The sequence below is a fragment of the Pseudomonas sp. O39 genome (genome assembly GCF_045447295.1).
Classification (GTDB): Bacteria; Pseudomonadota; Gammaproteobacteria; order Pseudomonadales; family Pseudomonadaceae; genus Aquipseudomonas; species Aquipseudomonas antarctica_A.
This window is the reverse complement of sequence record NZ_JBJGXV010000013.1, coordinates 112,830-155,051: the sequence shown is the minus strand read 5'-3', so window position 1 is coordinate 155,051 and position 42,222 is coordinate 112,830. Positions and strand designations below refer to the sequence as shown.

43 protein-coding genes and 1 pseudogene are annotated in these 42,222 nt (G+C 58.4%); 21 read left to right on the top strand and 23 right to left on the bottom strand.

The window, feature by feature from the left end; translation table 11 throughout:
* Window positions 1-76: 76 nt before the first annotated feature.
* The 5 genes from ACI77D_RS18085 (at window position 77) to ACI77D_RS18065 (ending at window position 5,722) form a co-directional block, all read left to right on the top strand.
* Entirely contained in the window at window positions 77-1,357 is a 1,281-nt protein-coding gene (locus ACI77D_RS18085) for a glycerate kinase (protein WP_064451586.1), read from the top strand.
* Complete coding sequence (pyk, locus tag ACI77D_RS18080; RefSeq protein ID WP_064451585.1) at window positions 1,347-2,762, top strand: pyruvate kinase; 1,416 nt, start codon at window positions 1,347-1,349, stop codon at window positions 2,760-2,762. The genes ACI77D_RS18085 and pyk overlap by 11 nt, the downstream gene beginning before the upstream one ends.
* Window positions 2,763-2,883: 121 nt before the next feature.
* Window positions 2,884-3,756, top strand: coding sequence for an urea transporter (locus ACI77D_RS18075; protein ID WP_407017169.1), 873 nt, complete (start codon window positions 2,884-2,886; stop codon window positions 3,754-3,756).
* Between the two features lie 31 nt (window positions 3,757-3,787).
* Window positions 3,788-4,612, top strand: a complete 825-nt coding sequence (locus ACI77D_RS18070) for an ion transporter (RefSeq protein WP_407017168.1) — start codon at window positions 3,788-3,790, stop codon at window positions 4,610-4,612.
* Between the two features lie 105 nt (window positions 4,613-4,717).
* Window positions 4,718-5,722, top strand: a complete 1,005-nt coding sequence (locus ACI77D_RS18065) for a sulfate ABC transporter substrate-binding protein (protein WP_064451582.1) — start codon at window positions 4,718-4,720, stop codon at window positions 5,720-5,722.
* 134 nt (window positions 5,723-5,856) lie between these two features.
* On the opposite strand, the gene ACI77D_RS18060 is transcribed toward ACI77D_RS18065, so the two are convergent.
* Entirely contained in the window at window positions 5,857-6,471 is a 615-nt protein-coding gene (locus ACI77D_RS18060; protein ID WP_064454889.1) for a DUF5666 domain-containing protein, read from the bottom strand.
* 178 nt (window positions 6,472-6,649) lie between these two features.
* Between ACI77D_RS18060 and ACI77D_RS18055 the strand changes: the two genes are divergently transcribed.
* Window positions 6,650-7,846, top strand: a complete 1,197-nt coding sequence (locus ACI77D_RS18055) for an MFS transporter (RefSeq protein WP_082895853.1) — start codon at window positions 6,650-6,652, stop codon at window positions 7,844-7,846.
* Window positions 7,847-7,852: 6 nt separating this feature from the next.
* Here ACI77D_RS18055 and ACI77D_RS18050 read toward each other — a convergent pair whose 3' ends face one another.
* The 3 genes from ACI77D_RS18050 to ACI77D_RS18040 all read right to left on the bottom strand — a co-directional run bounded on the left by ACI77D_RS18050 (window position 7,853) and on the right by ACI77D_RS18040 (window position 9,713).
* Window positions 7,853-8,257: a type II toxin-antitoxin system HicB family antitoxin gene (locus ACI77D_RS18050; protein WP_064451580.1), complete on the bottom strand. Its 405-nt coding sequence runs from the start codon at window positions 8,255-8,257 to the stop codon at window positions 7,853-7,855.
* 11 nt (window positions 8,258-8,268) lie between these two features.
* A complete protein-coding gene (locus ACI77D_RS18045; RefSeq protein ID WP_064451579.1) occupies window positions 8,269-8,457 on the bottom strand; it encodes a type II toxin-antitoxin system HicA family toxin in 189 nt (62 codons plus the stop codon).
* A gap of 134 nt (window positions 8,458-8,591) precedes the next feature.
* Window positions 8,592-9,713, bottom strand: a complete 1,122-nt coding sequence (locus ACI77D_RS18040; protein WP_064451578.1) for a cytochrome P450 — start codon at window positions 9,711-9,713, stop codon at window positions 8,592-8,594.
* Between the two features lie 75 nt (window positions 9,714-9,788).
* Between ACI77D_RS18040 and ACI77D_RS18035 the strand changes: the two genes are divergently transcribed.
* Window positions 9,789-10,484 carry a helix-turn-helix transcriptional regulator gene (locus ACI77D_RS18035; RefSeq protein WP_064451577.1) on the top strand — a complete coding sequence of 232 codons (696 nt, stop codon included), beginning with the start codon at window positions 9,789-9,791 and terminating at the stop codon, window positions 10,482-10,484.
* 79 nt (window positions 10,485-10,563) lie between these two features.
* Here the strand turns inward: ACI77D_RS18035 and ACI77D_RS18030 are convergent.
* The 12 genes and pseudogenes from ACI77D_RS18030 to ccmA form a co-directional block, all read right to left on the bottom strand.
* A pseudogene (locus tag ACI77D_RS18030) lies at window positions 10,564-10,650 on the bottom strand (phosphonate metabolism protein PhnP); the annotation flags it as partial.
* The gene (phnN, locus tag ACI77D_RS18025; RefSeq protein WP_407017167.1) at window positions 10,635-11,213 is read right to left on the bottom strand and encodes a phosphonate metabolism protein/1,5-bisphosphokinase (PRPP-forming) PhnN; all 579 of its coding nucleotides are present in this window, start codon (window positions 11,211-11,213) and stop codon (window positions 10,635-10,637) included. The pseudogene ACI77D_RS18030 and the gene phnN, both read right to left, overlap by 16 nt.
* 433 nt (window positions 11,214-11,646) lie before the next feature.
* On the bottom strand, window positions 11,647-12,042 hold the full coding sequence (locus ACI77D_RS18020) for a hypothetical protein (RefSeq protein WP_221294301.1): 396 nt from the start codon (window positions 12,040-12,042) through the stop codon (window positions 11,647-11,649).
* A gap of 15 nt (window positions 12,043-12,057) precedes the next feature.
* The gene (ccmI, locus tag ACI77D_RS18015) at window positions 12,058-13,242 is read right to left on the bottom strand and encodes a c-type cytochrome biogenesis protein CcmI (RefSeq protein ID WP_064451575.1); all 1,185 of its coding nucleotides are present in this window, start codon (window positions 13,240-13,242) and stop codon (window positions 12,058-12,060) included.
* The gene (locus tag ACI77D_RS18010; protein WP_064451574.1) at window positions 13,235-13,708 is read right to left on the bottom strand and encodes a cytochrome c-type biogenesis protein; all 474 of its coding nucleotides are present in this window, start codon (window positions 13,706-13,708) and stop codon (window positions 13,235-13,237) included. Before ACI77D_RS18010 ends, ccmI begins: the two co-directional genes overlap by 8 nt.
* Window positions 13,705-14,241, bottom strand: a complete 537-nt coding sequence (locus ACI77D_RS18005; protein WP_128590345.1) for a DsbE family thiol:disulfide interchange protein — start codon at window positions 14,239-14,241, stop codon at window positions 13,705-13,707. Before ACI77D_RS18005 ends, ACI77D_RS18010 begins: the two co-directional genes overlap by 4 nt.
* A complete protein-coding gene (locus tag ACI77D_RS18000) occupies window positions 14,238-16,226 on the bottom strand; it encodes a heme lyase CcmF/NrfE family subunit (protein WP_064451572.1) in 1,989 nt (662 codons plus the stop codon). The genes ACI77D_RS18005 and ACI77D_RS18000 overlap by 4 nt, the downstream gene beginning before the upstream one ends.
* A gap of 3 nt (window positions 16,227-16,229) precedes the next feature.
* Entirely contained in the window at window positions 16,230-16,697 is a 468-nt protein-coding gene (gene ccmE, locus ACI77D_RS17995; RefSeq protein WP_221294298.1) for a cytochrome c maturation protein CcmE, read from the bottom strand.
* Window positions 16,694-16,870, bottom strand: a complete 177-nt coding sequence (gene ccmD / locus ACI77D_RS17990) for a heme exporter protein CcmD (RefSeq protein WP_407017166.1) — start codon at window positions 16,868-16,870, stop codon at window positions 16,694-16,696. Before ccmD ends, ccmE begins: the two co-directional genes overlap by 4 nt.
* On the bottom strand, window positions 16,867-17,622 hold the full coding sequence (locus ACI77D_RS17985; protein ID WP_064451570.1) for a heme ABC transporter permease: 756 nt from the start codon (window positions 17,620-17,622) through the stop codon (window positions 16,867-16,869). The genes ccmD and ACI77D_RS17985 overlap by 4 nt, the downstream gene beginning before the upstream one ends.
* Window positions 17,623-17,703: 81 nt before the next feature.
* Window positions 17,704-18,372 carry a heme exporter protein CcmB gene (ccmB, locus tag ACI77D_RS17980; protein WP_064451569.1) on the bottom strand — a complete coding sequence of 223 codons (669 nt, stop codon included), beginning with the start codon at window positions 18,370-18,372 and terminating at the stop codon, window positions 17,704-17,706.
* Window positions 18,369-19,004: a cytochrome c biogenesis heme-transporting ATPase CcmA gene (gene ccmA / locus ACI77D_RS17975; protein ID WP_407017165.1), complete on the bottom strand. Its 636-nt coding sequence runs from the start codon at window positions 19,002-19,004 to the stop codon at window positions 18,369-18,371. Before ccmA ends, ccmB begins: the two co-directional genes overlap by 4 nt.
* A gap of 200 nt (window positions 19,005-19,204) precedes the next feature.
* On the opposite strand from ccmA, the gene ACI77D_RS17970 reads away from it, so the two are divergent.
* Together ACI77D_RS17970 and ACI77D_RS17965 are read left to right on the top strand one after the other, a co-directional pair.
* On the top strand, window positions 19,205-20,782 hold the full coding sequence (locus ACI77D_RS17970; protein WP_064451567.1) for a flagellar hook-length control protein FliK: 1,578 nt from the start codon (window positions 19,205-19,207) through the stop codon (window positions 20,780-20,782).
* Window positions 20,779-21,108, top strand: a complete 330-nt coding sequence (locus ACI77D_RS17965; RefSeq protein ID WP_053255183.1) for an EscU/YscU/HrcU family type III secretion system export apparatus switch protein — start codon at window positions 20,779-20,781, stop codon at window positions 21,106-21,108. The genes ACI77D_RS17970 and ACI77D_RS17965 overlap by 4 nt, the downstream gene beginning before the upstream one ends.
* A gap of 131 nt (window positions 21,109-21,239) precedes the next feature.
* Here the strand turns inward: ACI77D_RS17965 and glp are convergent, their stop codons facing one another.
* Both glp and moaB read right to left on the bottom strand, forming a co-directional pair.
* Window positions 21,240-22,457 (bottom strand): gephyrin-like molybdotransferase Glp, encoded by a 1,218-nt coding sequence (gene glp, locus ACI77D_RS17960; protein ID WP_407017164.1) that lies wholly within the window; start codon window positions 22,455-22,457, stop codon window positions 21,240-21,242.
* Window positions 22,450-22,989, bottom strand: a complete 540-nt coding sequence (gene moaB, locus ACI77D_RS17955; RefSeq protein WP_056857153.1) for a molybdenum cofactor biosynthesis protein B — start codon at window positions 22,987-22,989, stop codon at window positions 22,450-22,452. Before moaB ends, glp begins: the two co-directional genes overlap by 8 nt.
* Window positions 22,990-23,065: 76 nt before the next feature.
* Between moaB and mobA the strand changes: the two genes are divergently transcribed.
* Window positions 23,066-23,668: a molybdenum cofactor guanylyltransferase MobA gene (mobA, locus tag ACI77D_RS17950; RefSeq protein WP_262667416.1), complete on the top strand. Its 603-nt coding sequence runs from the start codon at window positions 23,066-23,068 to the stop codon at window positions 23,666-23,668.
* 79 nt (window positions 23,669-23,747) lie between these two features.
* The gene (locus tag ACI77D_RS17945) at window positions 23,748-23,969 is read left to right on the top strand and encodes a YgdI/YgdR family lipoprotein (RefSeq protein ID WP_017136187.1); all 222 of its coding nucleotides are present in this window, start codon (window positions 23,748-23,750) and stop codon (window positions 23,967-23,969) included.
* A gap of 55 nt (window positions 23,970-24,024) precedes the next feature.
* On the opposite strand, the gene ACI77D_RS17940 is transcribed toward ACI77D_RS17945, so the two are convergent.
* The 3 genes from ACI77D_RS17940 to ACI77D_RS17930 form a co-directional block, all read right to left on the bottom strand.
* Window positions 24,025-24,915, bottom strand: a complete 891-nt coding sequence (locus tag ACI77D_RS17940) for a pseudouridine synthase (protein WP_221294296.1) — start codon at window positions 24,913-24,915, stop codon at window positions 24,025-24,027.
* A gap of 72 nt (window positions 24,916-24,987) precedes the next feature.
* Entirely contained in the window at window positions 24,988-25,323 is a 336-nt protein-coding gene (locus ACI77D_RS17935) for a hypothetical protein (RefSeq protein ID WP_016978478.1), read from the bottom strand.
* 136 nt (window positions 25,324-25,459) lie between these two features.
* Window positions 25,460-26,371, bottom strand: coding sequence for a LysR family transcriptional regulator (locus ACI77D_RS17930; protein WP_407017163.1), 912 nt, complete (start codon window positions 26,369-26,371; stop codon window positions 25,460-25,462).
* A 192-nt stretch (window positions 26,372-26,563) separates the two neighbouring features.
* On the opposite strand from ACI77D_RS17930, the gene ACI77D_RS17925 reads away from it, so the two are divergent.
* The 9 genes from ACI77D_RS17925 to ACI77D_RS17885 all read left to right on the top strand — a co-directional run bounded on the left by ACI77D_RS17925 (window position 26,564) and on the right by ACI77D_RS17885 (window position 38,599).
* Complete coding sequence (locus ACI77D_RS17925) at window positions 26,564-27,547, top strand: aldo/keto reductase (protein ID WP_407017162.1); 984 nt, start codon at window positions 26,564-26,566, stop codon at window positions 27,545-27,547.
* 51 nt (window positions 27,548-27,598) lie between these two features.
* Window positions 27,599-28,762: an argininosuccinate synthase domain-containing protein gene (locus tag ACI77D_RS17920; RefSeq protein ID WP_407017161.1), complete on the top strand. Its 1,164-nt coding sequence runs from the start codon at window positions 27,599-27,601 to the stop codon at window positions 28,760-28,762.
* Window positions 28,763-28,841: 79 nt separating this feature from the next.
* On the top strand, window positions 28,842-29,579 hold the full coding sequence (locus tag ACI77D_RS17915; protein ID WP_407017160.1) for a hypothetical protein: 738 nt from the start codon (window positions 28,842-28,844) through the stop codon (window positions 29,577-29,579).
* Window positions 29,576-30,250 carry an adenylyl-sulfate kinase gene (gene cysC / locus ACI77D_RS17910; protein WP_407017159.1) on the top strand — a complete coding sequence of 225 codons (675 nt, stop codon included), beginning with the start codon at window positions 29,576-29,578 and terminating at the stop codon, window positions 30,248-30,250. Before ACI77D_RS17915 ends, cysC begins: the two co-directional genes overlap by 4 nt.
* Window positions 30,251-30,273: 23 nt before the next feature.
* A complete protein-coding gene (gene lysA, locus ACI77D_RS17905; RefSeq protein WP_407017158.1) occupies window positions 30,274-31,596 on the top strand; it encodes a diaminopimelate decarboxylase in 1,323 nt (440 codons plus the stop codon).
* Between the two features lie 45 nt (window positions 31,597-31,641).
* Window positions 31,642-32,913: an ATP-grasp domain-containing protein gene (locus ACI77D_RS17900; protein WP_407017157.1), complete on the top strand. Its 1,272-nt coding sequence runs from the start codon at window positions 31,642-31,644 to the stop codon at window positions 32,911-32,913.
* Window positions 32,914-33,053: 140 nt separating this feature from the next.
* Window positions 33,054-36,038 carry an amino acid adenylation domain-containing protein gene (locus tag ACI77D_RS17895; RefSeq protein WP_407017156.1) on the top strand — a complete coding sequence of 995 codons (2,985 nt, stop codon included), beginning with the start codon at window positions 33,054-33,056 and terminating at the stop codon, window positions 36,036-36,038.
* A 73-nt stretch (window positions 36,039-36,111) separates the two neighbouring features.
* The gene (locus tag ACI77D_RS17890) at window positions 36,112-37,335 is read left to right on the top strand and encodes an ATP-grasp domain-containing protein (RefSeq protein WP_407017155.1); all 1,224 of its coding nucleotides are present in this window, start codon (window positions 36,112-36,114) and stop codon (window positions 37,333-37,335) included.
* The gene (locus ACI77D_RS17885) at window positions 37,328-38,599 is read left to right on the top strand and encodes an MFS transporter (protein WP_407017154.1); all 1,272 of its coding nucleotides are present in this window, start codon (window positions 37,328-37,330) and stop codon (window positions 38,597-38,599) included. Before ACI77D_RS17890 ends, ACI77D_RS17885 begins: the two co-directional genes overlap by 8 nt.
* Before the next feature lie 76 nt (window positions 38,600-38,675).
* On the opposite strand, the gene ACI77D_RS17880 is transcribed toward ACI77D_RS17885, so the two are convergent.
* Window positions 38,676-38,912, bottom strand: coding sequence for a glutaredoxin family protein (locus tag ACI77D_RS17880; RefSeq protein WP_407017153.1), 237 nt, complete (start codon window positions 38,910-38,912; stop codon window positions 38,676-38,678).
* 146 nt (window positions 38,913-39,058) lie between these two features.
* Between ACI77D_RS17880 and ACI77D_RS17875 the strand changes: the two genes are divergently transcribed.
* Window positions 39,059-40,783, top strand: a complete 1,725-nt coding sequence (locus tag ACI77D_RS17875; protein ID WP_407017152.1) for a cation:proton antiporter — start codon at window positions 39,059-39,061, stop codon at window positions 40,781-40,783.
* Here ACI77D_RS17875 and ACI77D_RS17870 read toward each other — a convergent pair.
* Window positions 40,770-41,978 carry an ammonium transporter gene (locus ACI77D_RS17870; RefSeq protein ID WP_407017151.1) on the bottom strand — a complete coding sequence of 403 codons (1,209 nt, stop codon included), beginning with the start codon at window positions 41,976-41,978 and terminating at the stop codon, window positions 40,770-40,772. The genes ACI77D_RS17875 and ACI77D_RS17870 overlap by 14 nt on opposite strands.
* Between the last annotated feature and the right edge of the window lie 244 nt (window positions 41,979-42,222).

Sequence of the window (42,222 nt, the reverse complement as noted above, 5' to 3'; positions counted from 1 at the left end):
CCGCTCCCACCTTTGATTGCATTCCAAGTCTGAAATTGATCCATCTCTAATAACAAAAATCCCCGGGAGCCCGCTTATGTCGGTCGATCCGCAACACCTGCTTCGCGAGCTGTTTGCCACAGCCATCGACGCCGCCCACCCCCGGCATGTCCTTGAACCTTATCTGCCCGCTGACCGCAGCGGCCGTGTGATCGTGATCGGCGCCGGCAAAGCCGCGGCCGCCATGGCACTCGTCGTCGAGAACTGCTGGCAAGGCGAAGTCACCGGCCTGGTGGTCACCCGCTACGGCCACGGCGCGCCGTGCAAAAAAATCGAAGTGGTCGAAGCCGCCCACCCGGTGCCGGATGCCGCCGGCCTGGCGGTGGCCAAGCGCGTACTGGAACTGATCAGCAACCTGGGCGAAGACGACCGCGTGATTTTCCTGCTGTCCGGCGGTGGCTCGGCCTTGCTGGCCCTGCCCGCCGAAGGCATCACCCTGGCCGACAAGCAAGCCATCAACAAAGCGCTGCTTAAATCCGGCGCGACCATTGGCGAGATGAATTGCGTGCGCAAACACCTCTCGGCCATCAAGGGCGGCCGATTGGCCAAGGCCGCATGGCCAGCGACGGTGTACACCTACGCGATTTCCGACGTGCCGGGCGACCAGGCCACCGTCATCGCTTCCGGCCCCACCGTCGGCGACCCGAGCACGTCGCAACAAGCCCTGGCGATTCTCAAGCGCTACGGCATCGACGCGCCCGCCTCGGTGCGCAGCTGGTTGCAGAACCCGGCTTCGGAAACCGTCAAACCCGGCGACCCGGTGCTGGCCCGCAGTCACTTCCAGTTAATCGCCCGCCCGCAGCAATCCCTGGAAGCGGTGGCGGTGAAAGTACGCCAGGCCGGGTTCAGCCCGCTGATCCTCGGCGACCTCGAAGGCGAAGCGCGGGACGTGGCCAAGGTGCACGCTGGTATTGCTCGGCAGATCGTGCAGCATGGCCAGCCATTGGCGGCGCCGTGCGTGATTCTGTCCGGCGGTGAAACCACCGTCACCGTGCGCGGCAATGGCCGTGGCGGGCGCAACGCCGAATTCCTGCTGAGCCTGACCGACAGCCTCAAAGGCCTGCCCGGCGTGTACGCCCTGGCCGGTGACACCGACGGCATCGACGGTTCGGAAGACAACGCCGGCGCGATCATGACCCCGACCAGCTACGCCCGCGCCGAGGCCTTGGGCCTGTCGGCCAGTGACGAACTGGACAACAACAATGGCTACGGCTATTTCGCGGCGCTCGACGGTTTGATCGTTACCGAGCCGACCCGCACCAACGTCAATGACTTCCGCGCCATTCTGATTCTTGAGACTGCCAACCATGACGCCTGACAAGAAGGTCAAAATCCTCGCCACCTTGGGCCCCGCCACCGACGGCATCGATGACATCCGCGAGTTGGTGGAAGCCGGGGTGAATATCTTCCGCCTCAACTTCAGCCACGGCGACCACGCCGATCACGCCCAGCGCTACCAGTGGATTCGCCAAGTGGAGCGCCAGCTGAATTACCCGCTGGGCATTCTGATGGACCTGCAAGGGCCGAAGCTGCGGGTCGGGCGCTTTGCCGAGGGCAAGGTGCAACTGGTGCGCGGCCAGGCCCTGCGCCTGGACCTGGACCCGACACCCGGCGATCAGTGCCGGGTCAACCTGCCACACCCGGAAATCATTGCAGCGCTGGAGCCGGGCATGGACCTGCTGCTGGACGACGGCAAGTTGCGTCTGCGCGTCATCACCAAACATGCCGAGGCCATCGACACCACCGTGCTGAATGGCGGCGAACTGTCTGACCGCAAAGGCGTGAATGTCCCACAAGCCCTGTTGGAACTCAGCCCATTGACCGCCAAAGACCGCCGCGACCTAAGCTTCGGCCTGGAGCTGGGCGTGGACTGGGTGGCACTGTCATTCGTGCAACGCCCGGAAGATATCCGCGAGGCCCGCGAGTTGATCGGCGACAAGGCATTTTTGATGGCCAAGATCGAGAAACCCTCAGCCGTGCTACGCCTGCAGGAAATCGCCGAACTGAGCGACGCGATCATGGTGGCCAGAGGCGACCTGGGTGTTGAAGTGCCCGCCGAAAGCGTGCCGCAAATCCAGAAAGACATCATCAGCACCTGTCGCCAATTGGGCAAACCGGTGGTCGTGGCCACGCAGATGCTCGAATCCATGCGTTTTTCCCCGGCGCCGACCCGCGCCGAAGTGACGGATGTGGCCAATGCGGTGGCCGAAGGCGCGGACGCGGTGATGCTGTCGGCGGAAACCGCCTCGGGCGAATACCCGCTGGAAGCCGTGCAGATGATGAGCAAAATCATCCGCCAGGTGGAAAACGGCCCGGATTACCAGACGCAACTGGACGTGAGCCGGCCCAAGGCCGATGCCACGGTGTCGGACGCGATCAGCTGCGCGATCCGGCGTATCAGCAGCATCCTGCCGGTGGCGGTGCTGGTGAACTACAGCGAGTCCGGCAGCTCCAGCCTGCGCGCGGCGCGGGAACGGCCGGTGGCACCGATCCTCAACCTTACGCCGAACCTGTCCACGGCCCGCCGTTTGAGCGTGGCGTGGGGCGTGCATTCGGTGGTCAATGATCGGCTGCGCCAGGTGGACGAGGTGTGTTCCACCGCGCTGGAAATTGCCCAGGCCCAAGGGATGGCGCAGCGCGGGGATACGCTGGTGATTACCGCAGGGGTGCCGTTTGGGCAGCCGGGGTCGACCAACTCGCTGCGCATCGAGACGTTGATTTAGCACCTGTAAGGGCCTCATCGCGGGCAAGCCCGACTCCCACATTTTAATGTGCAATACATTCAAATGTGGGAGCTGGCTTGCCTGCGATTGGGGGCGACTCGGTCTCACTGACTAAACCACCATGCACAACCCAACCTGCCCCGACTGGGCCGAAGCCCTGCTCAATGGCTTCAGCCAGATCTTCCTGCAGCGCCAGCCGCTGTGCGGCCTGCTGTGCCTGCTGGCCATTCTGATCGGCGCCCCGGCCTTGTTTGGCGGGGCGTTGTTGGGTGGTGTGGCGGGTTTGCTCACGGCCCAGCGCCGGGGCTATCCCAAAGCTGAACGTCAGGCCGGCCTTTATAGCTATAACGGTGTGCTACTGGGCTTGTTGATCAGCCAGCATTTCGCCTGGTCGGCCTTGTTGCCGCCGCTGATCCTGGCGTGCGGCGGCTTGAGTGCGATGCTCACGCGCCAATGGTTGAAACATGCCACGCAAGCGGATGACTTGCCCGCCTATACCGCGCCTTTTGTCGGCCTCGCCTGGTTGCTGCTGGGCACAGTGCCTGCAGGCACCTTCACCTTGAGCGAACCCGACACCCTCAGCGTGCTCACTGCGCCCTTCACCGGGCTCGCGCAAATCATGCTGCTGGACCAGCCACTGGCCGGCGCCCTGATTGCGTTTGGGCTGTTGCTGGCCGACCGTCGTGCCGCGCTGTGGGCGCTGATCGGTGCCGCCAGCGGCGTGCTGATCGCCCTGCTGATGGGCGAAACCAGCAGCGCCCTTCTCGGCCTGCACAGCTATAACCCAGCATTGGCCGCGCTGGCGTTGAGCCAGACGCGCCGCCAGCCTTGGTTGCCGCTGCTCGGCATCGGCCTGGCAATCACGCTCACGCCGGGGTTCAGCGCCCTGCAACTGCCGGCGCTGACCGCGCCGTTTATCCTCGCCTGCTGGCTGGTACGCGCCAGCCAGCGATTGTTCAAAGCCCGCGTGGACAGCCCGTTCGAATCCCCCTAGGCTTGCCCGATATTCGATTTAGGCGGGTTTTATGGACAGTAACAACGACTGGCGTCAGCGCCTCTACGTCATGGTTTTCCAAAGCGATACAGCGGCCGGGCGCCGCTTTGACGGCATTTTGTTGCTGATCATCCTCGCCAGCATTGTGATCGTGATGCTCGACAGCATCGACCAGGTTCACCAGAACTACGCGAATCTGCTGGCCTATATCGAGTGGGGCTTCACGGTGATCTTCGCCATCGAGTACGGCTTGCGGCTGTATTGCTCGCCCAAGCCGATGCGCTATGCCTTCAGCTTTTATGGGCTGGTGGATTTGTTGGCTATCGTGCCCGGTATCCTTGCGCTGTATTACAGCGATGCGCAGTACCTGCTGATCATCCGCATCATTCGGATGCTGCGGATTTTCCGCGTGCTCAAGCTCAGCCCGTATCTCAAGCAAGCCAACTACTTGATGGCGGCGCTGCGCGGCAGCAAGCAGAAGATCGTGGTGTTCCTGCTGAGCGTGTGCACCCTGGTGACGGTGTTCGGCACCTTGATGTACGTGATTGAAGGCCCGGAACACGGGTTTACCAGCATTCCCAAGGGCATCTATTGGGCAATCGTGACCCTTACCACGGTGGGCTTTGGCGACATCGTGCCGAAGACCCCGCTGGGCCAGGTGATTTCATCGCTGGTGATGATCACGGGTTATTCGATCATCGCCGTGCCCACCGGGATTTTTACCGCCGAGCTGGCAAGTGCCATGCGCGGTGAACAACTGCAACACGATTGCCCGGTGTGCAAGAAAGACAGCCACGAGCCCAACGCGGCGTTTTGCTCACGCTGTGGCAGTAACTTGTTTCATAAAGTGGAATAAGCAAAGTTCGTTTTAATCTTTAAACGTCTATGCGGGCCCGGCTATAGTCGATGGCAAATTGCCCCCACTCAATCAACAACCTTCTCGAACAACAAGGAATGAGCAGTGAAAAAACTTGTTAGCGCGTCTCTCCTGGCCGCCGGCCTTGCCCTGGCGGGCGCCGTTCAGGCCGCCCCCGTCACGCTGCTCAACGTCTCGTATGACGTCATGCGCGACTTTTACAAGGACTACAACGCCGCCTTCCAGAAGCACTGGGAAGCCGAGCACCCGAACGACAAGCTGACCCTGCAAATGTCCTTCGGCGGCTCCAGCAAACAAGCCCGTTCAGTGATCGACGGCCTGCCGGCTGATGTCATCACCATGAACATGGCCACCGACATCAACGCCCTCGCGGACAACGGCAAACTGGTGCCGGACAACTGGGTGACCCGCCTGCCGAACAACAGCGCGCCGTTCACCTCCGCCACGGTGTTTATCGTGCGCAAAGGCAACCCAAAAGCCCTGAAAGACTGGCCGGACCTGCTCAAGGATGGCGTACAAGTGATCGTGCCCAACCCGAAAACCTCGGGTAACGGCCGCTACACCTACCTGTCGGCCTGGGGTTATGTGCTGAAGAACGGCGGTGACGAAGACAAGGCGAAGAAATTCGTCGGCGAGTTGTTCAAGCACGCACCGGTGCTGGACACCGGCGGCCGTGCCGCCACCACCACGTTCATGACCAACCAGATCGGCGACGTGCTGGTGACCTTTGAGAACGAAGCGGAAATGATCGCCCGTGAATTCGGCCGTGATCAGTTCGAAGTGATCTACCCAAGCGTCTCTGCCGAGGCTGAGCCGCCGGTTTCCGTGGTGGACAAGGTTGTCGAGAAGAAAGGCACCCGCGTCGCCGCCGAGGACTACCTGAAATACCTGTGGTCGCCGGAAGGTCAGGAAATCGCGGCCAACAACTACCTGCGCCCGCGTGACCCACAGGTGCTGGCCAAGTACACGGACCGTTTCCCGAAAGTCGACTTCCTGTCGGTCGAGAAGACCTTTGGTGACTGGCGCACCGTGCAGAAGACCCACTTCAATGATGGTGGGGTGTTTGACCAGATCTATTCCGGTCAGTAATAACTGAACAAACACGGTAAAAAAAGTGGGAGCGGGCTTGCTCGCGAAAGCGGTGGTTCAGTCAATTGATTCGGTGACTGACACTCCGCCTTCGCGAGCAAGCCCGCTCCCACATTGGGCTCTCTGCCAGCCAGTTACATCGGCGGCGTCACGCCATCCTTGCCGGCAGAAATCGCCTGGGCGGTGATCGTCCCATCCGCCGCTTGCGCCGCAAACAACACCACCTTCACTCCCGGTTTAAGCAAGCTGCGATCCCCCGGCTCCAGGTTGACGATCGGCACATCATCCGGCACCACAATCTTCTGCTCGCCGCCTTTGTATTTTACGGTCAGGGTGCGCCCATGGCTGACCACCAGGTCACCGACGGTGCCGTTGGTCATGCTGCTGCCTTCTTTCAAGTCAAACGCGCGGTGCCCGTCGCCCGTGCCGGCCATGGCCGGTGGAAACACGTGAACTTCCAGGGCCGTGAGGGTGCCGTCGGCGTTGGGCATGGCAGCGGAACCGATGTAGCTGCCGGGCTTGATCTCATCGATCTTGGCCAGGGTGACGGCGCGTACCTGGGTGGCCTTGGTCAGGTGCACGGTGACGTCCTCACCGCTGCTGACCTTGACGTGCATCGCGTCGCCGTCCATCGCGGTGATGGCACCGCGCACACCGACACGCGGGGCCTCAGCGGCATTGGCCAAGCCAATCGCCATGGCCGCGGCGAGGGTTGAAGCCATGAGCATCTTGTTCAACGTGATCTTCATGAACGTGGATTTCCTGTTTCGGCAGTTGTGGCTGAATGTATCATTGGCGTTCGACCCGAAAGTTAACGTTTCAGTCATTAATTTCCGGCATGAGTGATATCACTGCCAGCGCTCTACTCCCGCCGCGGCGATGTCTTTACTCTCGCACGCCTTCTTCCTTCGCTTTAACGAGAACGCCATGAACGCTACCCCACCCGCTGCGAGCACCATGACCCGAGGCATGGTGATGTTGTTTGCGTTCTGTTGCGGCGCCATTGTGGCCAACATCTACTATGCCCAACCGATCATCGAATTGATTGCGCCGGACATCGGCCTGACCCCGGCGATGGCCAGCCTGATTGTGTCGCTGACGCAAATCGGCTACGCGCTTGGCCTGTTCTTCCTGGTGCCGCTGGGCGACCTGCTGGAAAACCGCAAGCTGATGATTGCCACCACCGTGCTGGCCATCGCCAGCCTGTTGGGCGCAGCGTTTACCGAGCAACCGAATCTGTTCCTGCTGGTGTCACTGCTGATCGGTTTCAGTTCCGTCTCGGTGCAAATTCTGATTCCGCTGGCCGCGCACCTGGCGCCTGCCGAGTCCCGTGGCCGCGTGGTCGGCAGCATCATGGGCGGGCTGCTGCTCGGTATCCTGCTGGCACGGCCGGTGTCCAGCGTCGTGGCCGACCATTTCGGCTGGCGTGCGATGTTCATGGCTGCAGCCGCGTTGATGGCGTTTATCAGCGTGGTCCTGTTGCTGACCATCCCCAAACGTCAACCCGACCACAGTGCCAGCTACGGCCAACTGCTGCGCTCACTCGGCACCCTGCTGCGCCAGCAACCGGTATTGCGCCAACGGGCGTTTTACCAGGGCTGCATGTTCGCCACGTTCAGCCTGTTCTGGACGGCTGCCCCGTTGGAACTGGCGCGTAATCACGGCCTGAGCCAAAGCGAGATCGCGCTGTTTGCCCTGGTCGGCGCCCTGGGCGCTATTGCCGCCCCCATCGCCGGGCGCCTCGCCGACGCCGGCCACACGCACCGCGCCTCGCTGCTGGCCATGCTGTTTGCTGCGTTGAGCTTCCTGCCAGCCTTGGTGCACCCGCTGTACAGCGTGATTGGCCTGGCGGTGACCGGTGTGGTCCTGGACTTCTGCGTGCAGATGAACATGGTCCTCGGCCAGCGCGCCATCTACGCCCTCGACGCCAACAGCCGTAGCCGCCTGAACGCGCTGTACATGACCAGCATCTTCATCGGCGGCGCGTTTGGCTCGGCGATTGCCAGCAGCGTGTATGAACACGGCGGCTGGTTGGGCGTGATGCTGGTGGGCAGTGCGTTCCCACTGGTGGCGTTGTTGCGGTTTTTGAGTACCTCGCGGCAGACCGCAGTTGCGACCGCCTGAGTATTCCTAAGAGCGCACCAACTTCTCCAACGCCGCGTCCGCCAGAAATGACGAGCGGCTTTTGACCTTGTGCTCGCGCACATAGCGGTCGATGCGCTGAATGACATAACCGGGCAAGGTCACATTGACCTTCTCGGTCTTGCCCAGATAGGGCGAGATGTCCAACTCCAGCATGCCCCAGCCCATCCCCGCGTAGTCTTCGTGGGCATGATGATGGGCCACTGAGGTTGGCATCGGAATCACGCCCCCCTCTGCCGCGATCTCTTGCAGCATGATGTGCGCGACTTCCACAGCGGCGTTGTACGCCTCTTCAAAACTGTCCCCGGCGGTGACAGCGCCTGGAATATCGGGGATCTGAATACCGGTGGCGGTGAAGTCATCGCCCCATTCGATACAGATTGGGTATTGCATGAGTGCTCTCCTTAAAACTGAAACAGCCCGGCGCGCTTCCTGATACTTCTGACCGTGCCCAACGGCAGGTCCTTCTTGGGGTGCGGCACCGGGATCGTGTACGGGCTATAGCGGTGAGTGAAAATGTGATGACTGCCCGTGACCCTATCCAGCACCCAGCCCGCCTCTTGCAGCGCCTTGATCAATAACCTGCTTTGCACCCCAGCCTCCTTGGCTTGGCCTGAATAAAAGTAACCCTAGAGTTATCTTTACTCAAGCACAGATTGCGTAAGCCTGACTGGCGGTTGTTTTACGGGATATTGAACCCATGTGGTTTTACCCCTGTGTAGAAGGGTTACTGGCTTAGCGCCGCCGCGTGAAACCTGGGGATACGGCCGTTAAGTGACGGCCAGTAGCTGAACCGGCCAGCGCCGGCCAGCAAGCCAGGCTGACGATGCAACAAGGCCGATACGGCCTGCGAGGCAATGCTCAGCGCGAGGCGTTGGCCAGGGCACTGATGGCGCCCCGAACCAAAACTGAAGAGGCGCCGGTGCGCGCGCTCAAGCTCAAAGCTGTCGGGATTCGGGTTTGCCTCAACGTCCCGATTGGCACACGCCAACAGCACCAAAATGCTATCCCCCGCTGCAAGGACACGGTTGCCAATCGTGCAGTCCTCGGCGACGAATCGTCGTGTGTTTTGCACCGGCGAGTCGTAGCGGGCGACCTCCTCCACCAGTGACAGTGCGAGGGCTGGCGTGTGCAGAATCCGATCCACCAGATCAGGCCGCCGAGCGAGCATGACCAGCGAATTACCGATCAAGCCGGCGGTGGCTTCGCAGGTCTGCGACAGCAGCCCGATCAGGTTGGCAGTCAATACATCAGCGTCTTGCCAATCGCCGCTACGCAGGTGGGCCAGCAGCGCTGTTTCTTCCAGCAGGTCACTGAACATCTGCCGCAGCCGAGACGCGCCGGCATCCGCTTTAAGCAATTGGGGTTCACTGCTCAGCGGTGAAAGGCAGGCGACGAAGTCCCGCGTGAGCCCGGCGACAGACGCCAACTGCTGCGCCTGAAACCCCAACAGCGCCGCAACCACCGAGACAGGTAAGCTGAACATCAGGGTGTCGAGGTTACCCATGCTGTCGATGAGCTGCCCGACCACGTCTGCGATGGGTTGCGCGCCCACACCCGCCAGCGCAGGTTCAACCGCCGCTCTCGGGCATCGATGAGCCTGCCCCTCGTTCATACGCATTAATCGCGCAAAAACCTGGCCTGCCGCACCTTGTGCAAGGCTCTTGGGCACCGGCTCGTTAAGCGGGCGCACGCGACAGTCGGGGTGCGCCAGCACCGCCTCGACCGTGCTGGCGCGGCTGGCGATCCATAGGCCAAGATCGGCATCGAACATCAATTCAGGGTTACGCCGAAGGCCTGCGTAATACGGATAGGGATCAACATGGGTGGCAGCTTGCAACGGTGTCATCCGGGACGTCCTGTACTCAAAGAAAGCGTTACTATCAGCCCTCCCACACGGCAATGATTCGCTCAGGAACGAACTATGCACGCCCATGACGATGACGCGGCGCTCTCACACGTCGCAGGTGCGATTGCGGAACCTGCGCGGACAAAAATGCTCTGCGCGCTGATGGATGGCCATGCGCGCACCAGCACCGAGATGGCGGCGATTGCCGGGGTCAGCACCTCCACCGCCAGCGCCCACCTGGCCAGGCTCAAGCACGATGGCTTGCTCACGCTGCACAGCCAGGGACGCCATCGCTATTACAGCCTGGCCGGCCCCCATGTAGCCCAGGCTATCGAGGGCTTGATGGTGATCAGCCGCACGACCACCACGGCGTTCGTCTCGACCACGCCCAGTCGTTTACAGTTCGCACGTACCTGTTACGACCACATGGCGGGCACACTGGCCGTGCAACTGCATGACCACTTCATCGCGTCCCGTTGGCTGGTGGGCGACGGCACCTACCAGCTCACTGCGCTCGGCGAAACAGCGATGATAGAACTCGGGGTTGATACCGCCGCACTGCGCGCACAGCGCCGGCGCTTTGCCTGTGCCTGCCTGGACTGGAGCATGCGCCGCCCACACCTGGCCGGTGCGTTGGGCGCAGCATTTTTGCAGTGCGTTATCCGCCGTGAATGGGTGACCCAGGACCTGGACAGTCGGGCGCTGGGGTTGACGGCCAAGGGGCGCAAGGCCTTCACCGCCCGATTTGGAATAAAGACCTGCGAACAATAAAGCGCCCACAGGCTATGCGGTGTTCAAACAATTCGGCCATCCCCTGCCACCGTCACATGCCACGGCAACTCGCGCCGAAGCGCCGCCCTTCGCCTTCCAGCAGATAACCCAAGGTCAGCGTTGAGTGTTGCAACGGCAACGCGCTGACGCTCAGTTCACCAAACCGCTCGAGTGCCCGTGGTCGAGACAGCACAGCAGACGCTCGACCGTGTGCTCCAGCGGGCCGGAGTTATCCAGCACGAACAACCCCGCGCCATGACCGGCAATCAGCTCGGCGGTGAACCGCGCGTTGCGCGCCAAACGTTCTTCGATGTCCGTCAGGGACTCACGCCCGCGCGCGACCAGGCGCTGGCGCAGTACGGCCTGATCAACCGTCAACAGCAATACCAGCACCGTCGGGTAGCGCTCGCGGGTTTGCGCCAGGTGCGCGCGCGAGCCATTGACCAGCACGTCGTCCCTTGCCGCCAGCCACTCGTCGATGCCTTTGGGAATGCCATAGGACAACCCATTGGCTTGCCAACTGAGGGCAAAGGCGCCCTCGGCCTGCATCGCGGCAAACTGCTCCGGGCTGACGCCCTGCGCCGCTTCGCCCACAGCTTCCGCCGAGCGTGTAATCACCCGGCGCACAATCCGACAACCGCGCTCGCCCAGCCGTGGGCGTGCGGCATCCAGCAGGCTGTCCTTGCCCGAACCCGATGGCCCGATGAGATAGATCAACCTGCCTGCCATCAACATCCTCTCTTTGCTTGTCGCCAGACTTGTTGCATGCGGGACTGAGCTCTATTTCGTTGACGGGGAATTAAGAATACAGATAACAAACTCTGGGGAGTTTCGCGACTTTTCCTACGATCTCTGTGGTGTGCAGTTGGTGGATCAAGCGCTGAATCGGGAGTATCCCGTGGCTTGATGGCAAGCCAGCTCCCACAGTGAGTGGGTGTACATCAGGGAATATCTTGCACGAGGGTGGAGCAGGCCTAAATGTCAGATCAGAAGAAGATCAAAACGGTGGGAGCGGGCTTGCTCGCGAAGGCGGTGGGTCAGTGATTGATAGGCTGGCTGACACTGCGCTTTCGCGAGCAAGCCCGCTCCCACATTTGATCTCCGGTGTTTGGATAAATACATTTCAAGGCCATAAAAAAGGCGACCCGAAGGTCGCCTTTTGTCATTGCGCGTATTGCTTGCTCAACCCCGGCGGCACGCCGTGCACGTCGGTCTCTTCCCACGGGCCGTTCGGGCTGATGGAGCGGCTCCAGCCGTTGCTCCAGCGGTAGTAGGTGCGCTGGCGGTAGAAGGTGTCGGGCTGTTCGTCCAGCACATACACCTGCATCGTGCCGTCCCAGTGGCTGGAGGCGCCCGGTGGCGGGGCGAAGGTCGGCGATTTGCTCGGCAGCGGCTTCGGCGGTGGCGTTACCGGGCCGGAAGGTTTGGTGCTTGGTTGAGTCGACGGGCCCGACGGTGGGATGGTCGGGCCGGTGGGCGCGGGAGGTGGCCGGTGGACCGCACAAGCGCTCAAGCCGAGTACGAGGCTGAGCAGGGTGATGCGTGCAAGAGCGGTCATAGGCGTTTCCTCGATTTACTTGTCCGGACTGTCGATGGTCAGCGTCTGCAAGGCAGTGGTGCTGCTGGCCAAGGGTTGGCTGCGGCCGATCCATTCGCCAGTGGTCGGTTGACCGGCCCGGGATATGCGCGCAACCAGTTGGACTTCGGGGAAGTTCGACAGTTTCAACTGCGGCATCATCGCGTCAGCATCGCCCAGTTCGACAGTGACCGGCAGTTCGGCAACGGTGACGCGCTTGGCGGCCAACGGCGCCGGCGGACCGTTTACGGCACGGGCGAAGATGAACACGCTATCGGTTGGCAAGGCTTTGGCCTTCACCTCGGCAGACAGGTCCACACGCACTTTCATCACGGTTTTTTGCGCAACGGTACCGCCGCTTTCCTTGAGCTTCTCCGCCGCGCGGTCGATGCCGCCTTGCAGGGCGACACGTGAATTATCTGCCGGTGGCAATTGCGCCAACAGGCGGTTCCAGTAGTCGATTGCCTCTTGGTAGCGCTGACCTTCAAAGGCGGCAATGCCAAGCAAACCAAGGCTGGTAACTTCCTTCGGGTCCAGCTTCAAGGCTTCATCAGTCAACGCCTGCACCTTGGGCGACCATTGCTTGTTGTCGGCAAAGTACTGCGCCTGGGCCCACTGGCCGAGCAGTTCCGGCTGACGACCGGCCAACGCCACGGTGCGTTCGAAGACTTTCGCCGCATCGGCCGAGCGGTCCTGAGCCATATAGGCGCGGCCGAGGAAGTACAGGCCTTCCGGCGAGTCCGGCTGGGCAGCGGCGGCACGCTCCAGACGCTGGGTCATGTCTTGCATGGACACCGGCGGCTGGGAGAATTCGCGGGTCAGTTCGACCTTGTCGCTTGCCCCGTAATGCAGGTACAGCGCAACGCCCAGCACCGGCACCAGGAAAGCCGCCAGAAACGGCAGCGGTTTGCCCAGGCGCGATTCGCGGGGTTTTTCTACGCCTTCGGTGTCGGCCAGCAGCTCGCGGGCCGCTTCGGCGCGGCCGGTGTCGAGTTGCACGGCATTCAGCACGCCTTCGTCCTGCTGCACTTGCAGCTCGGCGACGCGTTCCTGGTAGAGCGCCACGTTCAGCGCGGTGCGATCCTCTTCACGCTGGGCGCGGCGGCCGCGCAATACAGGGATTAACAGGAAACTCAGGGCAATCAGGAGCAGCAACCCTGCTGCGAGCCAAAAATCAATCATCAGTCTTGGTGTCCAGCAATTGGTCGAGGCGCTTGCGCTCTTCGGGGGATAGTGCGTCGGACCCATCGGTGGGTGCGGCGCGACGACGGCGGACAATCACGGCCATGACCACCACGCCGGCCAGCAACAGCCCCGCGGGGCCGAACCAGAGCAGTGCGGTCTTGCCGTTGAGGGCCGGTTTGTAGCGCACGAAATCACCGTAGCGGTCGACCATGAAGTCGATGATCTGCTGGTTGTCCTTGCCCTCGCCCAGCATGCGGAAGATCTCTTTGCGCAAGTCGGCGGCGATGGGCGCGTTGGAGTCGGCGATGTCCTGGTTCTGGCACTTGGGGCAGCGCAGTTCCTTGGTCAGTTCGCGAAACCGCTCGCGGTCACCGTCCTTGGCGAATTCGTAGGTGTCGATGGCGGCGTGGGCCACGCCGGCCAATCCCAGCGCCAGCACCGCAGCAGCTAACAGACGCTTCATGGCTTGGCCTCATCGACCAGCGCCTGGTACTTGGCGGCCAATTGCTCGCGCCAGACCACTTCGTCGATCACGCCGACGTACTTGTCGCGGATCACGCCCTTGGCATCGATAAAGAAGGTTTCCGGGGCGCCGTATACGCCAAGGTTCAAACCGAGGTTGCCGTCTTCATCGCGAATGTCCAATTGATAAGGGTTGTGGAACTCCGCCAGCCACTTCAAGGCCGCCGCATTGTCGTCCTTGTAGTTGATGCCGTAGATCACCACGCCCTTCTCGGCCAATTTGTTCAGCACCGGGTGTTCGACGCGGCACGAGATGCACCAGGTCGCCCACACGTTGACCAGCGCCGGTTTGCCCAACAGGTCGGCCTGGGTCAGGGTCTTGTCACCCTGCACGGTCTTCAGGCTGAACGCCGGGAAGGGCTTGCCGATCATCGCCGAGGGCAACTCGGCCGGGTCCAGGTACAGCCCGCGATACAGGAACACTGCCACCACCAAAAAGGCCGCCAGCGGTAACACCATCAACCAACGCTTCATGCCGCCGCTCCTGAAAGGCCGAGGGCTTCGCGCACCCGGCTCTTGACCTTGACCCGATAACGCCGGTCCAGCGCGGCCAGCAAACCACCAAAACCGGTGAGCAAACCGCCGAACCAGATCCAGCGCACGAACGGTTTGACGTGCACACGCACCGCCCAGGCGCCGTCGCCCAGCGGTTCACCCAGCGCCACATAGAGGTCGCGGGTGAAACCGGCGTCGATCCCGGCTTCGGTCATCATTGAGCTCTGCACGGTGTACAGACGTTTTTCCGGATGCAACACGGCCACTTCCTTGCCGTTGCGCACTACACGGATGGTGCCTTTGTCGGAGGTAAAGTTAGGGCCTTCGAAGTGCTTGGCGCCTTCGAAGATGAAGTGGTAGCCGGCCAGGTCCATGGACTCGCCGGGTGCCAGGCGCAGGTCGCGCTCGGCGCTGTTCTGGCTGGAGAGCACCACGCCCAGAGCGCACACGGCAATGCCGATGTGGGCGATTTGCATGCCCCAATAGCTGCGGGTCAAGGTTGGCAAGCCTTTGATCAGGCCTTTGTGACGGGTCTTGTCGACAATATCGCGCACGCCGGCCAGTAACACCCAGGCGGCGAGCAGGAAGGTGGCGAGCACCGCCCAGTTGAAATCGCCGTAAGCGAACCCGGCGATCACCGCCAGGGCCACGCTGCCCAACAGCACTGGCATCAGCATGCCGGCCAGCCATTTCACCGGGGTGTCTTTCCAGCGCACCAGCATGCCGACCGCCATGACCACCATCAACAGGCCCATCAATGGAATAAACAGCGCGTTGAAATACGGCGGGCCAACGGACAACTTGGCGCCGCTCAAGGCATCCAGCACCAGCGGGTAAAGGGTGCCGAGCAGAATCATCGACGCGGCCACCACCAGCACCAGGTTATTGCCCAGCAGCAGGGTCTCCCGCGACCAAAGGTTGAAACCGACCTGGCTCTTGACCACCGGCGCGCGCAGGGCGAACAGGGTAAGTGAGCCGCCGACTACAAACAGCAGGAAGATCAGGATGAATACGCCGCGCTCAGGGTCGGACGCAAACGCATGCACCGACGTCAGCACGCCCGAACGCACGAGGAAGGTGCCGAGCAGGCTGAGGGAAAACGCCGCGATGGCCAGCAACACGGTCCAGCTCTTGAACACGCCGCGCTTTTCGGTGACGGCAAGCGAGTGGATCAGCGCCGTACCGACCAGCCATGGCATGAACGAGGCGTTTTCCACCGGGTCCCAGAACCACCAGCCGCCCCAGCCGAGTTCGTAATAGGCCCACCATGACCCCAAGGTGATACCAATACCGAGGAAGGCCCAGGCGACGATGGTCCACGGCCGCGACCAGCGCGCCCAAGCGGCATCGAGGCGCCCGCCGAGCAAGGCGGCGATGGCGAAGGCGAAGGCCACCGAGAAACCGACGTAACCCATGTAGAGCATCGGTGGGTGCACGATCAGACCGATGTCCTGCAGCAATGGGTTGAGGTCATGCCCGTCTACCGGGATCTGCGGCAGGATGCGGCTGAACGGGTTGGAGGTCATGATCAGGAACAGCAGGAAGCCGATGCTGATCATGCCCATCACCGCCAGCACCCGCGCCAGCATGACTTGCGGCAATTGGCGCGAGAACACCGACACCGCGAAGGTCCAGCCACCGAGGATCAACGCCCACAGCAGCAACGAGCCTTCGTGGGCGCCCCACACGGCGCTGAACTTGTAGTACCAAGGCAGCGCGCTGTTGGAGTTATTGGCCACATAGGCGACGGAAAAGTCGTCAGTCATAAAGGCGTAGGTCAGGCAACCGAACGCGAACACCAGGAAGGCAAACTGGCCCCAGGCGGCCGGCTGGGCCAGGCTCATCCACAGGCGGTCGCCGCGCCAGGCACCGAGCAACGGCACCACGGCCTGGACGACGGCAAAGCACAGGGCGAGGATCATCGCCAACTGACCCAGCTCCGGAATAAACAGTGCAGATGTCATGGCTTAACCCTCCTTGGCAGGCTGTGAAGTTGCGCCTGGGGCGGATTGGCCGCTGTCTTTGAGCGCCTTGGTAACTTCCGGCGGCATGTATTTCTCATCGTGCTTGGCCAGCACTTCATCGGCGACCACGACACCCTCAGCGTTGAGCTTGCCCAGGGCGACGATGCCCTGGCCCTCGCGGAACAGGTCCGGGAGGATGCCGCGATAGGTAATGGTGACGGCCTTGTTGAAGTCGGTGACCACGAAGGTCACGTCCAGAGAATCGCCGGAACGCTTCAGCGAGCCCTTCTCCACCATGCCGCCGGCGCGAATGCGCGTGTCCAGCGGGGCTTCGCCGTTGGCGATCTGGGTTGGGGTGTAGAACAGGTTGATGTTCTCCCGCAGGGCGCTCATCGCCAGGCCCACGGCAATACTCACGCCGGCCAGGATGGCAAGGATGATCAACAGACGCTTTCTACGCAGCGGATTCACTTTTCGGTCTCCCGGCGCAGACGACGCGCCTCTTGTTGCAGGTAACGCTTGCGGGCCAGGATCGGCGCGGCGACGTTAAGGGCCAGCACCGCCAGGCAGATGCCATAGGCCGTCCAGACATACAGGCCATGATGGCCCATGGCGAGAAAATCACTGAAAGAATCAAAACTCATCCACGCGCTCCCAGGCAGGTTTGCACTTCGGCCTTGACCCAACTGGCGCGGGCTTCACGCTTGAGCACCTCGAGGCGCATGCGCATCAGCAGCACGGCGCCGAAGAAGCAGTAGAACCCCAGCACCATCAGCAGCAGCGGCGCCCACATTTCCACGGGCATTGCCGGTTTTTCGGTGAGGGTGAAGGTGGCGCCCTGGTGCAGGGTGTTCCACCACTCCACCGAGTACTTGATGATCGGGATGTTGATCACGCCGACGATGGCCAGTACCGCACAGGCCTTGGCGGCGCTGTCACGGTTACTGATGGCGTTACCCAGGGCAATCAGGCCGAAGTACAGGAACAGCAGGATCAGCATCGACGTGAGACGCGCATCCCACACCCACCATGAACCCCAGGTCGGTTTGCCCCAGATCGCGCCGGTGACCAGCGCCACGGCAGTCATCCATGCGCCGATGGGGGCGGCGCATTGCAGGGCCACGTCGGCCAGCTTCATCTTCCACACAAGGCCGACGACGCCGCACACGGCCAGCATCACGTAACAGGACTGGGCCAGCATCGCGGCCGGCACGTGGATATAGATGATGCGAAAGCTGTTGCCTTGCTGGTAATCCGGCGGCGCGAAGGCCAGCCCCCAGACCAGGCCGATGCCGATCAGCAACAGGGCTGCGATGCTCAACCACGGCAGCAGCTTGCCGCTGATGCCGTAAAACCATTTGGGCGAGCCGAGCTTGTGAAACCAGGTCCAGTTCATTGCTGTTTCCATCACGGTTGTTTCTCGTCTTTGCGAGAAACTCAGGGTCTTTACTGGTTAATAACGCTTAACCAGACCTCATTATTCGCCGACGCTGATCTTCAGGCCAGCCGCTATAGCAAAGGGTGTCAGGGTTACCGCCAGGGCGGTCAGGCTGCCAAGCCACAAGAGGTAACCCGTCGCCGGCATGCCCATGAGCGCGGCTTGCAAAGCACCGCTGCCCAGGATCAACACCGGGATATACAAAGGCAGAATCAGCAGGGCCAGTAACAGGCCGCCCCGCTTCAAACCGACGGTCAACGCTGCGCCCACCGCCCCCAACAGGCTGAGCACCGGCGTACCGAGTAACAAGGAACACAGCAACACCGGCAGGCATTCGACGGGCAAGCCCAACATCATCGCCAGCAGCGGCGAGAGCAAGACTAGCGCCAAGCCGGAAAAAGCCCAGTGTGCCAGTACCTTTGCCAGTACCAGAAGTGGCAAAGGGTGCGACGAAAGGACCCACTGTTCCAGGGAACCGTCTTCGAAATCACTGCGAAACAGCCCATCCAGCGAGAGCAGGACGGACAAAAGCGCTGCCACCCACACCAGCCCCGGGGACAAGGTTTGCAACAGTTTAGTATCGGGGCCGACCGCCAACGGGAACAACGCGATGACAATAGCGAAGAACACCAGCGGATTGGCCAATTCAGCCGGGCGACGGCACAGCAATCGTGCTTCACGGGCGACCAACAGGGCAAACACACTCATAGCGACCACCGGCCCAAGTCCATGTCACGGTAACCGGCAGGCACGTGCGTCAGACTGTGGTGAGTCGTGAGGACCACCAACCCACCCTGCTCACAGTGCCGGGCCAGGTGTGCTTCGAGTTGAGTCACGCCCTGTTTGTCGAGGGCGGTGAACGGTTCGTCGAGAATCCACAGCGGCGGGCCGGGCAGATACAAACGGGCCAGGGCCACGCGGCGTTGCTGCCCGGCGGACAACGTATGACAGGGCACGTCTTCGAAACCCTTGAGGCCGACCGCCGCCAGGGCTTGCCAGATGGCGTCGCGGGAAGCCGGATGATGCAGGGCACTGAGCCAACTGAGGTTTTCTTCGGGCGTGAGCACATCCTTGATCCCGGCGGCGTGGCCGATCCAGATAAGGTTGCGGGCGAGTTCGGTGCGTTGTTCGTTGAGGGGCTTGCCGTTGAGTCGCACCTCACCTGCCGTCGGCTGCATCAACCCGGCCAGCAAGCGCAGCAAACTGGTTTTGCCGCTGCCGTTCGGGCCGCTGATTTGCACCATGTCGCCGCCCGCCAGACGCAGTTCGAGGTGTTCGAACAGCATCCGCAGGTCGCGTTCACAGGCAAGCGCTACGGCTTCAAGAAGAGGGCTGGTCAAGAGATCGCGGGCCTTTACGGTTCAAGTCGGCGGTGCAGCGGCCGTTATAGAGAGATGCACAATAACGGCTTTGGCGACCGATTTTAGAGAGCTGGATCAAATAGTTGTGAGGTTTTTACCGCTCTCTTTGCAGACGGGCGGCATTATACATGTGATGCCCTACTCTAAAGAGGGCAATTTCCCCAGAGACGACGCGCACGATGACCGGTGAGATCAACCTTCCTACGCTGCCTCCTGCCCCGGCCACCGGGCCAGCCCCGCTGCCCCCGACCGGTGAGTTGCTCAAACTGCTGGAGCCGCAGACCGGCTTGATCGACCCTGGGAAAACTGTAAACGCCGAGGTGATTGCGCTTAAACAAGGCGGCGACGCGTTTCAACTGTTGCTCAAGTTGACCCTCGAAGGCGGCCGCCAGACCCTGGTGCAAGCCAGCAGCGCGCAACCATTGCCGCTGGGCAGCAACGTGGCGGTGAGCCAGACGCCGACAGGCAACCTGACCATTACCTTGCAGCAAGCCTTGAGTGCCAATGTGGCCGCCCTCACCCGTATCGACACCACGCAAATGCCGGAAGGCACGCTGCTGCAGGCCAAGGTGCTGACCACCCAGATGCTGCCGCAGGGCGCGACGCAACCGGCGATCTATCGCTCGCTGGTGACGGTGCTCAATAACGCCCTCGCCGGGACGACGCTGACCCTGGAAAGCCCGCAGCCACTGCGGGTCGGCAGTTTACTCAGCGCCGTGGTGCAGAATGCGCAAACCTTGAATTTCGTGCCGTTAAGCGGGCTTAAGGATCAATTGGCCGTCGCGCAACAACTCTCGACCCAGCAAAGCCGCCAGGGTTCGCTGGACGTGGTCTTTACTGCCTTGCAAAACTTGCCCGCTGATGACAGCACCTCCACCGACCTGCGCGCCGCCGCCGCGCGTTTGCTGGCGGCCCTGCCAGACCTGGCACAAGTCAGCAATCCCAAGGTCCTGGCGCAATTGGTCCAGAACAGCGGCGCGTTTCTTGAAGCCAAGTTGTTGGTCGGGCAAAATCCGCAAATTCCCCCGCTGGACATGAAAGGCGCACTGCTGCGCCTGGTCGCCGAGCTGGTGCCGGCCCTGCCCACCGGCACCAACCTCAACGCCATCCTCGCCGCCAATACCCTGGCCCAGGTGCTGCCGAACTTCGTGCGCAACCCGCTGAGTACGCTCGGCCAGATCAGCGCCCGGCAAGCACCCGCTGGGTTTCCGCTGCCGGATCGGTTGATGCAGCGCCTGGAAGGCGAAAGCGACCTGGAAAACCTGCTGCGCCTGGCAGCCGGGGCGATTTCACGCTTGCAGAGCCACCAGCTGTCGAGCCTGGAGCAGACCGGCACCACGGCCGACGGCCGGCTGCAGACCACCTGGCAGTTGGAAATCCCCATGCGCACCTTGCAGGACATCGTGCCATTGCAGGTCAAGTTCCAGCGCGAAGAACCCACGCCGGACAAGGACCAGCCCGAGCGCAAAGACAAAAAAGACCCCAAGCAGATGCTCTGGCGCGTCGAGCTGGCGTTCGACATGGAGCCGCTCGGGCCGCTGCAGGTTCAGGCGCAACTGACACAGGGCAAACTGTCCAGCCAGTTGTGGGCGACTCGGCCCTTTACCGCCAGTTTGATCGAAAGCCACTTGGGCAACTTACGCGAGCGCCTGGTGACCTCGGGTCTCAATGTCGGCGACCTGGATTGCCACCTCGGCACCCCGCCACGCGGGCCACGCACCGGACTGGAGCAACGCTGGGTGGATGAAACCGCATGAAAAACCCAACCCCACCGCGCCAGGCGATTGCCCTCAAGTATGACGGCCAGCAAGCACCGACCCTGACAGCCAAGGGCGACGATGCCCTGGCCGAAGCCATTTTGAAGTTGGCGCGGGAAAATGAAGTGCCGATCTATGAGAACGCGGAGCTGGTGAAGCTGCTGGCGCGCATGGAATTGGGGGACAGTATCCCGGAGGAGTTGTACCGCACGGTGGCGGAGATCATTGCGTTCGCCTGGACACTCAAAGGCAAGTTCCCGGTGGGGTATGACCCGAATGCCGAGCCGGTGGAGCGGGATGTGACGGAGCGTGGCGACGATTACTGAAAAGTCTCAGAAATACATAATCCAAAATGTGGGAGCTGGCTTGCCTGCGATAGCGGTACACCTGTTCCAGATAAGCAAGCTGACACATCGCCATCGCAGGCAAGCCAGCTCCCACATTTAGCTCTCTATTGTCAGTTCAGGACTTCACTCAGGGGGATGAAGTTGACTCGATCCCCCAATGCCAACGTCGTTCCCTCCAACACCTCCACAAACCCCTCGGCCCACGCCGCGCTGCGCAGCACGCCGGAACTCTGGTTGCGGTAGATGATTGCTTTGCCCTGCTCGATACGCCCGCGCAGATACTCGCGGCGATTGCCCGGCTTGGGCCAGGTGAAGCCCACCGGCACTTCGAAACGCAGCGGCGCCACGTCCTGCACACCTTGGCGGCGCAGCAGATAAGGGCGGGCCAGCAGCGCGAAGGTCACCAGAGTCGAGGCCGGGTTGCCCGGCAGGCCGATCACCGGCACGCCACGAAAATGGCCGAAGGTCAGCGGTTTTCCCGGTTTGATCGCCAGCTTCCACAAGGCCAGCTCACCCTCTTCGCGCAGGGCGATGCCGAGGAAGTCCGCCTCGCCCACCGACACGCCACCGGTCGACAGAATCAAGTCGACACTGCCCAAATCGGCCAGGCGTGTGCGGGTTTTTTCCAGATCATCCGGCAGAATCCCGGCATCGATCACTTCACAGCCCATCCGCGCAAGCCAGCTGCACAGCACACGGCGATTGCTGTTGTAGATTTGCCCCGGGCCCAGCGGCAAGCCCGGCTCGATCAGCTCGTCACCGGTGGACAGCACGGCCACGCGCACGCGGCGCACCACACTCAGGCGGTCATGGCCGAGGGACGCAGCCAGGCCCAGCTCGATCGGGCCGAGCCGGGTGCCGGCGGTTAATACACACTCGCCGACGGTGGTTTCCTGGCCTTGGGGGCGGATGTTCTGGTTGACCTGCAAGGGTTCGGAGAAGCCCACGCGTTCGTCGGCGTGGACCACGGCGTTTTCCTGCATCTCTACACAGTCCGCACCTTCGGGCACCGGGGCGCCGGTAAAGATGCGCGCGCAAGTGCCTTGCGCCAATGGCTGCGGCGCCTGGCCGGCGAAGATGCGCTGGCTGACGGGCAAGGGCTCGCCATTCCAGTCCGACAGCCGCAGGGCGTAGCCGTCCATGGCGCTGTTGGGCCAGGGCGGCAGATCGAGGGTGGAGATGAGGTCTTGCGCCAGCACACGGCCATCGCACCCGCCCAGAGGCAGCACGTCCTGCTCACGGATCGGCGCGGCTTCGGCCATGTCCAGCAGTTGGCGCAACGCGTCTTCCACCGGCAGCAAAGCGCCGGTTTTACCGGGCTTATCCACGGGATTCGCAGGGTTCGGCCTGCTTCAGGTGGGGAACGAAGTTGCACGGGCGGTGGCGGTTATCCAGTTGCTCGGCAAGGATGCCATCCCAGCCTGTGCGCACCGCATTGGTCGAACCTGGCAGGCAACATACCAGCGTGCCATTGGCCAGGCCGGCCAGGGCGCGCGATTGCACGGTGGAGGTGCCGATATCGGCCACCGAGATCTGGCGGAACAGTTCGCCAAACCCATCGACTTGCTTGTCCAGCAGGCAGCTCACCGCTTCGGGCGTGCTGTCACGGCCGGTGAAGCCGGTGCCACCGGTGATCAGCACCACTTGCACCACGTCTTCGGCGATCCAGTGGGCGACTTGGGCGCGAATTTTGTAGAGGTCGTCCTTGAGCAGCACGCGCTCGGCCAGGTTGTGGCCGGCGGCGGTCAGGCGGTCGACGAAGACCTGGCCCGAGGTGTCGGTGTCCAGGGTGCGGGTGTCGCTGACGGTCAGTACAGCGATATTCAGGGGTACAAAGGGCGCATCAGCCTTGGCTTTCATGGCTCGGTCCGGTTGTCGAAGGAACAGCCCGATGTTATATCACAGGGCCCTATTTACCTGCCGCAGCGGAACCGCCATGTCTCTCGATTCTTCGCCCCTGCCCTGTTCGATTCTGCTGCTGGCCGGTGGCCGTGGCCAACGTATGGGCGGCCAGGACAAAGGCCTGTTGCAATGGCAGGGTCAGCCGCTGATCGCGCACTTGCAGCGCCTGACCCGGCCACTGACGGACGACCTGATTATCTCGTGCAACCGCAACCACGAGCGGTACGCGCCCTATGCCGACCAGTTGGTGAGCGACGACAACCCAGACTTCCCCGGCCCGCTGGCAGGCATCCGTGCGGGCTTGGCTGCCGCACATCATGAGCATGTGTTGATACTGCCGTGTGACGTGCCGAATATAGACGTGGGACTACTCACCGACCTGCGTGAGACTGCTCGCCGCAATCCGCTGCTGCCGGTGATGGTGCGTCATGGTGAATTCTGGGAACCCTTGATCTGCATCATCCCGACTTGCCTCCAAACCGAGGTAGAACGGGCATGGGACGCCGGTGAACGGAGCCCGCGCAAGATCCTCTTGCAACTGGGTGGCGTGGGCCTGGAATGCCAGGCGCAAGACCCGCGGCTGGCCAACCTGAACACACCGGAGCTGTTGCACCCAGGGTTCGGCGTGTCAGAATGAACCTCGCACAAGGAACTTTGTCGACGCCACGCGCGTCACAAGGTCAGCTGTTTAAAAGAATTCTTTTGGAGACACACTCATGACTCAACGGACCATCGCCGCTCTCATGCTTGCACTGGGCCTCGCCACTCTCGCCGGTTGCGCCTCGCCTACAGTGATCACCCTGAATGACGGTCGCGAAATCCAGGCCGTCGACACCCCTAAATACGACAAGGCTTCGGGCTTCTATGAGTTCGAGCAACTTGACGGCAAGCAGACCCGCATCAACAAAGATCAGGTTCGCACCGTTAAAGACCTGTAAGTCTTAGGGTTTGCCAACAAGGCCCGCCTCGCGCGGGCCTTGTCGTTTCCGGGAGTTACCAGTCGAGACTGATCCGGCTGCGGAACTCGCGTTGTTCACCCGTGACCGGGTCGATAAACCGCACGCCCTGGGCCAGCAGCTTGAGTGGCTTGGCGTAGTCGTCCTCGGCGTCCTTGATCACGTCGGGGTAGAACGGGTCATTGCAGATACTCGCCCCCAGCGCGGTCATGTGCACGCGCAGCTGGTGCTTCTTGCCGGTCACGGGAAACAGGCCGTAGCGCCACAGGTCGCCATTTTTTTCGCGCACTTCCACCGCGGTTTCGGTGTTGCTGGCGCCCGGCCCTTCCTGCATGCGGAAGAACGGCTCGCCATCCACCAGGCGGCTTTTGTGCACCCTGGGGAACGTCAGGTTCGGCAAGGCTGGGGCGATAGCTTCGTAGAATTTGTCGATGCGCCGCGTGGGAAACAGCTGTTGATACGCCGAACGGCTTTGCGGGTTGGCCGAGAACAGCACCAGCCCGGCCGTATGGCGGTCGATGCGATGCAAGGGAACAAGCGCGGGGTTATCCAGGCGACGAATCAGGCGGCGCAACAGGGTCTGCTCGACGTATTCGCCGGCAGGCGTTACCGGCAGAAAATGCGGCTTGTCGGCCACGACCAAATGTTCGTCGGCGTACAGGATGGTTTCCTTTACCGGGATCACCTTCTCATTCGGTACTTCACGGAAGTAATAAATGCACAGGCCTTCCTTGTAGGCCAGGCCGAGGCTGATCGGGTTGCCGTTGATGTCGAGCACACGGCCTCGGGCGATGCGGTCCAGCCAGTGTTCACGACTGATCGCCGGAAAATGCTCGCACAGGCAATCCAGCACGGTTGCCCAGGGGCCAGGTGGCAAATACAACGTGCTGGCTTGGTGCTGGGACGCGGAGAAACCGGATGTGGACATGACAATGCTCAAAGCCTGGAAAATCAGGCAGGCATTATCCCGCATGGAGCGGGATTGAGCCTAGGGCGGATCTCAGGCCTTTGCCAATTCGGCCCGCAGGATCGGCGAGGCACTGGCGGCGTCGGTAAACTCCTTGAGCCAGCGCAGCACGTCCACCGCTTCCCAACGGCCGGGATCGTAAAGCGCGTACAACAAGCCCTGGTAACCCACGACATCCAACTGCTTGTGGTAACCGGCGCGCTGGAACAAGGCTTCGATTTCTGCGAAGCAGGTATTGAAATGCACTTTGTTAAACGGCGTCTTGCCTTCCGTGACCAGGCCATCCAGGCGCAGCTCGTTCACCGCGTCGCGCACGACATCGGCGGACATGCGATTGACGCTGCTTTTCAGTTGTTCAACATTCACCACGGGCGTTCCCTCTACTCAATCACTGTACAAGCATACAGTAACGTAATAATTGGAAACTCGCCATCGGTGACGGACATCTGTTTCACCGAGACTCAACCGTTGTGCGTCGGACGCATCCCCGACTTGAAAGGCTTTTTCAGAGATTTCCCAAGCGAGCGCTTATCTGCTGGCAATTGCTTCGTAGAACATCAACAAATTGCTCCACGGTAGACGATTCGGGGCGGTGCAACGGCCGTACGACGCTCACACAGTAAGAAATTGAGTGGGAAAAGCGACGGATCTGCAAACCCCGGCCAACATAGTCGAGGGCTGTGAGCGGGTTCACAATGGCAACGCCGACCCCCAGGTTGACGGTCGCACACACGGCGCTCGCGTTATGCGTCTCTACCACCAGGCGCCTTTCAATGCCTGACTGCTGAAAGATAGCGTCGGTTTTGATTCTGTAGGGATCATCCGCTGCAAGGTAAACAAAGTTTTGCCCCTCGAAGTCTTGTGGTGTAAGGACGGTTTTCGCATTCAACTCGTGATCAGACGGCAAGACACACACCACGTCGAGGTTTAAGAGTGTTTCGACGTAGGTTCCCGGAGGTGTTTCCAGGGTTTCAGTCAACCCCAGGTGATAACGCTGAGCAGTCAGCGACTCCTCGAGCGCGGGCGACTCCTGCGGCGTGATGTTAATGCTCACGCCCGGAAATTTACTGCAGAAATCCTGGCAGACCTGCGGTAACAGAGCATTTGAGAAAGCCGGAATACACGTCAACGAAATTTGCCCTTGCCGAAAATGCCTGATGGCCTCGACGGCATTTTTCACACGGGCCAGCCCGACATAGCTGCGTTGAACTTCATCGAACAGCATCAGACCATGCTCTGTCGGGATCAACTTTGCACCCGCGCGCTTGAACAACGTCAACTGGGTCAGCGTTTCGAACCGGCTGAGCTCTCGGCTGATGGTGGGCTGCGAGGTATGCAGAAGTGCAGCGGCAGCTGTCGCACTGCCTGTGGTCATTACCGCCCAGAATACTTCTACATGGCGAAAACTGAAATTCATGGGCCAACCTCGCGATGAATTGAACAAGCTCGATCATATCAGAAATGAATAGCCAGCCACTAAATTGATATTTTTACTTTGTTTTTTTGCTGCGCATACTTTCCCAGTACTCAACACTTTAGCGATCAAGGTGATCGCTACTTGAGTGCGCTTATCGCGTCCTGAATAAAATAACTCTATAGCGAGCGGGCGATGAAATACCGGCGATTTGGACGACTGGAATGGAACGTTTCTGAAGTTGGATATGGAATGTGGGGCGTCGCTGGTGGTGAAGGGGGTTGGACAGGCTCATCCGATATCAGCGGCATGGCGGCGTTGGAACATTCGATTAATCTAGGCTGTAACTTTTTCGATACGGCATGGATTTATGGTCGTGGCCACAGCGAAAAAATGCTTGGAGAAGCATTGCGCAACCACCCCGGCAAAACCTTATATGTTGCCACTAAAGTTCCGCCTAAGAACCGAGAGTGGCCCTCTCATCGGGGTGACCGCCTAGACCAAATATTTCCGCCTGATCATATTAACGAATATGTCGAGAAAAGTTTGCAGTCATTAGGCATGGCCTCCCTGGATTTATTGCAGTTTCATGTATGGGAAGATGCCTGGGCCAAAGATGAGTCCTGGATGCGCGTTGTTGATGAACTCAAACGGCAAGGCCTGATTCGCGGCATCGGCATAAGTGTCAATCGCTGGGAGCCAACCAACGTAGTTGAAACACTCAAAACGGGAATGATCGACGCGGTACAAGTGATTTATAACGTCTTTGATCAAGCGCCTGAAGATGAATTACTTCCGTTATGCCGTGAACTGGACATTGCCGTCATCGCCAGGGTGCCCTTCGACGAAGGCTCTCTGACGGGGAATTTAACGGTCGATTCCACTTGGCCCGCGGGTGATTGGAGAAGCAGCTATTTCGTGCCAGAAAACCTGGCAGCGACAGTTGCGCGGGTCGAGTCTTTGAAACGGGCTCTTCGCACCGACACTCACCTATCGGAAGTTGCGCTGAGGTTCATCCTGTCCAACGATAACATCACAACTACTATTCCTGGCATGCGTTCTATCCCACACGTGGAAGCAAACGTAGCGTGTTCTGAAAAGGGAAAGATAGGGCAGACGCTGATGACGTTGTTAAGACAGCACAGGTGGGACCGTGAGCCAACCGCATGGTCACAATAATAGGCGTGAAGCGGAAACGTTAATAACAACAACTCTATAAAGGACTACAGCGTGAAATTCTCGGACTTGAAAGGCAAGAAAGTTGGAATCTGTGCATCCGGTGGCCTGGTTAGCTTATTCATTGCACAGCGTTTGAAAGAGGAACAGGTCGACGTCGAACAGTTCATTGTCGATATCGGCCAACCGGGTGATGAAGCGCACAAGTTTTGTGCAGACAACATTGAATTGATGCAGGCCGTAAATGTCATTGATTTGAAGGAAGACATTGCGCTTAGCTTTCTCCAGGCTGTACGTGCCCAGGCTCAGTACGACGGTGGCTACTGGAACACGACTGGCATTGCCAGAGCGGTAACCGTCAAGGGGCTGGTGAATGCATTGCGCACGCGGCAGTGCAGTGTATTGGCACATGGCGCAGTTCACGGCGGCAACGATGAATTCCGCTTCAATTACTACTTGAAAATGTTTGCGCCAGAGATCACGCCCTTTTCGCCTTGGGAAGACTCAAGCACGTCCGATCGGTTTCGAACCCGCGTTGATATGGGCGATTTTGTTGCCGACGCTGACGAAACCATGATGCGCAATAAAGCCAATCACTCCGTTGATGCCAACGTCGGCGGCGTGTCACATGAGAATCGCGAAGTTGAGGTGCTCTCAAATTCACCCGACATGATCAGCCCCATTATGGGCGTAAGGGTCATGGATGCGCCGGACGTGCCAGAGACTTGCAGCATTACCTTTAAGCAAGGTATCCCCGTTGAGATTAATGGTCAGCCCGTGAGTCACTACCAGGCGATCGCCGAAGCTAACAGGATCGCGGGTCGCAATGGGGTGGTCTTGAAGAACGTATTGGAAAACCGAATGAACGGCACTAAGGGTCGCGGCCTATACGAATCTCCGGGGCTTGATATGCTCGGTATTGCAGCAAAACATCTACTGCAAGCAACGGTTGACAAGGACTCATGGGAGGTCCTGCGGTTCTTGTCGCCCTTTATCGCACGTCAATCGTATGCAGGTCGTTTGTATGACCCCGCCACGCAAGCCGCATTGGCCAACGTGGCAGCATTGACTGAACAGGCGAATGGCACCGTCGATGTGATCGCGTATAAAGGCAACTACATGGTTGACCGCGTACGCGAGTACTCCAAGTCGCGATTCACCGCACAACAATTCCGTTTCGCTCATGGCGGGCAAAAGTGGATCACTGAATCCGTTTAAGTCATGAGGGGCTGACGGTCCTCGCAGCCTGCACGTATTGTTGAAATAAAGGTTAACTATGCAGCACAGACTAATTGTTATGTGGGCCCCTCCACGCTCGCTGTCCACCGCGTTTGTACGTGTGATCGCGGCGCGTGGCGACTTCACTATATTGCATGAGCCTCTGTGCGACCTGTCGGCGCGCGGTGTATACAACCACCCGCAGACGGATCATTCAACTCAGACGTTGAACAACTCAACGGAGATGTTCAACTACGTACAGGCATTGCGTGCGCAGCGTGCTGTGTTCATCAAAGACACCTGTGAGTTTGACTATCGCCACCGACTGACGGGAACGCATTATATGCGTGAGGCGCAACATGTATTTATGTTGCGCAACCCGGAGAAGGTGATTAACTCACACTATCATATTAACCCAGACCTGACATGTAATGAGGTCGGCTACCAACACTTGGCTGAACTCTATGATGCCGTGAGGGCTGAGTCGATACATTCGCCCTTGTTCGTTGATGCGGATGACATGATCCTGAGTCCTGAGTGTGCAATCTCGAGTTTTTGCAGCGATGCAAACTTGCAACACATACCCGCTGCTCTCCAGTGGCAGAGCGGACACTTGGATGTGTGGGAGCGAACCCAGCATTGGCACCTGGATGCAGCAAACAGCACACGCATCGCGCCGATCAAAAAGCAATACAGCACGCGTGTAGACAACCATCCGGCACTGCATGAATTTTATTTAGAAAACATGCCGTATTATGAGTATTTAAAGCGCGAACGTGAGGCTGTACTAAACAAAAACCTTGGTGATCTAAGGTGACGAAAGAAATGCATACAACTGATGGGTCCTGCGACCTGACGTGGCAATTATTTCCCGTGGAACAATCTATGCGCAGCGCTAGATTGAAACAAAAACCGTGTGTGCTTTGGTTTACTGGCTTAAGTGGGGCCGGCAAGAGCACCGTGGCCGGTCTTGTAGAGTCGCTGTTATTCCAGAAAGGTTACCTGACTTACGTATTGGACGGGGACAACGTACGTCATGGGCTATGCCGTGATCTGGGCTTCACCCACCAAGGGCGAAGTGAAAACATTCGGCGGGTGGGTGAAGTCAGCAAGCTGCTGGCTGACGCGGGTTTAATCGTATTAACCGCGTTTATTTCTCCTTTTCGACATGACCGTGCCCTGGCAAGAGCTCTGATTGGCGACAGTGATTACGTGGAAATCTTTATCAATGCCTCTTTTGATGTGTGCGAGGCGCGCGATCCAAAAGGGCTCTATAAAAAGGCCAGGGAGAAACAGGTCGCCGAGTTCACCGGCATTGATTCTCCGTACGAACCACCGGTACACCCAGAGCTCATCATCAATACTGACACTCAAACCGCGATTGATTGCGCGGAGAAGATTGTCAACTATTTATACAGCACGGGTCGGCTGTTATTGGAGTCAGCGGATAACTGCTTGCCCCGCGAGCGTGTCAGTGCACGCAGTTAACGTCATCAATTCGAGGAAGCAAGATGGACCATTTTAATTTTATCGACGGGCATTTACATGTGGAAGACCTCGATGTTCGTCAGATAGTCGAACAGCATGGAAGCCCGGTTTATATCTATTCAGCGCAGACGCTGAAAAATCACTACACCGTGCTCAAAGATGCTTTTTCCGCCCTCTCGCCATTGATTTGTTTTTCAGTTAAAAGCTGCAGTAACCTCAGCATCCTTAAGCTCTTAGTCGATCAAGGATCAGGGCTTGATGTGGTGAGTGGCGGCGAGCTCTACCGGGCACTGATGGCGGGCGTGACTGCGGATAAGATTGTGTTTGCCGGTGTCGGCAAGTCACATGAAGAAATTCGCTACGCGGTTGAAACTGGCGTTTTCCTTTTTAATGTGGAGTCTGAGGCCGAGTTGCTGCGGCTGGATGAGATCGCTTCGACGGCCGGTAAGCGCATAAAGGTGGCCATTCGTGTTAATCCGGATGTCGCCGATGCTGGCACCCATGAAAAAACATCAACAGGCGGTCGTCAGACAAAATTTGGCATTCCGATTGAACGCGCCTATGAACTCTTCGAACCAAAGCGTTACCCAAGCGTAGATGTCGTTGGTATCCATATTCACCTTGGATCGCCGATTCCATCGGCTCAGACTTATTTGTCTGCCATCGATAAGATTGAGGACATGACTAATCGGCTTGAGGCGGTTGATTGCAAAATCGAATTTGTCAACATTGGCGGAGGCTTTCCAGCGCAGTACGGAACAGAAAGCAATCCCGTTTGTTCATTAACTGAAACGGGAGCACTCATTGGTGAGCGTCTACAAGGACTGAAACAGCGGGGCATTCGTTTCATCATTGAACCTGGTCGTTCGATCAGCGCAAATGCCGGTATTTTGCTGACCACTGTCGAATATATTAAACAGGGCTGGGATCGCAAGATTGCGATTGTGGATGCGGGCATGAACGCACTGCTGCGCCCCACCCTGTATGGCGCTAACCATATTATTTGGCCGACCCAATTTAACAATTTTTCTGGCCATTGGACTGCGTTAACGGAGAGCACCCAGCATTCCGACACCCCCCCCTTGGAAGAAACCGATATTGTCGGACCTATTTGTGAGACCGGCGACCACTTTGCTTTAGGTCGACCATTACCGGCGTTCGGCAATGGCAGTTTATTGGCTATTTTTTCATGTGGTGCATATGGCATGAGCATGGCCAGCCAATACAACTCCCGTGGGCGCCCACCCGAAGTATTAGTTGAGGGCAGCCATGCCAAGTTAATACGGGCTCGTGAGACTTACGAAGATTTAGTGGCTCACGAATTATGTGGTTTAAACAACGCTTAACGCTGACTCACTGCGGCGGCTCTCTCAATAGACTGGAATGTGACAATGACTAACAAAATGGCAGTAATCGTCGATGCTTATTCCACTGGCGCGAAACTGGCCTCTAAGTTTCATTCAGAGGGTGTAGCCGTTTTGCACGTCCAAAGTGCCTCGCCCATCATTGATTTTTATATCAACGATTTCAAACCCGGCGATTTTATCGCTAACGTGGTTTTTAACGGCTTGGCCGAATGCTTGGTTGAAATAGATCGGTGGTTGAACGGCATCAAACCCATTTGTGTTTTAGCCGGTGCAGAGACGGGCATTGAATTAGCGGATCTGCTCGCCTCCGAACTGGGCGTAGAAGGAAACACCAAGGAGACGTCGCGTGTTCGGCGAGATAAATACGCAATGGCCTGCGCGCTTAAAGAAGCGGGTTTAGCCACGCCTGATTTTCTGCGCACGGACAGTTTACATGCGTTAACTGAATGGGCCTCAGGCCACTGTTGGCCACTTGTACTGAAGCCCTTAGCCAGTGCTGGCAATGACAGTGTATTTTTCTGCAACAACCCCACCGAACTGAAGAATGCTTTTCACTCCATCTACAACAAAGCCAATCGCTTTGGCGGGCACAATAACCATGTGTTAGCGCAGACCCTTTTGAAGGGCACGCAATACGTCATTAATAGTGTTTCGATCGACGCGCAGCATTATATTTCTGATATGTGGATAGATCGCCGCAAAGTGATTGCCGGTGCATCAAATATTTATGATTGCGAAGAACTCCTGGCCTATGAGGGTGAGGTACAGGAGGCTTTAGTCAGCTATATGAAAAAAGCGCTGGATGCGCTGGGTGTGCGTAACGGGCCCGCTCACTCCGAAATCATGATGACTGCTGAAGGCCCGGTGTTGATTGAAACAGGCGCCCGCCTGCAGGGTGCAATGCTTGAAGAGGCCGTCATTGAGGCGCTTGGCGAGAGCCAGGTCACTCTGACGATCGAACGTTATTGTCACCCTCACCTGTTCAAACGGCGTTTGGGCCAGCAGTATGTTTTATCAAAACATGTCCTATGCGTAGCAATGATTTCCGACCAGGAAGGTGTCATTGTCGAGACGACAGGCTTCGAGAACATTCGCTCGCTTTCCTCCTATGCATGCCATTTTCATCTGCCTGAAAAGGGTGATGATATATCACGCACCATCGATTTATTCTCGATCCCTGGCGTTGTTTATCTCAGCCATGAAGAACTCGCTGTTCTACAGCAGGACTACGAAACGATCCGTCGGCTTGAGCGAGCACACCAAGTGTTTTCTGTGCATGAGAAAGTGTTTGCATAACACCGGGACCACTCGGAACCACCTTAGTTGAGCGAGTAGCACAGCCTTCGCTCGCTTGCCGATTGACCATTTACAACATTCTCTGACGAAAGCACATAGCGCTTAAATTGTTTATACATTTCTATTTACAGGAGTATTAGATGATTATTGGTCAACGCGAGCACTCGCCCCTGAATGGCGGTCAGCCAGACAGGTTAAGTGTACTGGCGATGGTGTATGCGGCTGCACACATGCAGGGAAGCAAAACAGCAGTCACCTGCGGTGATCACTCCCTTACTTATAATGAACTAATCGCCGCTGCACGCGCCAACGCCAAGCGTTTGCACGCGTGCAGTGTGAGCGATAAAGACATTGTGCTCTGTGCATTGCCGACCGGTGTTGAGCTACCCATCGCTTGGTTGTCCGTGATGATGACCAACGCCATCATTATTCCGATAGATGCCAAATGGCCGGAAAATAGAATACACGCCGTCGTTGAGGCCAGTCAGGCAACATGGGTTATAACGAATGGAGAACAGCCCGCTTTAAGGAATGCCGGCTTGAATCTATTTGAGATAAGATTCGACGGGGCGACGGACTTAAGTCCTGAAGCGCACGCTCAGTGCGTCTCAGACGACCTGCTCTATGGTTTCTTCACATCGGGATCAACCGGCCGCCCGAAATGCGCCTTGAATTATCACGCTGGACTTGTGAATCGCTTTGCCTACATGACTAAACGCTTTGGTGGCGGGCATACTGTCTATCAGAACAGCGCGCCCTTATTCGACTCGTCGATTTGGCAAATGCTATGGCCGCTCACCAACGGTGGCATGGCAGTATTGCCTAAACAGCGCGATCACTGGAATGTAGAGTCGCTGGTTGACGAGATAGAGCGTCATCAAATCACGATGACTGATTTCGTACCCACCCTCTTCAAATTATTAATTCGTGCTTTAGAGAATGGAACCCTTGCTGCAAAACGCTTAGACAGCTTGCGGCATGTCTTGATCGGCGGAGAAGAGATTGACGCTGAATCCGTGCACACGTTTAGGCGCTTGTTCCCACGTTGTACGGTCATCAATACCTATGGTCACACCGAGGCATCAATCGGGATGGTATTTCATGAGGTGTGCGATCACGACGATGACAAGATTCCACTCGGCCTGCCTATCGATAATACGTATGTCAAAATAGTTGACGACCAGTTGAGGCCCGTCACCGATGGTGCCTTTGGTGAAATTGTTGTTGCCGGTATTTGCGTCGGGGGGGGCTACCTCAATGCTCCGGAACTGAGCGCACGATCATTTATACGTAATCCATTTTCAGACCTGCCTGGGGAGAAGGTCTACCTGACTGGTGACATTGGCCGTATACGGTCTGATGGTTGCCTGGAATATGGCGGCAGAGCTGACGATCAAGTAAAGGTGCGTGGCGTTCGCATCGAACTCAATGAAATAGTGTCGGCAATCAAGACGGGGTTCGAGGCCGTAAACGACGCACTGGCGTTTGTCTTGCCAACTCAGCAGGGCGACGCAAGTCTGGCGCTGGTCTACGTGTCGTCACACGCATTGGATTTGCAGCACGTACGGCGCGAACTGGCGCGGCATCTGCCGGCGACACACATGCCCCAGTTGGTGCATCACTTGAAGACGCTGCCTATTTCACCGAATGGGAAAGTAGACCGTAAACGCATAATCAATGACTTGAAAAACCATCACTCAGATACGCTACAACCTTGCAGCAGCAGTACCCTTCTGGAAAAAGTGGTTGCTTGTTATCGCATCGTACTGCTGAACAATCAGATGGATGGTGAAGACGACTTTTTCGAGTGCGGTGGAGATTCGTTAGCGGCGGCTAATCTGTCACTGACATTGGGCGAGCATATTTCAACCGATGTTCCGATGACCGCTATTTATCAGTACTCAACGCCGTCACGGCTGGCCGACTTTATCAGCGGCCGTGAGCGAACGGTCGACGCCACGCAGAGCGACCGCTTAGCAAGGGTCGCATTCACTAATCACCAGCCGACGGCGACAACGAGTGCGACGCTCTTATTGACCGGATCGAGTGGTTTTGTTGGCATTCATATTCTTGCGCACCTATTAGCCACCACCCACCTGAACGTGACCGTTCTGCTACGCGGCAGCAGCAGAGAAAGTGCTTTATGCCGTTTGGAAAACGTGTTCCTGAACGCGTTCCCTGCACAAGAATTACAACGCCAACGTATTAATGTCGTGCTGGGTGATTTGGCCTTGGCGCGTTGGGGGCTGAATCAAGATGAATGGCAACATCAATGTGCTTCTGTTGATGAGGTGATTCATTGTGGCGCAGCGGTCAATTTCCTGTTCCATGCCTCTCAATTGTTCTCTGCGAATGTGGGTGGAACCCAGGAACTCATCCGATTCTGTAACGAAGGTAAGGCAAAGAGGTTGCACCACGTTTCATCGTTGGCAGCCAAGCTGCCTTCAGGTGCCGGCCGCGTTTCGGGAGACATCGTCTCGGAAGTCGAGGCAGCCGCATTAGGTGTGACCGGGTATGGATATACCAAATACCTGGCAGACAACCTCATCGTTGCCGCACAGCAGCAAGGGCTGCATGCCAGGATCTATCGGGTTGATGATGTGTTGCCTTCAATGAACACCGGCTACTCGAATGGTCAGTCGCTCTTTCATTTACTGCTAAAGCAATGCGTTCAGATGGGCGTTGCGCCTGCTGGCTGCGGCAGCCTGGGACTACTGTCTGCGGACGCGTTGGCCGAGTGGCTGTGCACGTTTGTGGGTAGCCAGGAACGGTTCGAGAGCGGGGCATCATTGATTGATGTTGTTGGCCAACAATACGTTGGATTTGACGACATTGTGCGCTATACCGCGCAGAAAATCGGTCGTGATACAGCCTCCGCATCCTACACAGAATTTTTGTCAATGCTCACGCACATGGGTCAAAGTAAAGCAACGTTGATACATCAAATATTACCGCCAGTGGATGCTGACAAAGTGGCATTCACCAAAGAGTCCAGTTGTTTGCCAGAGAATATTCCTCACGCCCATCTAATCACAGCGGACCTGAATAGTTTTGATGCTTTCATTCGCTTGCTCAAAGCCGAACTAGACGAGATGCCAAATAGCAAACATAGCGTGCTGAGCTAAAGCGCGAAGTGCGTGGCTTGAACGTTGACAAGCACTTTAACTGTTTACCTTTATTTTCCAGGAGAGACCTGTGATGCGTCGCTTAATTATGATCGGTGGCTGGACTGAGATTTATGTAAAGGCCAAGGAGTGTGGCTTCCATCTGACCGTCGTACAGCAAAAAGAAGATATTACGTTCGAAGACTTTCTCATCGCGGATCAAATCATTTCCTCTCCCATGGGAGAAAAAGTAGTCGTCGACCTGGTCGAGACGCTGCATCGAGGGAAGCCATTTCACGCGGTCGTTTCCTTTCAAGAGTTTGGTCTCTTGAATGCAGCGCTGATCCAGGATCGGCTGGGCATCCTGGGAAATCCGCTTGGCCCGGTTTTATTGACACGCGACAAAGGCCATATGCGCGCGCACATGAAAGCGACCGGCATACCATCGATTCCATTCGCAACCGTTAACAGCCCTGAAGAGGTCATCGTTTTTGCACGCGAGTGCGGATGGCCCATCATCATCAAACCGGTGAACGGTGCGGGGAGCCTGCAGGTGCACAAACTGTTTTCGGAAGATGAAGTGGTGCCAGCCTATCACGCTATCAAGCAGGATTTCTTGACCACGGATTTAATTAAATATGACTTTCCTGACATCGGGATTATTGCTGAAAAGTTTATCGAGGGCCCCGAAGTCAGTGTCGAGGCCATTTCTTGGGACGGTCAGCACACGGTATTGGGCGTCACCGACAAAATCACAACTGGCTACCCTGGATTTGTAGAGACCGGGCACAGTATGCCTTCGGCACTTGCGCCTGAAAAAATTGATGCCATCCAACGCCTAACCGAATCTTTCCTCACCTCTATTGGTCATCTGTATGGCCCCTCCCATACCGAAGTCATCTTTTCGGAAACCGGGCCCGTTATTGTTGAATCCCATACACGCACGGGTGGCGACCGCATTTTTGAAATGACCGAGTTGGCGTGTGGCGTCGACATGTTTACCGCTACGCTTCAAGGTTTGTTTGGGGCATTCCCGGACATTCAAATGACTAAAACCAACGGTGCCGCAATTCGGTATCTGTCGTTGCCGACAGGCCGGGTGGCAAGCATTTCAGGGTTGGATACCGCGAATCAATCGCCAGGGGTCGTCCGGTGCGATATCACGGTTAAGGCTGGCGACACCTGCAAACGCCCTCAGAACTCAGATGAAAGGGCTGGCTACATTCTTGCGAACGGGGACAGCGGACCGCAGGCAATTGACAACGTGATGCGAGCCTTAGCCAAGGTCACGGTTGAAGTGGAGCGCATTGATGCTTAGCTTGCTCTCACTCATTGCCGGCCGGGAATTCAGAAAATACATTGCCGCGTCGATATTAACCGCCATTGGAAGCGGCATGTATTTCGTTGCCATTTCTTGGTACATCTACACAACCTCAGGCTCCGCAATGGCAGTCGGTTGGGTGCTGATCGTTTCTTCATTGCCGGGTTTGCTGTTTTCACCGTGGATTGGAGTGTTGGTTGACCGGTGGAATGTTCGATCCATTTGTATAGTCGCCGATTTTGCGCGGGCACTCATTTTGATGTTCGTTGCGGTTTCAATGTACTACGAGGTCTTGGGGCTCGCATCAATTTACCTGGCGACCTTTCTGATCGCGCTGTGTGAGAACTTCTTTCAACCTGCCGTCGGTGCGTTGATACGCGATATTGTCCCGAAGGAGCGTCTTCTTGAAGCCAATGTGTCGAGCAGTATGAGCATGCAAATCGGCTTGTTGATTGGCGCCAGCATTGGCGGCTTTTTGGTTGCACTGTTCGGCACGCAATATGTGGTCGTCATTAATGTCATCTCATTTTCCATCTCTGGTTTCCTTACCCTATGGATAAAACACACGCCCGCGATCAAATACAGTGTCAATAAGTTAGTTAAGCCAAGTGTTATCAGGGAGTTTTATGACGCGATTCACTATGCGATTGGCACACGCTTTGTCATTGGGCTGGCCATCCAGCAAATGTTTATTTATGTAACGCTTTCTGTGTGCAATACACTTCTGCCGATTTTCGTTGATAGAGAGCTTTCAGCGGGCGCCCAAGGCTTTGGGTTAATTGATGCGGTGTGGGGAGTGGGCGCGATCTGTGGAGGCTTTTCACTGACCTATATTGTTAAAAAAATGAGCGCTGAGTGGTTTGGCGTCGTCGGCTTAACTGCGATTTCCTTTTTGCTGTTTATTTTCTTGACGGCAAATAGTGTGCCTCAAGCGGCGATTGCTTATTTCTTGTTAGGCGCTTTTGTCGTCATGATTCGGGTCAATTCAGACACCCTTATTGCGATAGGCGTAGAGCCCTCCCATTTTGGAAAAGTCAAAGCTGCCATTTCGATGTTCATCTCCTATGTGAGCCTTATTGCCTACGCGGGTGTGGGTTACTTGGGAGATATAATGTCTGTTCGCTGGATTTATTTGGCATTGAGCGTGGTTATTCTATGCTCGGCGCTGGGGATGTTATGGAAAAACCTATCGAAAGACGCACGCGTGGTATTAGGTAACGTCGACAGCGCTATTAAGGGGTGTCGAAAAACCAACGGTTGACGCACGCCAGCCCACCGATTTTTTGAGTTCCCACTGGCGGGGGTAGCAAAAAATCGGTGGGTCGTTCGGCCTCTTCCTAAAGCAGAAACGAGACCACTTGTTCCGTGTCGAACGGCCAGCCCAATTCAGCCCCTGTATCCACCCGCCGAAGCACCGGAATACGCAGGCCGTAGGTCTCGAACAGGGCTTCGGAGTCGGCAATATCGACCAGCTCGACCATCAAACCGTGTTCGACCAGCGGCATGACTTCTTCTTCGGCGAGCTCACACAGATGGCAGCCCAGTGTGGTGAACAACTGACATTCAGGAGTCATGACAAAGTGACCTGATAGGAAGTAGGTCACTATTCTATGCTCACCCCGATACGGCCAACAGCCCACAATCCCTGATCCAGATCACCATGGCCTATCACTGAGTCAGCGATCCTCGCAGCTTTTTGCCCGCTCACCCCGCAATGGAGATGCACGTGTTCGCCAACCTGCTGATCATTCTGGCTTCATCCCTGGTGGTGATTGCGCTGTTTCGCCGGCTACGATTGCCGCCCGTGCTCGGCTATCTGTGCGTGGGCCTGGCCGTGGGGCCCACCGCGCTGGACTGGGTGAATGACAGTGAAGACCTGCCTGACCTCGCCGAGTTGGGGGTGGTATTCCTGCTGTTTTCCCTTGGGTTGGAATTTTCCCTCACCAAGATGTTCGCGTTGCGCAGCGTGGTATTCGGGCTGGGCAGCTTGCAGGTACTGGGCTGCGGTGTGCTGCTGGGAGGCCTGCTGATGGGGTTCGGTCTGGCGCCAGGCGTCGCCCTGTTGCTGGGCGCCGGGCTGGCGTTGTCCTCCACGGCCATCGTCAGCAAGGAGCTGACCAGCCTCGGGGAAATTTTCAGCAGCCATGGCCAGAATGCGATTGGCGTGCTGCTGTTCCAAGATGTGGTGGCAGTGCTGCTGCTCACCTTGGTGCCGGTGTTTGCCGGTAACAGCGACCAGGCCTGGTACTGGGCGTTGCCGCTGACGTTGGGTAAAACCGTGCTGTTGTTCGTCGGCCTGCTGTTCGCCAGTCTCTGGTTATTGCCACGCCTGTTTCACGAAGTCGCGGCGTCCCATTCAGCGGAGCTGTTTGTGTTGTTGGCCCTGGTGATCGTATTGCTGACTGCCTGGCTCACTCACTTACTGGGGCTCTCCCCGGCCCTCGGCGCTTTCCTGGCGGGCATGCTGTTGGGCGAAAGCCATTACCGGCATCAGATCGAAGCCGACATCCGGCCGTTTCGCGACATCCTGCTGGGGCTGTTTTTTGTCAGCATCGGCATGCTCATCGACCTGCAGCTGTTCGTCAGCCATAGCCTGCTGATCCTCGGCTTGACCCTCGCACTGATGCTGATCAAGGCCTCGGTGGTCGCGGCCTTGGTCAAACTGCGCGGCAGCGACCGTGAAACGGCCTGGCGCAGCGGCCTGGCCCTGGCTCAGGGCGGCGAGTTCTGTTTTGCGCTGATGGCGCAAATGCAACACAGCCGGTTGATACCCGAAGCGTTCAACGGCCTGCTGCTCGCTGCCACCTTCTGCTCGATGCTGCTGACCCCGCTGTTACTGCGCGCTGCGCCGACGATTGCCCTGCGCCTGCACCGCAAGCCCAACCAGCAGGTGCAACTGGAAGCAATCACCGCGCTCAACGCCCAATTGAGCGGCCATGTGGTGATTTGCGGGTATGGCCGCGTCGGACAATCCATCGGGCGCTTTCTGCACCGCGAGCAACAGGCGTTCATCGCACTGGATGATGATCCGGCGCAGGTGCAGCAAGCCGCCACGGACGACAGCAGCGTGCACTACGGTGACTGTCGCCGTGGTGCCCTGCTGAGTGCGGTCGGCCTGGAACGCGCACGGTTAGTGGTGATCGCGGTGGATAACAGCGATGTCGCCCTATTGGTATTGACGGAGGCACGCCGGATCAATCCGGACGTGCCGATTCTGGTGCGCACCCGTGACGACAGCCAGTTGGCTGAACTGAAAGCCGCAGGCGCCAGCGAAGTGGTGCCCGAACTGCTGGAGTCGAGCCTGATGCTCGCCTCCCACGCCTTGATCCTGCTCGGGCTTTCGGACGAACAGGTGCAGGCGCGGGTCGACGAGGTGCGGCGTAACCGCTATCGCCTATTGCACGGTTTCTACCCGCGAACCGACGAGCCGATCAATCCTGACTGACCGCGCCGATCTTGTGGATCGACAGGTCCGCGCCGTAGTACTCCTGTTCCTGGCTCAAGCGCAGCCCGTGCACGCGCTTGATCACGCCGTACACCAACAGGCCGCCGACCAGCGCCACCGCCACCCCCAGCGCGGTGCCGATCAACTGGCTGATCAGGCTCACGCCGCCCAAGCCGCCAAGAGCGGTCTGGCCGAACAGGCCGCATGCGATACCGCCCCACACGCCGCACAAACCATGCAATGGCCACACACCCAGCACGTCATCGATTTTCCAGCGATCCTGGGCGGCGATGAAGAACCACACGAACAAAGCACCGGCGACGACACCGGTGACCAGTGCGCCCACAGGGTGCATCAAGTCGGACCCGGCGCAGATCGCCACCAGCCCGGCCAGCGGACCGTTATGCAGGAAGCCAGGGTCATTGCGGCCGATCACCAGGGCAGCAACGGTGCCGCCAACCATGGCCATCAGCGAGTTGACGGCGACGAGGCCGCTGACGCCATTCAAGGTCTGCGCGCTCATCACGTTAAAGCCGAACCAGCCAACGATCAGGATCCACGCCCCCAACGCCAGGAAGGGAATGCTCGACGGCGCGAATGCCACCAGACGCCCTTCTCGATAGCGCCCGTTACGCGGGCCCAAGAGCAGCACCGCCGCCAGCGCCAGCCAACCGCCCATGGCGTGCACCACCACGGAACCGGCGAAGTCATGGAAGCTGGCACCAAAGGTGGCGAGCAACCAGGCTTGCAGGCCGAAATTGCCGTTCCACACCATGCCCTCGAAAAACGGGTAGATAAACGCCACGATCAGCGCGGTGGCACACAGCTGAGGCGCGAACTTTGCGCGCTCGGCAATGCCTCCGGAAATAATCGCCGGGATCGCCGCCGCAAAGGTCAGCAGGAAGAAAAACTTCACCAGGCCGTAGCCGTGATCGGCACTGATCACCGCCGCCGGCTGCATAAAGCTCACACCGTAGGAGATCCAGTAGCCTATAAAGAAATAAGCCAAGGTCGAGATGGCGAAGTCGCTGAGGATCTTCGACAGGGCGTTGACCTGGTTTTTCTGGCGCACGGTGCCGACTTCCAGGAACGCAAAACCGGCGTGCATGGCCAGGACCATGACCGCGCCAATCAAAATAAACAGGGTGTTGGAGCTGTGGACTAACGTGTCCACTGCACTTTGCAAATTTTCCATGGAGGTTGGCAGGCCTGCGTTAAGGGCAAAAAGCACCAAAGCGGTTCAAGCCAGGGTTTCGCGCACTAAATTGGCACCGCCGGCCCCGCACCTCGTCAGAGGGCGTGAACCGCTTTAGCGCAGCGAACACCACAACAAGCCATTACCGACAGGGTTTTTCCGCGAGTTTGAGTTATTTAGGGTAAGGTTTTTCAAGGCATTAGCCTCAGGCCGCCCAGATTCAGCGCACGCCCCGGGGCATGCG

Bases quoted from the DNA above. Each gene is read 5' to 3' on its own strand.
- ACI77D_RS18085 (WP_064451586.1), top strand. From the start codon at position 77: ATGTCGGTCGATCCGCAACACCTGCTTCGCGAGCTGTTTGCCACAGCC.
- pyk (WP_064451585.1), top strand. From the start codon at position 1,347: ATGACGCCTGACAAGAAGGTCAAAATCCTCGCCACCTTGGGCCCCGCC.
- ACI77D_RS18075 (WP_407017169.1), top strand. From the start codon at position 2,884: ATGCACAACCCAACCTGCCCCGACTGGGCCGAAGCCCTGCTCAATGGC.
- ACI77D_RS18070 (WP_407017168.1), top strand. From the start codon at position 3,788: ATGGACAGTAACAACGACTGGCGTCAGCGCCTCTACGTCATGGTTTTC.
- ACI77D_RS18060 (WP_064454889.1), bottom strand. From the start codon at position 6,471: ATGAAGATCACGTTGAACAAGATGCTCATGGCTTCAACCCTCGCCGCG.
- ACI77D_RS18055 (WP_082895853.1), top strand. From the start codon at position 6,650: ATGAACGCTACCCCACCCGCTGCGAGCACCATGACCCGAGGCATGGTG.
- ACI77D_RS18050 (WP_064451580.1), bottom strand. From the start codon at position 8,257: ATGCAATACCCAATCTGTATCGAATGGGGCGATGACTTCACCGCCACC.
- ACI77D_RS18040 (WP_064451578.1), bottom strand. From the start codon at position 9,713: ATGACACCGTTGCAAGCTGCCACCCATGTTGATCCCTATCCGTATTAC.
- ACI77D_RS18035 (WP_064451577.1), top strand. From the start codon at position 9,789: ATGCACGCCCATGACGATGACGCGGCGCTCTCACACGTCGCAGGTGCG.
- phnN (WP_407017167.1), bottom strand. From the start codon at position 11,213: ATGGCAGGCAGGTTGATCTATCTCATCGGGCCATCGGGTTCGGGCAAG.
- ACI77D_RS18020 (WP_221294301.1), bottom strand. From the start codon at position 12,042: ATGACCGCTCTTGCACGCATCACCCTGCTCAGCCTCGTACTCGGCTTG.
- ccmI (WP_064451575.1), bottom strand. From the start codon at position 13,242: ATGATTGATTTTTGGCTCGCAGCAGGGTTGCTGCTCCTGATTGCCCTG.
- ACI77D_RS18010 (WP_064451574.1), bottom strand. From the start codon at position 13,708: ATGAAGCGTCTGTTAGCTGCTGCGGTGCTGGCGCTGGGATTGGCCGGC.
- ACI77D_RS18005 (WP_128590345.1), bottom strand. From the start codon at position 14,241: ATGAAGCGTTGGTTGATGGTGTTACCGCTGGCGGCCTTTTTGGTGGTG.
- ACI77D_RS18000 (WP_064451572.1), bottom strand. From the start codon at position 16,226: ATGACATCTGCACTGTTTATTCCGGAGCTGGGTCAGTTGGCGATGATC.
- ccmD (WP_407017166.1), bottom strand. From the start codon at position 16,870: ATGAGTTTTGATTCTTTCAGTGATTTTCTCGCCATGGGCCATCATGGC.
- ACI77D_RS17985 (WP_064451570.1), bottom strand. From the start codon at position 17,622: ATGAACTGGACCTGGTTTCACAAGCTCGGCTCGCCCAAATGGTTTTAC.
- ccmB (WP_064451569.1), bottom strand. From the start codon at position 18,372: ATGAGTGTGTTTGCCCTGTTGGTCGCCCGTGAAGCACGATTGCTGTGC.
- ACI77D_RS17970 (WP_064451567.1), top strand. From the start codon at position 19,205: ATGACCGGTGAGATCAACCTTCCTACGCTGCCTCCTGCCCCGGCCACC.
- ACI77D_RS17965 (WP_053255183.1), top strand. From the start codon at position 20,779: ATGAAAAACCCAACCCCACCGCGCCAGGCGATTGCCCTCAAGTATGAC.
- moaB (WP_056857153.1), bottom strand. From the start codon at position 22,989: ATGAAAGCCAAGGCTGATGCGCCCTTTGTACCCCTGAATATCGCTGTA.
- mobA (WP_262667416.1), top strand. From the start codon at position 23,066: ATGTCTCTCGATTCTTCGCCCCTGCCCTGTTCGATTCTGCTGCTGGCC.
- ACI77D_RS17945 (WP_017136187.1), top strand. From the start codon at position 23,748: ATGACTCAACGGACCATCGCCGCTCTCATGCTTGCACTGGGCCTCGCC.
- ACI77D_RS17940 (WP_221294296.1), bottom strand. From the start codon at position 24,915: ATGTCCACATCCGGTTTCTCCGCGTCCCAGCACCAAGCCAGCACGTTG.
- ACI77D_RS17930 (WP_407017163.1), bottom strand. From the start codon at position 26,371: ATGAATTTCAGTTTTCGCCATGTAGAAGTATTCTGGGCGGTAATGACC.
- ACI77D_RS17925 (WP_407017162.1), top strand. From the start codon at position 26,564: ATGAAATACCGGCGATTTGGACGACTGGAATGGAACGTTTCTGAAGTT.
- ACI77D_RS17915 (WP_407017160.1), top strand. From the start codon at position 28,842: ATGTGGGCCCCTCCACGCTCGCTGTCCACCGCGTTTGTACGTGTGATC.
- lysA (WP_407017158.1), top strand. From the start codon at position 30,274: ATGGACCATTTTAATTTTATCGACGGGCATTTACATGTGGAAGACCTC.
- ACI77D_RS17900 (WP_407017157.1), top strand. From the start codon at position 31,642: ATGACTAACAAAATGGCAGTAATCGTCGATGCTTATTCCACTGGCGCG.
- ACI77D_RS17895 (WP_407017156.1), top strand. From the start codon at position 33,054: ATGATTATTGGTCAACGCGAGCACTCGCCCCTGAATGGCGGTCAGCCA.
- ACI77D_RS17890 (WP_407017155.1), top strand. From the start codon at position 36,112: ATGCGTCGCTTAATTATGATCGGTGGCTGGACTGAGATTTATGTAAAG.
- ACI77D_RS17885 (WP_407017154.1), top strand. From the start codon at position 37,328: ATGCTTAGCTTGCTCTCACTCATTGCCGGCCGGGAATTCAGAAAATAC.
- ACI77D_RS17880 (WP_407017153.1), bottom strand. From the start codon at position 38,912: ATGACTCCTGAATGTCAGTTGTTCACCACACTGGGCTGCCATCTGTGT.
- ACI77D_RS17875 (WP_407017152.1), top strand. From the start codon at position 39,059: ATGCACGTGTTCGCCAACCTGCTGATCATTCTGGCTTCATCCCTGGTG.
- ACI77D_RS17870 (WP_407017151.1), bottom strand. From the start codon at position 41,978: ATGGAAAATTTGCAAAGTGCAGTGGACACGTTAGTCCACAGCTCCAAC.